The organism is Flavobacterium sp. YO12, assembly GCF_004119495.1.
Classification (GTDB): domain Bacteria; phylum Bacteroidota; class Bacteroidia; order Flavobacteriales; family Flavobacteriaceae; genus Flavobacterium.
The window spans coordinates 57,672-115,342 of record NZ_NRQU01000002.1 but is presented as its reverse complement, the minus strand read 5'-3'; the positions used below and the strand labels follow the sequence as shown (position 1 = coordinate 115,342).

Sequence of the window (57,671 nt, the reverse complement as noted above, 5' to 3'; positions counted from 1 at the left end):
AATGAATGAAAAACCTTTGTAGAGTTACTTGCGGAGATTTCTCCTTCGTCGAAATGACAAACTGTATGATAAAATTAGAATTACAATAAAATACAAAATCCGCAAAGCTTAAAAAAACTTTGCGGACTTTGCGTAAATCTTAGCGTTCTTTGCGGTTAAAAAACAAAAACCAAAAGTGTCTTAAATCAAAAAAGCCATCCACAAAAGTGGAAAGCTTTTCATTGGTCTAACTACTAAACCAGCTACGAGTTACAAAGTCGTAGCAAAACAACACAACTAATCTTAGATACCGTATTTGGGCAAAAAAGCCTTTCCGTTAAGAAAGGCTTTTCCCAATATTGCGGTCTGGACGGGACTCGAACCCGCGACCCCATGCGTGACAGGCATGTATTCTAACCAACTGAACTACCAAACCTCTGCGTTATTGCGGTTGCAAAGATAGTACAGAATTTCATTTCTGCAAGTGTTTTTGTAAAAAAAATGAAATAAATTTTTAAATATTTATCCAAAGTTTTGTTTTTCAACCAAATATGTTGTCAATATTTTTTCAAAATTATCGCCAACATTCACCGGAACGTACTTAATTTGGTTCTTTGCACAGGTTAAAGCCAAGTTTTTAAAATAGGCCTCTACCCTTTTTTCATATTCAATTTTAACATTATCAGCAAAAATAGAAACCTCTTCTCCTGATTCTAAGTCGATAAACTTTCTTGGCGCGTTGTCAAAATCAAATTTTAACTCCGTTTCATTATCAACGACATGAAACAAAACTACTTTATGTTTATTATGCTTTAGATGCTGCAAAGCGTTAAAAAGCTTTTCGTCATCTTCGGTCTGAAACATATCTGTAAACAAAATGATCATCGAACGGCGATGCATTTTCTCTGCTATTTGATGCAAATAGGTAATTGTATTGGTCGTTTTTTTGACTTTTGGCTGAACCAATAATTCTTCCAGTTTGTTTAAAAGCATTCTATGATGACGATCGCTTCCTTTTTCTGGAGCATAATATTCGTATTTATCAGAGAAAACGCTTAAACCAACAGCATCGCGCTGTTTCTTTAAAATATTCATTAAAACCGCCGACGCCAAAACTGCAAAACCAATCTTTTTTTCATAAAATGGCTGATCTGATTTTAATTCTGGATAATGCATCGACGACGAATTATCGACAATTAAATGACAGCGTAAATTAGTTTCTTCCTCAAAACGTTTTGTGTATAAACGATCTGTTTTAGCAAACAATTTCCAATCGATATGTTTAGTGCTTTCGCCTGCATTATACACTTTATGTTCAGCAAATTCAGCCGAAAATCCATGAAACGGACTCTTGTGCATTCCGGATATAAAACCTTCCACAACCTGATTCGCCAGCATTTCAAGATGTTGAAAACTGGAGACTTTCTCTATTTCCGATTCGATTTTCATTCGGTTTCTTTTTTAATGTTTTGAGCTTTATAAAGCAAATCTGTCGCCATAAATAATTTACGCTTCAAGATCGGACTAAAATTAGGATTTTCTTTTAAGAATCGCTGCACTTCATCAAAAGCAAATTTAGACGAATATCTCCCAACGGTATTATCAAGCCAATCTTTCGGGAAGAAAATATCGCCCGTGCGCTGAATTTCATCGACTAAATCTAATGAAAATCTAATATACTTTTGCGCACTTTCCTGACGAAGCGGATGGTGAATATTACTCAAACCAGCCGAAACCCACGATTCTTTTTCGCGGTTTGAATCGTCTTTTAAAGATTCCATAAAGGCATTTCGAACTGATTCGTCTTTTGACAATGATGGAAGCAGAAACGCAAAACGCTTTTGTTTATCAGGATTTGAGATTGTTGTTCTTGTTTTTTCCAGAATTTCGTCGGCTTTTTCATGTTTAAAAATCGCCAAGTTCATTGCCATATTGGTAAAATCATCTTCATTTAATTTTAAACCAGGAATTACAATTTCCTTATTCCAAATCTGATATAATTTAGCTTTCGCCGAATCTGAATAGGCAATCGAACTGAACAATCCGAATAAAGTCTTTTTAATATTTGCCGATAAATTCGCCTGCAAACGTTCATTCAAAACTGTTTCAAGTTGTTTCTGAACTTTATTTTGTTGTTTTTCGGTAAATAATCTCCAATAAATAGTATTCAAATTATTTGAGGCAATTCTCAAAACCAATTCGTTTTCTTCTGTCTGAATCCCTTTTAAAAAGCAATCATAAGCCTTATCTGGCGAGATATTTCCAATCAATGTGTTTTCATAAAGATTACTATAACTCGATGCTCTTGCAACCTCATCTTTCAGCGTTGCGATATACTTTAAATTATTCTCGTCAAGCGGAAAAACACCGTATCCAAAACCATTATAATTGTAAACAATAGAAAGTGGTTTTTCAAGTCCAACTGCTTCTTTTAAAATCAGATTTTGCTCTTTAATATTCGCTGTTAAAACTTTTACATTATCTGCATAAACAAAACCAATCTGAAAAATTTGCGGCCAAACATTATCGGATTTATCTTCTGCTTGTTGTTGAATTTCAAATTTCTTGATTCTGTTTTTAGAGTCGTATTCAATCTTATCTGTAAAAATGGCTCTTCCGGATTTGTTTACCCAAACTTCGCTCCATTTTTTCATATCAAGAGGCGTCTCGGCATCCAGAATTTCTACAAGATTATTCCAGTCGGCATTATCATTGGCGTATTTTTGAATGTATTTTTGGATTCCTTTCTGAAAAGCTTCCTTTCCCATCGAAGCTTCTAACTGGCGCATCATAATTGGTGCTTTGTTGTAAATAATAGCACCGTAAAGCGAACCTGCATTTTTTAAATTCGCCAAATGCTGCTTTATCGGATGTGTTCCCAAAGATCGATCTTCTGCGTAAGCGGTGGCATAATGGGCTGTGAAAAACTGTAAATTATGATTGACTTTCGGAAAAATAGGATTCATGATTTTATCTGCCATGAAGTTGGCAAAAACCTCTTTCATCCAAACATCGTCAAACCATTTCATGGTTACCAAATCACCAAACCACATATGCGAGGTTTCGTGTGCAATGAGTTTCGCTCGGTTTAATTTCTCGCTGTCGGTTGCGCTGTTGTCCAGAAATAAAGTTGATTCTCGGTATTGAATTGCGCCAACATGCTCCATTCCGCCATACTGAAAAACAGGAATTGAAGCAAAGTCTAACTTTTGAAAAGGGAATTTATAATTGGTGTATTTTTCTAAAAAGTTTAAAGATTGTTGATGCAAATTAAAAATAGTATCGGCGCTTACGCGAAATTTTTCCTGACTGTTTTCACGATACAGCATTGTCATTTCTAAACCTGGTTTTTGCGTGGTACTTTTGAATTTTCCGGCAACAAAAGAAAACAAATAGGTACTCATTTTATCTGATTCTCCAAAAGTGTACAAAGTAAAATCGCCTTTTTCTAATTTCTCTTTTACATCGGCTCCAGCCAAAACCGACCAATCTTTTGGTACAGTAAGACTCAATTTATAAGTCGCTTTTATGTCTGGCTGATCAAAACACGGAAACAAAGTACTTGCACGATCTGGAACTAATAGAGTATAGAGAAAATCATCATTTCTATTCAACGATAAATTACCTGCAATGAAGGATATCAAGATTGTATTTTTTCCCATAATTAAAGCTAAGGGAGAAATTACAATATGTCCTTTTTCGTGAACAATTGCCATGCTTTTTCCGTTTACGGCAACTGATTTTATGTTTAACGTTTTTTCTTTAAAATCTAAAAGCAAGGGCTGACTTAGATCAGTCAAATTTAAATTTACAATCAAATGAGCATTTATATTTTCTTCTTTTTGATTGGGAATCTCAAAAGACAAATTATATTGAACATCTGAAATTTGTTTTTTTCGAAATTGTGCCAATTGCTCTGAAACACCACTTTCTAAAATTGCACTTTCTTTTTCTTTTGATTGCGAAAAACAACTTGGAATCAACATAACAAAGCAAAGAAAGGTGTATAGATTTTTCATTTTTTAAGGAATATAAGATTCGTTAAAAATAAAAAATGTTTGCCACGAATTTCACTAATTTCCACGAATTAATTTAAAATGTTTGCCACTCGCGATAGTTATCGGGAGTAATGAAAACTCAAGCAAAAAATTTAATTTGTGGAAATTAGTGAAATTCGCGGCAAAAAAACTCAAATAAAAAAGGTTTGACTTTCGCCAAACCTCTTTTATATAAATCATAATCTTACGATTACAACAAAGCGTCTAAACTATCTGCGTAGGTTTGTTTCGGAGCTACTCCTACTTGTTTTCCTACTACTTCACCGTTATGAAACACCAAAACGGTTGGTATGTTACGCACACCATATTTTGCAGCGAATTCTTGGTTTGCATCTACATCTACTTTACCAACAACTACTTTTCCTGCGTACTCATCGCTTAATTGGTCAATGATTGGACCAACCATTCTACAAGGACCACACCATGCTGCCCAAAAATCTACCATTACTGGTTTATCTGATTTTAAAACTACTTCATCAAAAGTAGCATCTGTTATTGCTAATGCCATAATTTCTTATCTTTTAAAATTATCGTCTGAATTGTTATGTTTCAAACTAGAGTACAAATTTAAAAATTTAAAACAAATGAAACATCATTCGTAAATTAGTTTTCATTATAAATGTATTGTCTTTAATTATATCAGTAATTAAAATCCAATTTTATCAATTTAAACTTACAATTAGCTTACTGTAATCTTTTTAAGAATAACATTCTTTTTTAGCTTATCTTTAATGATCCAGAAAAATTTATCCAGATGAGAGAAACTTTGCAACAAATAAAAAACTTTTTTCAATCGGTTGGTTTTAAAAAATATGCTAAGCGCTTTGGTTATTTTATTTTGGGACTTATAGCATTGCTTTTAATTGCCTGCGGAGGATTATCGATCTATTTCAACAGAAATAAAACCGAAATTATTGCCAAAGTAAACGCCAAAATCAACGAAAATATAAATGGCGACTTTCATATTGGCGACTTTCACTATAAATTTTTAACTGGTTTTCCTAATTTCACTTTAGCCTTAAATGATATCGAGCTCAAAGACAAAAAATGGAATACTCATCATCATACTTTATTAAAAGCCAAAGAAATTGAAGCCCGACTAAATATCTGGAGTTTATTGCATCATGAAGTTAATATTCATAAAATCCTCATTAACGACGCTGATATTTACATCTATAAAACGAAAGACGGTTATACAAATTCGGATATTTTTAAACCAAAAAAGAAAAAAGATCCGCAAAAGAAATCTGAAACTGAAACTACAATTGATCAAATCGACCTCAGCAATGTTCGGGTTACCATAAATAACCAACTCGGAAATAAATTGTTTGATTTTGATGTTCACAATTTAAACTCTAAAGTAAATTACGATGGAGACGATTGGAGTACTGACTTGTTTTTAGACACTCAAATAAACAGTCTTGCTTTTAATACCGTTCACGGAAGTTTTGCTAAGCAAAAGGAACTAAAAGGAACTTTGAATGTATCGTATTCTGCAAACAAACAGAAAATTGACATTGTAACCAAAGGTTTAAAAATAGGCACAGATTCGTTTGATATTGTGGCATATTTTAATATCGGAAAAACCAATTCGCTTTTTGGAATCAACATAGACACTCATATTTTATGGAGCAATGCATCAAATTTATTATCGGCAAATATCAGTTCTAAACTTAACCGATTTGATTTAAAAGAGCCCATTGCTGTAAACTGTGATCTAAAAGGAGATTTAAACGTGCATGACGATCCTAAAATAGTGGTGCAGGCAATGTGCAAAAACAATGAGCTCACGATTCCTGACGGACAAATTAAGAAATGCAATTTTAAAGGAATTTTTACCAATAATTTCAAGCCGAAGGAAGGTTTTAATGATCCGAATTCAGCTGTAATTTTAACTCGATTTTCTGGAGAATATCAAAATATTCCGCTTTCAATTCCGCAATTATCTATCAATAATCTTGAAAAACCTATTGCAACTGGAACTGTAAATTCTGATTTTGATGTCGAAAAACTAAATGAAGTAAGCAATGACAAATGGATTCATTTTTCTGAAGGTCATGCAAAAGCCAATTTGAACTTTCAGTTTGACATTGTCGATTTATACATCAACAAACCTAAATTTATTGGGAGTATAAATGTCGAAAACACTTCGTTTGATTTTATTCCGAAAAAAATTCATGCCGAAAAAGTAAACGTGCAGCTTGACTTTACTGAACAGGCTTTACTAATTAAAAAAATCACTTACAAACACAATAAAAACTCTATTATTATTGATGGTAAAATTGATAATTTCTTAAATCTATACTATGATGCTCCCGAAAAAATGGTTGTAAACTGGAACATTTATTGCCCAAATATTGATCTTAAACAATTTCTGGGCGTTTTAACTGCTTCTCAAAAAAAGCAAAACCGCTGTTAAAAATAAAAAACCAACGATCTCAAACCATTTGCGAACTGTAATCGAGAAATGCGCCGTTGTTATTGACATTAAAGCGGACAAAATAAATTACAATAAACTAACCGCCACAAATACAACGGCACGCATCCAAATGATCGATTCGAGACTGCTTATAAAAAATGGCTCACTGCAAACTTCGGGCGGCAGTATAACTTTTAACAGCGAAATAAAACCAAGCGGAAACAACTACGCTTTTAGCTCAAACGCACAGGTTAATCGAGTTGACATTGCAAGTTTCCTAAAATCGTTTAACAATTTCGGAATCAAATCTTTCAGTCCAAACAACATTAAAGGACGCCTTACAAGCACTGCCAATGTAAATGGTTTTATTAATAGTCACGGAGAATTAATCACCAATTCGATGCACGGAAAACTCGATTTTAATGTTAATCAAGGTGCTTTGGTAAATTTTCAGCCAATTGTAAAAGTTGGTAAATTTGCTTTTCCTTTTCGTGATGTCGAGAATATCACTTTCAGCGATTTGTCCGGTCATCTTAACATGCGCGGCGAGCAAGTAGACGTAAACAATTTAACGATAAGTTCCAGCGTACTGAACATTGATGTTGATGGAATTTACTCTTTTGGACGAGGAACCAATCTCGCCTTAACAATCCCGCTTCGAAACTCTAAAAACGACGCCAAACTCGCCAGCAAAGCCGAGCGCGATGCTGTTCGCGAACGCGGAATTGTCCTGCATTTAATCGCTCTTGATGATAATGGAAAAATGAAAATTAAGTGGGGGAAGAAGGATAAAGAAAAGTAAAAATCACTGCCGTTTTTATCATTTAAAAAATGATTCTATAATACATATTTTTTACATTTACTGTAAACAAATTATAAATGCCACAACCAAAAACCAAAACCAGACTTTGGACACGAGAGGAATTTATCGTTGCTCTAAATTTATATCTTACAATTGAATACAAAAAAATCAATCATCAAAATCCAGATGTAATTAAATTAGGCAATTTAATAAACCGAACCCCGAGTTCAATATCTATTAGATTAGCCAACTTTGCCAGCGTTGATCCATATCATCAACAAAGAGGTGCGGGAGGCTTGCAAAATGGCGGAAAAAAAATTCAGTCTATTTGGGATGAATTCTTCAATAATAGAGAAGAATTATTATTTATGAGTGAGGAAATTATTGCCCAAAAAGAGAATACATCTATTAAAAATAAATACGAAAATATTCTTTTAGATCTAAAAGATTTACAAGGAGAAACAGTTATTCGTGAAATCAAATCAAGAGTAAATCAATGTGTGTTTCGAAAAATGGTCTTAACAAACTATTCATCCAAATGTGCAATAACAGGAATTGACATTCCTGAATTACTATTTGCTAGTCATATTGTTCCTTGGTCAAAAAATGAAAAAGAAAGATTAAATATCCAAAATGGAATTTGTTTCTCTGCTCTTTATGATAAAGCATTTGACAAAGGTTTGATCGGAATAAGTACAAATCATGAAATAATATTTTCGGAAACACTTAAGAAGAAAAAAGGAACAGAATTTTTCGATAAATATTTTAGTTTAATTGAAAATCAAAAAATAAAATCTCCTCATATTGCGCCGCGAAAAGAGTTTCTAGAATATCATTTGGATACGATTTTTAATAAACAAACAGCATTATAATTAAAACCTAGATATTGGAAAAACAAAAAAAAGCCACTTCATCAGTGGCTTTTTCATTTTCTTAATTCTCAACCTCAAAATAAGGATTTAAAATCTCGGCTAATTCATTGAGCCAATAATAACCTTTTTCGAGGTTTATTTTCTCGGTTTCGAATGTTTCACAATCCCGAATTATACTTAAAGCAATTAAATAATTGATTTGTCGGATTGCTTTTGCCAGACTTTTGGGATCAACTGTTTGGTTGAAAAAATTGGCTAACCGCAATTCGGTTTCTTTTGAAAGCGTGTTTGTACTCATAATCTCGAAATTTAGGAAATATAAAACCCGTATGGGTTAGCTGTCCTACGCCTTCGAGAACGCGTTGTGGTTGTTTCCAATACCGCCAGCGTACCATACGGGCAAAAAGTTTTGTTGTGTTCATATTCTCGATGTTTAGGACTGCAAATATATTAAAAAACCTGAGCAGATTATGTGATTTTCTTACAATTTAGTTTGTTTACTCTTGTAAAGTTACTTGCGAAGATTCCTCTCCCGAAGCCTCGGGATCGGAATGACAAACAAGACGATAAATCGTATATTTTTTTCATAATATTTTACTAATCTCTTTGGCTTTTTGCGCTAAAAAAGATAGCTTTGAGAAACAATCATTAAATATAAACCGATATGAAAATTCAAATCAATACCGACAAGAACATCGAAGGACACGAAAGATTAGCAGCTTATTTTTCTGAAGAATTAGAAAAAGGTTTAGCTCGTTTTGAAGATAAAATTACCCGCATTGAAGTACATTTTGGAGATGAAAATGGAGAAAAATTTAGTGTAAACGATAAAAAATGTGTAATCGAAGTTCGTCCTGTAAAATTACAGCCTATTACCGTAACAGAACATGCCGATACACTCGAAAAAGCTTTTAGCGGCGCTTTAACTAAAGCAAAGAAATCATTGACTACTACTTTCGAAAAACTGAAGGCACATTAATATAAACATCACATACAAAAATGGCATTATCTCAAATCAAGATAATGCCATTTTTTATTTCAATAAACCTGCTGGTTCGCTCCACTAGGATCGTAAAAAACATTAAACACATAGAAACATAGATTTTATGATTCGAAAAGGAGACAAAAAGAAACATGTTTCTTTCACATAGTTGTTTGTGTGTATTTAAAATAAGTGAAACACCTAATTTTGACTATAAAAACTATGTTTCTATATGTTTAATAAAGCGTTCATTTCTTTCCAATGCAGTATATTAACTGGTTCGTTAAACTTCGTTGCGCTCTTAACCATTGCTTTTGCAATATCTCTGGCTTCAATTCCTTTATAAGCGCTTAGTTTTCCAATAAATAACGGATTAATGACTTTAAAAACTGCTTTAAAGATTTTTTCCAGTGGTCGATTTTCTTTTCGATCTCCTAAAATCATCGAAGGACGAAAAATATAAGTATGCTCAAAATTTAAATTAATAATATTTTGTTCTGCCTCACCTTTTGTTTTCACATAAAAAACAGATGAATTTACATTTGCACCAATTGCAGAAACCAAGAATACTGATTTTGCACCATTTTCTTTAGCGAGTTTTGCTGCCAAAACTGGATAATCATGATCTATTTGATAGTACACTTTTTTATCTGGTGTTTTCTTTTGCGTTGTGCCAAGCGAAATAAAAACTTCATCTATTTCAATGCCTTGCACTACATTGGCTAACGAATTAAAATCACCTATAAGCGTTTTTAATTTGGGATGCTGGATATTTAAATCTTTTCGAACAACTATTACAACTTGTTCATAAGCATCATCCTTCAATAAGTTTTCTAGAATGTACGATCCAACTAGTCCGCTCGCGCCATATACAATTGCTTTTTTCATAAAATAGAAAATTTGTTTTCCCGAAGTTAGAAAATTATCAGCTATTTTTTTGAATTGAAGCATTTAAACACACACAGCATGCAAAAGAATGCATTTGAAAAGATTATTTCCTCTACCAATCTCAAAAGCTATGAGAATAAAAGAAATCAATAAAATCAACTGCTAAATTTAAAGCTCCAGAGGAGCAATATATTTATAGCTAATTTGATATCCGTTATAAAAATCCAGCTCCAGCGGAACGACATATTATTTTTACTGACAATACTCAATATATCACCCCGCTGGGGTTCTTTTTTTGGTGTCCTTTTATTTTCTATAACTATTTCGTCCCTCAGGGACTTAAGATTAGTCCTCCTTAGATAAGACAATTAAGATAATAATAACGTTTTTCGATATTGTAAGAAGTAAATTTGCAGTCCCAAAAATAAAACTTGAAAACAAGTGCATAGTTGGGATTTTATACCATAATTATTAAAAACACATTCATGAAAAAGCAATTACTCGCATTATTAATCGCAGTTTTTATAGGCTTTGGCGCCAATGCACAAGTAAAAACCCCCGAAACAAATATTCTGGTTTTAATTTATTCGCAAAACGGAGGCACATATAAAATGGCTAAAGCAATTGCCGAAGGAATTCAGGAATATCCAAATACAAGAGCAATTATAAAAAGAGTTCCGTCCATAAATCCAAAAGAAAAACTAAATTCTGACGTAGAAAAACTGCCAGTTGCTGTTATTGATGAATTGGCTAATTATGACGGAATCGCATTTGGAAGCCCTGTTCATTTTGCCAATATCAGTGCCGATATGAATTACTTTTTCAGCCAAAGTATTCCTCTTTGGACTTCAAGAGCTTTAGAAGGAAAACCATCAACTGTATTTATGTCTGCAGGATCTGGCGCAGGAAAAGAAGCTGCAATATTATCTTTCTGGAATATTCTGGCTTCTCACGGAATGATAATTGTTCCTACTGGAATTATGGGAACAGCTGGTTTAGACAAATCAGTACCACAAGGAAATACGCCTTTTGGAGCCACCGCATTAACGGGATCAACTGGAACAAGACCTTCTTTAAGCGAATTAAATTTAGCTAAAGAACAAGGAAAAGCTTTAGCAAGAGCCGCATCTGGATTGAAAAACACAGAAAATATCAAAACTGTAAAAACAACTTCGGCAGAAATTAAAACTGATATCAACAAAACATTAAAAGACAACAACATTGTGCTTCCTGAAGCTCCTAAACCAGTTGGAAATTATGTTCCGTATACGATTTCGAATCATAAAGTATACATTAATCAAGTTGCCTTAAAAGAGGGAAAAATTTTAAATCCGGGTAAAGTTGGTGCAAATGTTACTGATGAGCAAGCGAAAGAAGCAACATATCAAACCATGCTGAATGTAATTGCGGTTTTAAAAGAAGCTTGCGGAGGCGATTTGAATAAAGTAAAACAATGTGTGCAGTTAACAGGATTTTTTAATACTACTCCTGAATATACACAACATGCTGGAATTATGAATTCGGCTTCAAATTTAACCGCTTTGGTTTTTGGAGAAAAAGGAAAACATGCCAGAGCTACAATTGGTGCAGTTTCACTGCCTATAAATTCGGTTGTAGAAATTCAGGCGATTTTTGAAATTGAATAGTACATATGATTTAAAACAAAAAGCGGAATACAATTGTATTCCGCTTTTTTTATGATTTTGGTAAAGGTGCTCCCACTGCAATATCACAGCGATGTCCTGGTTGTCCGTGTGCCGGATTCATTCCTTCGGCTACCTTTTGAGTAGTTTCTGTACTTAACAAAGCTGGAACTGGATTTGCTGCCGGCGGCGGCGTTACCGTAAAATTTTGTGTCGCTGTTCCGCTTTGCGGAGTTGAAGCCGCAGCAGTAGTAGTTTTTGCAACTGGCGAATTTAAAGGTGCTCCAACTGCAATGTCGCATCTATGCCCTGGTTGTCCGTGAGGAGGATTCATTCCTTTGGCCACTTTTGCAGGTGCAGCAACTGTAGTTGTAACTACATTTTTTTGATTCGGATTTACTTGTACCGTTTGAGCCGTCTGCATTGTTTGTGCCTGTTGCGCAGGAGCAGAATTTAACGGAGCTCCAACTGCAATATCACAACGATGTCCTGGCTTTCCGTGAGCAGGATTCAATCCTTTTGTCTCGCTCAAAACAGTATTTGGGTTTGCAGCAGGCATTTGCTGTTGCTGTTCTACCACTGACTTCGTTTTTGAGGTGTCTTTTGCCAAACCTAATTTTACTAATTCAGAAGTTGGTGTGCTCTCCTGAGGTTCTAATTCTTTTTTACAAGAAACCAGAAGTAAAGAAGTAATAACAAATGAACTTATAAAGATTTTCGGATTCATATCTAATGTGTTTAAAGCACTCAAATATACTCGTTTTTTTAAAACTAAACCTTAAAGGAATCTAAGATAATTTAAGTTTTACTTGAAGCTTATTTGAAGATTAATCTCGCCAAAGCGCAAAGTTTTTTATATTGCTTATTTATAGTTTAAAAAATTAATACCTTTAAACTAAAATAGTATCTCACATGAAAAAAACATTCTTATTACTTTTATTCGTTGCTGCTTTTGCAAATGCTCAAACCTCAGACAAAGATAAAATCAATCAAACAATTGATGCTTGGCACAAAGCTGCCGGCGATGTAAAATTTGAAGACTATTTTAACTTAATGGCAGACGATGCTATTTTTATTGGAACTGATGCGACTGAAAACTGGACTAAAAAGGATTTTAAAGTTTGGGCAAAACCTTATTTTGACAAAGGAAAAACTTGGAATTTTACAGCTTTAGAACGCCATATCTTTTTTGATAAAACTGGAAAAACAGCTTGGTTTGACGAATTGCTTAATACGCAAATGAAAATCTGCCGCGGTTCTGGTGTTTTGGTTAAAGTGGGAAAAGAATGGAAAATTCAACATTATGTTTTGTCAATGACAATTCCAAACGATGATGTTAATGCTGTAATTAAAATAAAAGCGCCAATTGAAGATGCTTTGATCGCAAAGCTTCAAAAAAATAAACATTTTTTGACTTTATTCTTATAAACATAACTTTTATAGCGCTTTACAGCTTCATAAATCAAATTAATTATAATACAATTGACAATTTAGGGCATAATTTAGAACGTCAAAATAAAGTAGTCTTAAAAAAAGAACTCAAATTTTACAAAATCAACTAAAATTAAAACACAACCACTATTTTAACAGCCCTCAAAATCTAAATATTTATTTTTTTTAACTTTGACCCCAAAAAAAATAGGGTTCAATAAAGTATTTGAAAAATGAAAATAGAGAAACGCTGGATCATTTCCTTTATTATTATAAGTATTATTTGCATTACGGGTGCATTTTGGCCAACTGTTACTGAAAACAGTTATGTTTTATCTGAATTTGGCACAACAGAACATATTGTACCTGCCGATGTTGCCTGGATGCTTACCTCTTGTTGTTTGGTTTTAATCATGACACCAGGATTGTCTTTTTTTTATGGCGGAATGGTGGGCAAGAAAAATGTCATTTCGACCATGCTTCAAAGTTTTATCTGTTTAGGAGTTGTAACACTTTTATGGGTTGTTGTTGCTTTTAGTTTAGCTTTTGGAGATCCTGTTGGTTTTAGTTCTGGAGATCATTTTTACAGTTTCTTTGGTAACCCAACTACTTTTGCTTTTATGGATTATGTGGGCGTTTTGCCTCATAAACAATTAGCCAACACAATTCCGTTTATGCTTTTTGCCTTGTTTCAAATGAAATTTGCCATTATTGCTCCGGCTATTATTACGGGTTCATTTGCAGAGCGTGTTCGTTTTATCTCGTATTTACTTTTCATCAGCTTATTTACTATTTTCATTTACGCGCCTTTATGCCACTCTGTTTGGTATCCAACAGGTATTTTAGGAAGTTATTTTGGCGTAAAAGATTTTGCCGGCGGAACTGTTGTACATATGAGTTCTGGTTTTGCGGCACTTGCTGGTGTTATTGTTTTAGGAAAAAGAAAAAACAGTCAGCATATACCAACTAATATTCCGTTTGTATTACTAGGAACTGGAATGTTATGGTTTGGATGGTTTGGCTTCAACGCTGGTTCTGCACTTGCTGCAAACGGAACTGCTGCTATGGCTTTTGCAACTACAACAACTTCATCTGCCGCAGCGATGTTAACTTGGATTTTCTTTGACCGAATGAACGGAAGAAAAGTTTCAGCACTTGGCGCCTGTATTGGTGCAGTTGTAGGTCTTGTTGCGATAACGCCTGCCGCAGGATTTGTATCGGTTCCTGAAAGTATGTTTTTTGGTTTTGTGACTGCTTTAGTTTCAAACTCTGCTGTAAATTGCCGTTTTTCGAAAAAATTCGATGATACGCTTGACGTTTTTGCCTGTCACGGTGTCGGCGGAATTATGGGAATGATTCTAACTGCAATTTTTGCGCACGGTAAGGATGCAAGTTTGCTGCACGGAGGCTGGAATGTATTTGCACACCACATGATGGCACTTGTTTTGGTTTCTATATTTACTTTCTTTGGAGCTTATTTCTTGTTTAAAGTAACCAATTTTATTATTCCATTAAGAGTTTCCGAGGAATCAGAACATATGGGATTGGATTTATCGCAGCATGATGAATCTCTTGATCCGAAAGCACATTCAATTACTGAACCTCATTACGGGTAAAAATATTTTTTTTTTCGCCACGAATTCACGAATTTTCTTTTTAAAATAATTCGTGAATTCGTGGCGGAAAACTTTTAAACCTAATTCCGCTATTTTCATTCGTTTATATTCCTTAATTTTGCGGAAAATTTTTGTAAAGTGGGAAGTAAAAATAAACTAAAAAGATTCAGAGAAAACGAAACATTTCAAAACGTTTTTCAACCAACTAGAGAAGAAGTTGTAGGCAACTTAATGCCTTTAAGAGGAAAATGGAATTCTGATTTCTTTAAAAATGATAATCCTTTAGTTTTAGAATTGGGATGCGGGAAAGGTGAATACTCTGTTGGATTAGCTGAAAAATATCCTAACAAAAATTTTATTGGTATCGACATTAAAGGTGCTCGTTTTTGGCGTGGTGCAAAAACTGCTGTCGAAACTGGTCTTCATAATGTAGCATTTATTCGAACTCAAATCGAATTAATCAATCATATTTTTGCAGAAAACGAAGTTGATGAAATCTGGATTACTTTTCCAGATCCGCAAATCAAATACAAAAGAACAAAACACAGAATGACGAATTCTGAGTTCTTGAAACTTTACAAAAAAATCCTTAAAAAAGACGGTGTCGTGAATCTTAAAACCGACAGTGAATTTATGCACGGTTATACACTTGGATTACTTCATGGTGAAGGACACGAAGTTTTGTATGCAAATCACAATGTGTACAAAAATGAGGGAAGCCCTGAAGAAGTTACTGCTTTTCAGACTTTTTATGAAAAACAATATTTAGAAATTAACAAGGCAATTACGTATATTCGTTTCAAAATTAAAGACTAATTTAATTTTAAAACCTCTTTTTTAACCTACTAAAACAACTGAATGGCATTATTCACTCCATTACTTTCAGGTTTTATTGCCGCTGCAATTGGGATTATTCCGCCGGGTTTAATCAATATGACGGCAGCTAAAATAAACTTGAAAGAAGGGAAAAAGAACGCCTTATGGTTTGTAACTGGTGCTGTTTTAGTTATTTTTTTTCAGGTTTACGTTGCTGTTTTATTTGCGCGTGTTATCGACAATCGCCCAGATGTTGTAACCTTGCTGCGTGAAGTTGGTTTTGTTATTTTTTCAATCTTAACCATTTATTTTCTATTTATTGCCAAAGAACCTCAAAGCAAAAAGAAATCGAAGATTAAAAAAAGCAGTAAAAAAAGCCGTTTCTTTCTAGGAATGCTTCTTTCTGGCTTAAACTTCTTCCCTATTCCTTATTATGTTTTAGTGAGCGTAACGCTGGCTTCTTACCATCTTTTTGCCTTCGAAAACAATACTATTTTTACTTTTGTTTTAGGTTCTGTTTTAGGTTCGTTTGCTGTTTTGTACAGCTATATTGCATTCTTTGGAAGAATTGAAAAGAAAACAGATTACTTAATGCGAAACATGAACACGATTATTGGAAGCATTACGGGTTTAGTTGCCATTGCAACACTTTTTAATATTTTGAACTATTATTTCGGATAATTTTACAGCCACAGATTAAAAGGATTTTTTTTACCTTGTGGTTAAATATTTTTCTCGCAGATTTTGCAGATCAGACAGATAAATCTATTTACTCCTTTTAATCAGTAGCAAAAAAAACTTAATTTATGGCTGAGGAAAATTTTTTCGAAAGAGTTTATGTAATCGCCAGACAAATTCCGTTTGGAAAAGTAACTTCTTATGGTGCAATTGCAAAAGCTTTAGGAACTGCTCGCTCTGCTCGAATGGTTGGCTGGGCCATGAACGCCTGCCATAATATGGATGATGTTCCTGCACACAGAGTCGTTAACCAAAAGGGACTTTTGACAGGAAAACATCATTTTGACGGAACAAATTTAATGCAGCAGCTTTTAGAAAACGAAGGAATAAAAGTAGTAAACAATCAAATTGTAGATTTCGAAAAACATTTTTGGACTCCTGAAATGGAATTTTAATTTCTCATTTCATACCAACTATAACCACAATCTTGTCATCCCGAGGAACGAGGGATCTCTGCAAGAAACTCCGCAAGCAAGGTTTTCAATCTTTGTCGAGCCGCTAACGAAGATCCCTCGTTCCTCGGGATGACAAAAATGCGCATATAACTTTGCTTCTAAACCTCCGCAGCTTAGCGACTTTGCGAGAGATTTATACGCGATGCTTAATATGAACTTATATCACTTATATGGTTCATTCTTCTCAAATCAAACAAATCACAAAGCTTGTTTTATCTTCGTCTGTCTGATAGCTTAAATATCCTCCGTGAGCTTCAATAATATTTTTTGAAAGTGTTAACCCAATTCCTGCACCGTCTTTTCTGGTAGTGAAAAAAGGAAGAAATATTTTGTCTTGAATTTCTGGATCAATTCCCTTACCGTTATCTGAAATTATGATAAAAAAGCGATTATTTTCAGTGTAACTCGACAAAAACAATTGCTTTTCTCTTTTTCCTTTCAGGGCATAAATACTATTCGTTATCAAATTTATGATTACCTGTTCCATCTGATTTTTATCAATCAAAATAGAACGCGAACTATTAATTTCATTTATCAGCTTAATGTTTTCGCTTTTCAAAATAGGATTCATTACCCGCAGACAATCGTCGAAAAGAGCATTAATCTGCGTCATTTCTTTCACCGGAGTTGGCAGCATGGCTAGCTTGCGGTAACTTTCGACAAAATCCTGCAAATGATCACTTCTGTTTATAATGGTCGAAATGCTGCTTTTTATATCTTCAAAATCATCTTCTTCCAGTTTTTCCTGATCTACAATTTGAAGTAAATTTTGCGAAAGTGCACGAATAGGTGTCAAAGAATTCATTAATTCATGCGAAATAATTTTCATTAAATTAATCCACGCTTCTTTTTCTTTTTTCTCTATAACACGCTGAATGCTATCTAATAAAATAATAAAATATTCTTTTTTATAGGTTTGAGTTCTCGAAGTCTGCAGTATAAAAGTCTGTAAATCTTGATCTTCAATTTTAATAGAAACTGCCGATTTTAATTCGCTGAATTCCTTTTTCTCAATTTCATAACAAAGCGATGGCAGATAATTTTTAAGATATTTCCAATGACTGACTTTTGGAACTTTAAATAAACGAGAAAAACAGTCGTTCATTAAAAAAATCTTCCAATCTTCATCTTCTTTTTCGAGAATTACAGCCGCAGTATCAATGTTATTTAATAAGGACTGATAAATAAGTTCTTTTGAAGTTTGTTCCTGATGCCTTGATTTTAGAGCTTCATACAAAGCATACAAACTTTTAAAATTGTCTTTTTTATTCTCTTCAGGAAAGTTCGTAGAAAAATCATCCTGCAAAATCGAAAGCAGTGTTCTGTCATAAAACTGCAATTTACTTTTTACATAAAAATACATTTCGGCAAGCATTGTCAAAGCGAAAGAACCTACTAAAATCGCATTGAAATAAAACATTTTATAGATTAGAAAAAAACAAAAGAAAAAGAGTATCATTACGAACAAAACTCGTATAAAAAAAGCATTATGAAATTTCCAGTTCTTCATTGATTTATTGTTTTTTCCTGCCACAGATTAAAGGATTAAAATGATTTTAGCTTTAAATTTTAGTTTCACACAGATTTACAAAATAAAAAATCTCAATTTTCGCTCTTCACTCTTTACTCTTAATTCTTAATTCTTTAAATCATATTTTTCAATTCTTCTATACAATGCCGCTCTTGATAATCCAAGTTCTTCGGCTGTTTTACTGATATTTCCGTGATGTTTAAAAAGGGCTTTTTCGATAGCCGTTTTCTCCATTTCAGACAATGGATTTTCATCATTTTCTGGAGTTTCTTCAAAATCTAAAATATCCAGATCATGTACAGAAATGGTATTGTTATCAGCTAAAATTAAAGCGCGCTCAATTTTATTTTCCATTTCACGAACATTTCCTTTCCACGGATATTTCTCTAAATACAGAGCAGCATTTTCTTCAAAATGCCAGTTTTCTTGATTGTATTTTGCCGCAATCTGATCTAAAACGAAATGTGCCATCGGAACAATATCTTCTTTGCGTTCGCGAAGAGAGGGCAGATTTATTTCCATAGTATTAATGCGATACAGTAAATCTTCTCTAAAGGTTTTATTTTTTACTTCTGCTTTAATATCATTATTTGTAGCCGAAATAATTCTTACATTTAAAGGTCTTGCTTTACTTTCGCCTAAACGAGTAACGGTTTTGGTCTGAAGCACATGTAATAATTTTGATTGCAGATGAAGCGGAATATTTCCTATTTCGTCTAAAAAAATAGTACCATTTTGTGCCATTTCAAATCTGCCGGCAGTGTCTGTTTTTGCATCTGTAAAAGCTCCTTTTGCGTATCCGAAAAGTTCACTTTCGAACAAATTATCACTCAAAGAACCTAAATCAACATGAACAAAGGCTTCTTTTTTACGTTCTGAATTTTGATGAATATACTCGGCAAAAACATATTTTCCTGTTCCGTTTTCGCCCAAAATCAAGACATTAACATCTGTTCTGGCTACTTTTTCGGCAATAGAATACGCTTGTTTTATTTTTTGAGAAGTCCCAATAAAATAACGTTTTTCGGTTTTTTCTACGATTGTTTTTTTGCTGTTTTTTCTGCTCTCCGAAACCGCTTTATCAATAATTTCAAGCAGTTTTTCGTTATGCCAGGGTTTTAAAACATAATCAAAAGCACCAATTTTAATGCCTTCAACTGCTGTATCAATTTTACCAAAAGCAGTCATTAAAATTACAACTGTTTGCGGCGAAAATGTTTTGATTTCTTTAAGCCAATGAATTCCTTCACGGCCGTCTTCAAAACCAATTCTATAATTCATGTCGAGCAAAACAACATTAATTTCATTTTCGCTTAAAATCGAAAAGATTTTCTTTGGACTATTTGTTGTAAAAATCGTTTCAAAATGTTTTTTCAGAATCATTTTGGCCGAAAAAAGAATTTCCTCCTGATCGTCAACAATTAATATTTGGGCTTGCTTTTTTCTCATGCTGTATTTTTTTGTCCGATTTTGAACGGTCAACTGTTCATTATCGAACACTCGCTTTTGGGATGACTTTTTTAAGCTTCTTTAAAATCAATGCTTTACAAATAATAAATTTTATGGCACAGTATTTACCTATTGATTATCAGTAAATTATTTAAAAAATGGACACGGTAATTCCTCGTAAAAATAGAAAATTTAGACATCTGACAATAGCAATTGCAGTTTTTTTAGCTTTGGGCACAATTGTCTTTTTTTCTTTCAATTCAAAAAGAAGTTTAAATGTAAAAGCAGAAGAACTTTCGATTCAAAAAGTGGAAAAAGCTTTTTTTGAAGATTTTGTTGTTTTTCAGGCAAAGGTTGAACCTTTAAATGTAATGCTTGTAAATGTTACTGAAGGAGGATCTGTAAAAGAGATTTTTGTCGAGAATGGCGCAATGGTTACAAAAGGACAATCGCTGGCTCGTTTATACAACCCAAATACTGAACTTAATTACTTAACGCAGGAAACTGCAATTATTGAGCAGATTAATAATTTGAATACGGGAAAATTGAACATTAGAAATCAGGAATTGAATTTGACTAAAGATTTAGTTTTGATCGAACATGATTACAATGATGCAAAAAGACTGTATGACATGAATTCTAAGTTGTTTGAAAAGGAAGTAATTTCTAAGAATGACTGGAATACTTTTAAAGAAAGTTTACGTTTTCAACAAGAAAGAAAAAAAACAATTCAGCAGAGTATTCAAAAAGAAAAGCAATCTAATCAATTGCAGATTTCTCAAATTAACCGCTCGATTCAAACGATGGAAAAAAGTTTGGATATTTTAAGAAACAACAAAAAGAATTTCTTGATTACTGCTCCAGAAACTGGTCGATTGACTTCGTTTGAACCTGTTTTAGGAAAAACATTTCAGGCTGGAGCAAGCATTGGAAAAATTGACTCGAAAAAAGGGTATAAACTGACGGCTGAAATTGACGAGTTTTATCTTGAAAAAATTAGAGAAGGCTTAAAAGGTCAGGTCGAATTTAAAGGAAAAACTCTTGAAGTTCTGGTAACTAAAGTAATTCCAGAAGTAAAAAGCGGACATTTTAGTGCTGAATTGGCTTTTACATCTAAAGAAAATATTGCCTTGCAAGATGGTTTAAGCTTTGGTGTAAAACTAATTTTGTCTGAAAAAAACAAAACAATGGTAATTCCTAAAGGAGCTTTTAATCAAGAGACTGCTGGCAAATGGATCTTTGTCGTAAAAGGAAATAAAGCGGAAAGAAGAAATATAAAACTAGGCAGAGAAAATCCTTCTTATTATGAAGTCTTGAGCGGACTAAACGAAGGAGAATCTGTGATTACCTCATCGTATACAGATTACAAGGATATTGAGGAATTGTCGATTCAATCAAAGTAAATTCAATCTTGTCATTTTTGCTATTAATCACTTACAATTAAAATAATTATAGAAGTTTCAATCATCAATCAAAAAAACATTTTTAAAAACATTTAACACCAAAAGGATATGATAACAATACAAAATTTAACCAAAGTATTTAGAACCGAAGACGTTGAAACTGCTGCTTTAAGCGGTATAAATGTAGTAATTAAAAAAGGAGATTTTTTAACCATTATGGGACCTTCGGGCTGTGGAAAATCGACTTTGTTAAATATTATCGGACTTCTAGACAGTGCTGACGGCGGCAGTTATAAGTTGTTAGATCAGGAAATGATTGGTTTAAAAGAAAAAGGAAGAGCACAAGTTCGTAAGGAAAATATTGGATTCATTTTTCAAAATTTCAACTTAATCGATGAACTTTCTGTTTATGATAATATTGAACTGCCGTTGCTTTACAACAACGTAAAAGCAGCTGATAGAAAACAAAAAATTGAAGCAATTGCAGAAAAACTTAATATCTCACATCGTTTAAAACATTTTCCGCAGCAGCTTTCGGGCGGACAGCAGCAAAGGGTTGCAGTTGCAAGAGCTTTAGTAAATGATCCGAAAATTATTTTGGCGGATGAGCCTACAGGAAATTTGGACAGTAAAAATGGTAATGAGGTTATGGAACTTTTAACTGATTTGCATGCTAAAGGTGCTACAATTTTGATGGTTACCCACTCTGATTATGATGCTTCTTTTTCGCAAAGAACAATTCATATGAAAGATGGTGTTATATTCTCTGAAAAGTTAAATCAGAGAAATGTTGATGTTTTTATGGACGCTAAATAAATTCAAGATGATAAACTTTGTTATAACTGCAATCGTAGTCCTGGTGGGATTTGTATGCAAAATTTTTACACTTCTTTAAAAGGCTGATTCTGCCTTTTACCAAAAAATAACTAACATAACTATAAAATAGATACCATGATTTTTAATTGGTTTAAAATATTTATTTATCATTTAAAACAAAACAAACTGTTTTCGTTTTTAAATGTTTTAGGATTGAGCATCGGAATTGCCAGCGTAATTTTTGCCATTTTATATTGGAATAATGAGCACGCATACGATCAATGGAATCCTGAAAAAGAAAATGTATATAAAGTTCTAAATAAAATAGGATCAACTGGTGATATCTGGGGAACAAATACAATTCCTTTTGGGCAAACCTGTAAGGCTACAATTCCTGAAATTGAACAAATTTGTTTCTTAAACGACTGGTATGATGAGGCTGTTTTAAAATATCAGAATAAAAAAATAATTGATAAAAAAATAACGGTATCTGATAATAATTTTTTCGATTTTTTCCCTTTTCCAATTGTAAAAGGTGCTAAAAAAAATATTCTAAGGAAAAAATAGTGTTGCTATTTCTGAAGGACAAGCTAAACTTCTTTTTAAAGACGAAGATCCTATCGGAAAACCTATTACATACAATGACCAAGCCTATATCGTAAAATCTGTTTATCGCATTGTAACTCCATCTTCTATTGAACCAAACTATGTTTTTAGCGGTATTGTTCGTGAATATGACCTTAACAGCTGGGGAAATTTCAGCTATGGTTTAATGATTAAGACCAAAAAGAACGTTGATATTAATGTCGTTTTAAAGAAAATGCGTAATGTAAATTATGTAAATATAATTTTAAAAGAGGCAAAAAAAGTAGGTCAAACTCCTGAGCAATTTGTTAAAGAAAATGGCGAGATAAAGAATATTCTTGATCAGCTGAAAACTTTGCGCTTACATGGTACCAAAACGTCAGGATCTGCTTCTCCTGAAGGAAAAGGAAACTTACAGCTTATTTATATTATGGCTGGTTTGTCGATTTTAATATTGGTTTTATCATTGGTAAATTATATAAATCTAGCAACAGCATCTGCCATAAAACGTGCTAAAGAAGTTGGTGTTCGCAAAATTGTGGGAGCTTCAAAAAAACAGATTATTGCACAGTTTATATTTGAAACAGCAATAATTGTAACGCTTTCTATTTTATTTGCCTTGGCAATTGTAGAACTATCTCTTCCGTATTACAACTCTTTTTTAAGAAAAAATTTGACTATGAATGGCGGTGAATTTTACTTGCAGCTTCTTTTTATTTTTGGATTAGTACTCATTCTTGCTGGTATTTTTCCTGCTGTTTATATCTCAAATTTTGAAACTTTAAAAGTGCTGAAAGGTAATTTTTCAAGAAGTAAAAATGGAATCTGGATTCGAAATTCGATGCTTATTTTTCAATTTGGCATTGCAACGTTTTTTATTATTGGGGCTTTAATTGTAAATTCTCAAGTTGATTTTATGATGAATAAAGACCTTGGTTTTAAAGGCGATCAGATACTTCGAATTCCTTTCAATTATCAAAATTATGAAACAAAAGGCCAGAAATATGCCACTACAAAGCAAGAAATACTTAAAATATCAGGAGTTCAAGAAGTTTCTACTTTTGCAGGTACTTTTGGAAACAGTACTAATTCGAGTTCTGGTTTTACGCACAATGGTATTTTTGTACAGCCTCGAAATGTTGAAATGGATTTTGGTTTTTTAGAAATGATGAAAATTAAAATTGTTCAAGGGCGAAATTTATCTCCAAAATTTGCTTCAGACACAATCAGCAACTGGCTTGTTAATGAAACCTTGGTAAAAGACTTAGGACTTAAGAATCCTATAAATACTGTTATCACCTCAGGCTGGTCGAATGGACAAGGAACTCTAAAGTTCAAGATCGTTGGTGTTGTAAAAGATTTTCATATTACAGGATTACAAAACAAGGTACCTCCAATGATTTTTATAAACACAAAAACTTTAAAGTGGAATAACTTTCAAAATGTCTATGTAAAAGTTTCTCCAACTAATTTAAGCGAAACATTGGATAAATTAAAAACTTATTGGGAGGCAAATATAAATCCTGACTATCCGTTTGATTATGAATTTGTAAACAAAGGATTTGCTAAAACGTATGAAGAACAAGTAAAACAAAAAGATCTATTTTTTATCCTAAATCTTGTTGTAATTATAATTGCCATCTTCGGATTGTTTGCTTTGGCATCATTTTCGATGGAGAGAAGATTGAAAGAAATTGCGATTAGAAAAACGCTTGGTGCGGAAACTGATGTTTTATTGAAAGAGCTGTCAAAACAATATTTTATTTATTGTTTAATGGGATTTGTAATCGGGATTATTCCAGCTTACATTTTACTGCAAAAATGGCTTGAAGATTTTGCTTTTAGAATCAATATCTCTCCAATTCCGTTTAGCATTGCACTTGTTTCATTGCTTACGCTGACATTAACAATTGTTTTGGCAAAAGCCTATCAGGTAACCAAAATAGATGTTTTGAAATATTTAAAATACGAATAATCTTGTAGACCATTTTTTTTAAAAACACCCTTCAGATCTAGATCTGAAGGGTGTTTTTTTTATAGTATTTGGGAATACATTTTTTTACTGTAAAACGGCATCGTTAGAATATAATAACTTATCCAAACTCTTATCTCTATCGTACACATCTGGATAAAAACCAATTTCGCCATCATCCGTTACCCACGCGGTAAAATAACCTATATAAATTGGAATTTTCTTTTTCAGCATACAAGGTGTTTCTTTTTCGCCGCTCATTGCACTATTAATTTTATCAACAGGCCAGTCAGGATCATCTTTTAACATATGTAGAGCAAGTTCTTTAGCTTCTTTTACATTTATACATCCGTGGCTGAAAATACGTTTTTCAAACTCAAACAAGCTTTTTGCCGGTGTATCATGAAGGTAAATATCATTTGGATTTGGAAACATGAACTTAACCAAGCCCAGCGAGTTTTTAGGACCCGGTTTTTGTCTCACATTACCGCCATTCCATTCCATATTATGATCAGCGAGATAATTTTTATCTTCCGCCATTTTTAGTTTCAGCTCATTTTTTATGATGCTTGCTGGCACATACCAATAAGGACTAAAGACGATTCTATCAATATTACCGCTAAAAATTACCGTTTCGGTCATTCGCGTTCCCACAAAAACATCTGAAACTAAATCATATTTTCCGTTTTTTACATAAATCAATCTAAACGACGGAATATTTACCATTACATATTCACTTGCTTTTGCTAAATCAGTTGGAATCCATCTGCATCTTTCCATGTTCAGCATAATCGTTCTGATTCGGTTCGCAATTGGTTCATTCATTTGATCGATATGGTCTTTTGTAAAAGCATAATTCAATTTTAGACCGTATCTCTTTTTATACTTTAAAACACCCGCCATCATTTCTTCATCATACAAACTGCTTTTTGAATCTCGGGCTAAATCGCCAACTACAAACAAACGTTCTCTAATTTGTTTAACAACTGTACCGCTGTCAAATGGTTTTAAATCTTTGTAAGTCGCCGCATCAATATCAATTTTTTTCCAAAGATCATTTTTTTCAATGTTGCGATATCTTTTCAAAACGCTTTGAAGTTTGTAATACTGACTAAACAAAAGATTTTCATCTTTATTTAATCTATCTGGATCTCCCATTAAAGAATCTAAGATTCTATTGTAAGAAATGGATTTTGCAGGCAGATACCAGCCTATTTTTTTTAAAGTCTGCGGATCAACGCCAGAGTACACATTACTGGCATAAAAAACATACATATTAGATAATAAAAGTTCTGTATCTGTAGGCGAAAGATCTTCGGTAACATTTTCATTAAAAACGTCATCGATTAATGGCATATACGGCATAGTCGCTTTTACACCTTGTTCACTTAAAAGCTTTACTTTATTGTATAATAAAGCTCCAAATTCGCTCACGCTTTTATCATCATGCCAGATCATCTTGTAGTCTCTTTTTTTATAGAGATCTTCAACATCTTTTTGATACTTTTTCAGTTTAGGATATTTCTTAAAAAAACCACTTATAGATTCAGCGTTTATTGTTCCTGAATTATTGTCTTTACTAATTTTAAAAACATTTTCAAATGGTGATTTTTCATTTCCCACATTCGTCTTAGCATTTACAGAATCTATGGAAAACACAAAAAAACTAATAGTTATAATTGCGGAAAAGAGGGTAAAGTTTCGCATCTGTTTAAATTTTAAATTTTTATAAAATCTATTTTAAAAAACATCAAAAACTCAGAAATACTCGAAAGTAAATTTTCCTGCATTTTTGTTAAATTTGGAAGCCTGCGATTTTGGGTACCCAAATTTAATTAAGATTATTGACAATTCGGCGATTAAACACAGGAATTTTTATACGAATTTACAGACGTCATTATCTTTAAAAAATAGAGTTTATAAATAGCATTCTAGAATTTTAATGCCTTAGAAAATATATTTTTGATCATTTTGACCAATCTCAATATCAATAAATACAATTTAAAAGGGTTTGAATCCGAACATAATCTGTTATCTTTGCAGTCTGAAATCAGTTTACATAAATATAGAAATTTGAAATCGATTTCTTTCCATACAAAATAGCACATTAAAATGAAATTAGATAGAAAAGAAATTCTTAAAGCTTTAGAAACAATCACTATAGCTGGAGAAGGAAAAAATATGGTTGAAAGCGGTGCCGTTTCAAACGTACTAACTTTTGGCGATGAAGTTGTTGTAGATTTAGTATTGCACACGCCTGCAATGCATATCAAGAAAAGAGCTGAAGACGATATTAAAAAAACAATTCACGAATTGATATCTGCTGATGCAAAAATTAAAGTAAATATTAAAGTAGAAACTCCTGAGAAAGTCGAAATTAAAGGTCGTGCTATTCCAGGAATTAAAAATATTATTGCCGTTGCTTCTGGAAAAGGAGGCGTTGGAAAATCGACTGTAACTGCAAATCTTGCTGTTACTCTTGCAAAAATGGGTTTTAAAGTTGGTGTTTTAGATGCTGATGTTTACGGTCCTTCGATGCCAATTATGTTTGATGTTGAAAACGAAAAACCTATTTCGATAACAGTTGACGGAAAATCAAAAATGAAACCAATTGAAAGCTATGAAATCAAAATGCTTTCTATTGGATTTTTTACTGCACCAAGTCAAGCTGTAATTTGGAGAGGCCCAATGGCAGCAAAAGCTTTAAATCAAATGATTTTTGATGCTGATTGGGGAGAATTAGATTTTATGCTTCTAGATTTACCTCCGGGAACTGGAGATATTCACCTTTCAATCATGCAGTCTTTACCAATTACTGGAGCTGTTGTAGTAAGTACTCCGCAAGCTGTTGCTCTTGCAGATGCTAAAAAAGGAGTTTCGATGTTCATGCAGGATAACATAAATGTACCTGTTTTAGGAATTATTGAAAACATGGCTTATTTTACACCTGAAGAATTACCTAATAACAAATACTATATTTTTGGTCAGGAAGGAGCAAAAAACCTTGCTGAAGATTTAAATGTTCCATTCTTAGGCGAAGTTCCAATTGTACAATCTATTCGTGAAGCAGGAGATTTTGGACGCCCAGCGGCATTACAAACTGCATCGCCAATTGAAACTATTTTTGAAGAAATAACTAGAAATGTTGTACAAGAGGTAGTAAACAGAAACGAAAGTCTTCCTGCTACTGAAGCAATTAAAATTACAACAATGGCAGGTTGTTCTGCAGTAAAGAAAAATTAATAATAAGATAATTGAGATAGTTGGATAATTAGATAATCATTATGCGATCTGCAAATTATCTAATTTTCTAATTGACACATTTTCTAATTGATAAAATTATGACAACAGAAGAATTAACAAATAATGTTTTATTGGCTTTAGACGAAATCAGGCCATTTTTAAAATCTGATGGCGGAGATATTTCGCTTATCTCTATTGATGATGATAAACATGTTAAAGTTCGTCTTGAAGGTGCCTGCATAAGCTGCAGTGTAAATCAAATGACCCTAAAAGCGGGTGTAGAAACTACGATCAAAAAATATGCACCGCAGATTGAAACTGTAGTAAATATAATGTAACCATAGTGTTAACAATCGTGCTTTTTGAACAATTAAAATTAACAAGAATAATAACATTGTAAGCCATTAAAATAGCAAAACACCAACAAAACAGCAAAAACACACACGTTTTTTAATGATTTAACAAAAAACAATGTAAAGTTTTAAGAGTTTTAGTTAAGTAATTGTTACATTTTTAACTTAAATTTGTGACATAACCCTAAATCTTAAACTTATGAGAAAATTTTACATTCTATTAGCGTTGTTGTTTTTTGTTTCTGCAAATTATGCTCAAAACAAAACTGTTGTTGCAGACAAAGCTTGGGTAAATGAAGCAGAAGAGTGGTCGGATTTCAACTACGCCGGACAAATTGTATTCTCTATCAATCCAAATGAGGAACCTGGAAGTTTACGAGTTGGTAATTTTGATTTTTTGTATGATTTTGTAGATGGTAAAGGCAAATTTTCGAGTAAAACAACTTACAGTTCAGCATCATTTTCACATCCAAGAAAAATCTCGGCTGTAACCGATAAACAAGGTGTTTTAAACTCAACTTATGAAGGAACATTAATCTTTCAATCTGATAAAGATTATTATTCTGTGATTGCAATTGTTAGCATTCTTGAAAAAAACGATAACATTCTAGGTGTAAAAATGCGCCTTAAGGAAGGTTCTCGAAAAGAGTATGCTTTTAGTACAAAACCAACAAGTTAATTTAAACAGAGGATTTTTTCACGTTATAAAATCCTAACATAAAATTCCAAACAATTAAAATGGATGTATTAATAAAGATTAAAGATCGAGAAGGAGTTATACACGAATTACAAGCTCCAACTGATATGGCGATGAACATAATGGAGTTATGCAAAGCATATGAACTTCCTGTTGAAGGAACTTGCGGAGGAATGGCAATGTGTGCTTCCTGCCAATGTTATGTTCTAAATGATGTTGCATTACCAGAAATGGGAGATGAAGAAGAAGCCATGCTTTCGGAAGCATTTTATGTTAAATCTAACAGCCGTTTAGGTTGTCAGATTCCAATTACTACAGAATTAGAAGGTTTAGAGTTAGAATTAGCTCCAGAATACTAAAAAATAAAATCCAAATATTTTAAAAATCCAAATTCCAAAAGGTTAGCCCTTTGTGAATTTGGATTTTTTTTTAATTGTTTTCTAAATCACTTGGATCAAAGGGTTCAAACTCTCTTTCAGAAAATGCTTCTGTCAAAATTCCTGACGAACACAACCAAGTAATTGTTTCTTCGAGTGTATTTCCGGCTTTATAGATCATTTCGCTGTAGCGTGGTAAAACAAAATATTCGCCTTTATAAAGAATTATTTCGTCTCCGTCAAAAGTATCTCCTATTCTAACAGAACTCAGCACCTGATCTTTTGTCAGCACTTCTTTGCCTTCATCCCAAAACCAATATTCTGTTATACGGTTTCTCCATTCTTCTAAAGTTAATATTATCGTTTCTGGAAGAAATATTCGCACGTATGTTCCGCCGAGAATTCCGCTTCCGTAAACTAATACATACTCTTTATAATCTTCATCAAAAGCAATGTTTAATGTTTTTTCACAGGCCAAAATTTCTTCTTCAGAAGCTAGAAACAAATCTGTTTTATTGGTCTTATAATTTGGAATAATCTTATAGTTATCGAAATTCATTTGTATTGCATTTATTAAAAGTTTAAAAGTATATCTTTTTTGCTTCGAAACTGAATTTATTGATACAAAAAACCGTAATTACATTACTGCAATTACGGCTTTCTCTTTATAACAATTTTATTTAATCTCTAATTAAACCAAACCTGCTTGAATTAAATATTCAGCAATTTGAATCGTGTTTGTTGCAGCACCTTTTCTTAAGTTATCAGCAACGATCCACATATTTAACGTGTTTGGCTGGCTTTCGTCACGACGAATTCTTCCAACAAATACATCATTTTTACCTTCTGCGTATAAAGGCATTGGATAAGTAAATGTATCTAAATTATCTTGTACTGTTACTCCGTCTGTATTATGTAAAATTTCACGAACTTCGTTTACGTCGAAATCATTTGTAAACTCAACATTTACTGCTTCACTATGTCCGCCTACAACTGGCACACGAACTGCAGTAGCTGTAACTCTAATAGTATTGTCACCAAGAATTTTTTGAGTTTCGCGAACTAATTTCATTTCTTCTTTAGTGTATCCGTTTTCTTCAAAACTATCGCAATGTGGGATTGCATTTCTGTGAATTGGATATTTGTAAGCCATATCACCTTGAATTCCTGCGTATTCGTTTTCTAATTGTTTTACTGCTTTGACACCAGTTCCAGTGATTGATTGGTAAGTAGAAACGATAACTCTTTTAATATTGTATTTTTTATGCAAAGGCGCCAATGCTAATACCATTTGAATAGTCGAACAGTTTGGATTTGCAATAATTTTATCTTCTTTAGTTAATGTAGAAGCATTGATTTCTGGAACTACTAATTTTTTAGTAGGATCCATTCTCCATGCCGATGAGTTGTCGATTACCGTAGTTCCAGCAGCAGCAAATTTTGGAGCCCACTCTAATGATGTATCTCCACCAGCAGAAAAAACAGCAATATCTGCTTTCATATCTACGGCAGTCTGCATTCCTACAACTTTATATTTTGTTCCTTTATAATCAATTTCTTTTCCTACTGATCTTTCAGAAGCAACAGGAATTAATTCTGTAACAGGAAAATTTCTTTCTGCTAAAACTTTAAGCATTACTTCGCCAACCATTCCGGTAGCACCTACAACCGCTATTCTCATTTTTATATTTTTAATATCAATTAATCAAATTTACTCTGCAAAAATAGTTATAATAAAAACGAAAACAATATGCTTCACAAAAAATAACAAAATGTTACAAAACAAACATTTCATAAAAAAACCGCCCAATTAAGGAACGGTTTAGTTAGACATAGTGCAGCGGAATTATTTTTTAAGCAAATCTCTAATTTGAGTAAGTAACTCTTCTTGAGTTGGTCCTGCTGGTGCAGCCGCAACTTCTTCTTTTTTCTTAACTTTATCAGCAGCTCTTAAAACAACAAATACAAAGAATGAAATAATTACAAAATTAATGATTGCCTGAACTAAATTACCATAGGTAATTACAGCAGCACCAGCCGCTTTTGCCGCAGCTAAATTTGTATAACTATTACCATCAAGTGTAATAAATTTTTGAGTGAAATCGATTCCTCCAGTCAGTAGACCAACTATAGGCATAATAATATCGTCTACAGCAGAGCCGACAATTTTACCAAATGCTCCCCCAATAACTACCGCAGTAGCTAAACTAAGCACATCACCTTTCAATAAAGAAGCCTTAAAATCTGCGAAAAATCCCATAGTATCTATTTTTAAAATTAAACTCAATATCAAATATAATAATTTTAACAAATATTCTACCTGAAAAATACTCTTTTTACGCGCTGCGAGATGCTCGTCATAATTTCATAAGGAATCGTTTTTAATGCTTCTGCCATTTCAACAACGGTAGGGCTTTCGCCGAAAATAATAACTGAATCTCCTTCTTTACATTCAATATGACTTACATCTACCATTAACATATCCATGCAAACGCTTCCTACTATATACGCTTTTTGATTTTTAATGGTTACAAAACCAACTTGATTTCCCCATAATCTAGAAATTCCGTCAGCGTAACCTATTGGTATTGTAGCAATTTTCGTTTCTTTTTTTGCCATAAATCTACGGCCGTAACCTACGCTGTCTCCGCTTGGAATGGTGCGAACCTGAGATATAATCGATTTTAATGTTCCAACATTTTCTAAATATTTCTGTTCTGCCGGATCATTGGAAACACCATATAATCCAATTCCTAAACGCACCATATTATATTGTGCATTTGGAAAATTACTAATTCCAGATGTATTCAAAATATGGCGAATTGGACTTATATTTAATTCAGACATTAATCTTGAAGATAATTTTTCGAACAAACTTATTTGTTCTTCCACAAATTCAAAGTGGCTTGGATCATCACTTGTTGCTAAATGCGATAGAATACTTTGAACGCGCACTGTTGAATTTCCTTGTAAAGTTGAAATCAGTTCTTCGATTGTATTATCCTCAAAACCTAAACGATGCATTCCTGTATCCAATTTTATATGAATAGGATAATCTTTTAGATTCTTTTCTCTAGCTATTTTCAAAAAGGCATTTAGTCCTTTTATACTATAAATTTCAGGTTCTAATTGGTATTGAATTATCGAAGGAAAACTAGTCGATTCTGGATTTAAAACCATAATTGGCAATTTTATCCCGCCATTTTTCAGTGAAATTCCTTCATCGGCAAAAGCCACTCCTAAATAATCTGTGTTATGATGTTCTAGCAGTTTTGCAATTTCTAAACCTCCGTTTCCATAACCAAATGCTTTTACCATGACCATGATTTTTACATCATTGGCCAATTTAGATTTATAGTAATTTAAGTTATGACTTATCGAATCTAAGTTGATTTCGAGAACCGTTTCGTGTGTCTTTTCTTCTAGAAGGGAAACAATTTCTTCAAATTGAAATGATCTTGCTCCTTTTATTAAAATGGTTTCGTTACTAAAATTTAAATCATCTACAGCCTCGATAAATGATGCTGTATTTAAAAACATTCTGCTGTTTGGAAACTTAGCTGCAAAAGAAGAAATCGTAGGTCCAATACCTATAACACGGTTTATTTTATTATCAGCAATAAGCTGCGCTACTTTTGAGTATAATTCTTCATTTGAAAATCCGCTTTGAAAAATATCCGACAAAATAACGGTTTTAGAGGCGTTCTTTTTTTTCTGACTTTCTAAAAAATCTAAAGCAATTTTAAGCGACTGAAAGTCTGAGCTGTAACTATCATCAATAATACTGCAATTATTAATTCCGTTTTTTACTTCTAAACGCATTTGAACCGGATACAACATTTGCACACGATTTTGAATAACGGCAAAATCATATTTAAAGTAAAGCATTACTAGTAAACAAGAAATTGCATTTTCGACAGAAGCGGAATCACTAAATGGAATTTCGAGATTGAAACTCTCATTATTGTATTGATATTGAATGGTTGTCGTATCGTTTTTTGTTTCTTTTTTTAGAATAAAAACAGCAGCACTTTGATCTGTAAAACTCCACGAGAACAGCTTTCGATCTTTTAAAGGATTTTCGGCAGAAAATGCAGTTAGACATTTGTCTACCAATTGATTTTTTTGATAAACAATTACTGGTGTATTTTTAAACAGTACTAATTTCTCATTGATTTTTTGCTCTGTATTTTGAAAACCTTCATCATGAGCAGATCCTATATTGGTTAAAACTCCAATATTAGGCTTAATGATTTGTTCTAAATTGGCCATTTCTTTTACAGTAGAAATTCCGGCTTCAAAAATGCCTAAATTATGCTTTTCGTTTATTGCAATAACAGACAATGGAACTCCTACTTGAGAATTGTAACTTTTAGGGCTTCGAATAATATTAAAATCAGGACTAAGCAAAAAATTAAGCCATTCCTTGACAATCGTTTTACCATTGCTGCCCGTTAATCCGATTACGGGAAAATCGAATAAATTTCTATAATAAGCGGCAAATTCATGAAATGCTTTGAGGGTATTTCTAACTACTAAAAAATTGGCTTTTCCTTTTACATTTTCTGGAATATGCTGCACAACAAAATTCTGAACTCCTTTTTCAATAAGTTCAGAAATATAAAGATGAGCATCATTATTGACTCCAGAAAGAGCAAAAAACAATGTTTTTGCACCATTTTGCAGAGAACGGCTGTCGATCGAAATATGATCAACAAAAATATCAGTATCTGAACCTGTCCAATCGGCGTTAAAAACCGAAATAAGGCTTTTTAAATTTATGCTCATTTAGAAAATTTCTTTTTGTCAAATTTAAAAAAAGGTTTGCCACGAATTACACAAATTTCCGCGAATTATTGTTTGTTTTTTTGTCACAGATTAAACAGATTTAAATGATCTAATCTGTGAGAACCTTTTAATCTGTGGCTATTATTTAAACATTTAGAATATAAATAATTCGTGGCTAGAGAAACTAAATATTCGTTGCAAAAAACATTATTTCATTATATTTGTTCAACACCACAAAATAAAGCGTTTTGAAAAAAGTACTTCCACTATTCTCTTACATACTTCATCCTATATTTATTCCAATGTACACTACATTGTTATATCTTTTTTGCAAAGATGATGTTTTTACAACTCAAGAAAAGTACTTTGTATTATTTCAAATTTTGGTGATTACGATTATTGTTCCTGTTTTATTTTTCTTGTTGCTGCGCTCAACAGGACATGTAAAATCTTTAATGCTTCCAGAGACTTCTCAAAGGCTTGTTCCCTTAGTTTTACAATCTTTTTTGTATATTTTATTGGTCAAAAGAAGTATTGTTATTACTCGTTATCCTGAACTTCATTTCTTTTTTCTGGGTGCCTTATTTACAACCATTTTAGCGCTCGTTTGTTCGCTTTTCAAATTTAAACCAAGTCTTCACGTTGCGGCAATAAGCGGTTTCACGATTTTTGCTATGGGATTAAACATTCATCTGCAGACGCAAAATCCGTATTGGAGTGCTTTTTTAATTTTAATGACGGGGATTGTTGCTTCTTCACGATTAGAAATGAATGCTCATACTCCAAAGGAACTTCTTGCAGGATTACTTATAGGCGTTTTACCGCAAGTACTGTTTTTATTTCTGTGGTTATAAAATGTAAAAAATCAGTCCGGCATTCAGGGTTTTTAAATTAACTTTCTCTCCTGTAAGTGTTGTCGCTGAATTAAACAAAGGGCTTAATCCATAGTACACATAAAGGTTCCAGGTATTATAACCTGCCGAAATATATGGTCCGTATTGAAATGTATTAATTGAAGCGTTATTTTTTATTTTATACGTTTCCTCTCCAGCATTCAAATTTGAAGTAGTTGAAAACACATAACTTAATTTTATCCCTGTATAAACCCGCCAAAACTTAGTGCTTTCAAAAGTAGAATTACGCCATCTAAATTCTATAGGAAGATCTACAGAATATTGCTTATATCGATTTGACACTATTTCGCCATAATCAGTAACGTTATAAACTATAGCTCCAGATCCGTCTCTAGAAATACCTAAATTTTGATAATAGTTTTGATAACTGAATCCTAAACCAGCTGCAATTGCAAATGTTCTCGATTTATTAATGGGCATATCACGCAAAAAACCTCCAGAAAGTCCTAAAGAAAATTTATTTTGCTTGAATCTTTGAGGTATATCTGTAAACATATTATACGTTACCGAAAAATAAAACTGATCTTCACGATACAATGAATCAATTTTAACTTCGGGTTTTACTTCTGGCTTCACTTCATTTTGAGCAAAAACACTGAAAAATGAAGTTAAAAACAAACAGCTAAAAAGTAATCGCATATTGTATTGTGGTTTTAAAAGGGTTCTTAAATAAACGTTCAAAAAGCTGCATTTATTTCACTTACAAATATAACACAATGCCACTTCATGATGTGATTTGAAAGTAATAATTCTCTTTTTCACGACGAATAAACCCATTCTTTGCAGTATTTTCAACAAATCAAGAGCAGAATCAAAAAAATAAACCATTTTTTCACTGGTCTTTTATACCTTTGTCTTGCATGAAAAGAAAGCAGCTCATATTAAGTTTCTCGTTTGCTGTCACAATATTGTTTTCGATATTGTTTCAGTCTGTGCACAGTTATGAGCATATCGTAAAACAGCTTTCAGAAAAACAATGCCACCACGATTACAATGATCCAAACGGAGAAATAACGCACCAGCATCATAATTATGATCTTTGTTTTGTTTGTAATTTTGCGTTTGGAGGCTATATCGTTCCCGAAAGTATTTCTTTTCAGTTTCACACTTTTGGAACTGAAACACCGTATTTCTTTCCTCTTACTGAAAAGATTTTTTCAATTTCAAAACCTTCGTATTTATTACGAGGACCTCCTGCTTTTATAGTTTCTTAAATTTCGAATACTCGAAATAATCTTTACATTTTTTTTAATCAAGATTCAAAATAACATTGAGTTTCCTAATCCTATTTTATTAATTAGGATCAGAATGCTGCATTGTAGTTTTAGTTTTTATTTAAAAGAAAAAACAATTAACTATAGCATAATTTCAAATGAAAAAAATAATAATTGCCCTTATTTTAGGGTTTTCGGGCTTGCTGTCTGCCCAAAATTCAGTTTCAGGTATTGTAACTGATACTCAAAATCAGCCTATGCCGGGCGTTTCTGTTTACGCACCAGAATTACATAAAGGAACAACTACTGATGCAAACGGAAAATACGAATTAAACAATCTGCCAAACGGAGGTTTACGCCTTGCTTTTTCGTTTGTTGGATTTGCTACCCAAAATAAAACAATTGCCAAATTGGTAAAACAAAATACATTAGATGTGAGTCTTGCAGAATCTATCTTAGAAATGGATGAAGTTGTAGTTTCTACTCCTTTCAACAAACTGCAATCGCAAAACGTAATGAAAATTGAGCATGAAAGCATCAAAACTTTACAGCAAAAAGGAACCTCAACTTTAATAGAAGGCTTAGCAACAATTCCGGGAGTTTCTCAAATTTCGACGGGAACTTCTATTGGAAAACCAGTAATTCGAGGATTAAGCGGTAATCGTGTTTTAGTTTATTCGCAAGGCGTTCGTATCGAAAATCAGCAGTTTGGCGACGAACATGGTTTAGGCTTGAATGATGCCGGAATCGAAAGTGTCGAAGTTATCAAAGGACCTGCTTCTTTGCTTTATGGTTCTGATGCTTTGGGAGGTGTTTTATATTTTAATCCTGAAAAATTTGCTGATGCTGGAGATTTTAAAGCTAATTTCAGTCAAAAATATTTCACCAATACACAAGGAAGCAATTCTTCTATTGGATTAAAAACATCTACTGACAATTGGAAATTTCTAGCACGCGGAAGTTACAACACCCATTCTGATTATAAAATTTCTGGCGGTGATCGCGTGACGAATTCTCGTTATAATGAAACTGATTTTAAAACTGGAATCGGTTACAGCAATTCGACTTTCTCAAGTGTTTTGAGATACAATTACAACAAACTTGACATTGGAATTCCAGAAGATGGAATCGCAGAACAATCTTCAAGTAAAGACACACAATTTCCTAGACAAGGAATTTTTAATCATTTATTGAGTTTGAACAATGTTATCTTTTTTGAAAACTCAAAGTTAGATGTTGATTTGGGCTATATTGCCAATGACCGAAGTGAATTTGAAGACAGCAACGACGCTTCTCTTCATATGAAATTGAATACTTTTAATTACAACGCTAAATATCATTTTCCTAAATTCGGAAAAATCGAAACTATTTTGGGTGTTCAGGGAATGCACCAAACGAATAAAAATTCTGGTGAGGAATATTTAATTCCTGATGCAACGACGAATGATTTTGGAGTTTTTGGAACTGCAAATTACGAATGGAAAAACAGCGTTTTACAAGCTGGTCTGCGTTTTGACAATAGAAATATTACTTCTATTGCACACGGTGAAGAAGGTGAAGAAGGTTATTTTAAAGCTTTAGATCGCTCTTTTGACAGCTTTAATGCTTCGTTGGGATATAAAACAAAATTAGCTGAACCATTAACTTTGAGATTAAATGTTGCCAGCGGATTTAGAGCGCCAAACTTAGCGGAATTAACTTCAAATGGTGTTCACGAAGGAACGAATCGTTATGAAATTGGAAATGCTGATTTGAAAACGGAACAAAATATTCAAACTGATTTGAATCTGGAATACAAAAACACACATTTTGAGTTTTTTGTAAATGGTTTTTACAATCACGTAAACAATTATATTTATACATCTCCAACAGGAGAAATTCGCGATGAGAATGATGTTTTTGCTTACGTTCAGGATAATGCAAAATTATATGGTGGTGAGGCTGGACTGCATTTTCACCCGCATCCATTAGACTGGTTACATTTTGAAACGAGTTTTGAAACTGTAATGGGTAAAAAAGACAACAATGATTATCTACCTTTAATTCCTGCCAACAACTGGAACAATACGCTTAGAACTGAGTTTAAAATTAAAGATTGGCTGAGTGAAGGTTTTGCTTCTTTGAATGTTTCTTCGACTTTTAATCAAGATAATGTAAGCGGTTTTGAAACAGCTTCAAAAGGGTATACTCTGGTAAATCTGGGTTTTGGAGGAACTGTTAAACTTGGAAAAACTGCCTTTGATGTAAACTTAAACGGAAACAATTTATTTGACAAAAAATATATTGCACATCTTTCAAGACTAAAAACAGACGGCATTCCAAACATTGGAAGAAACATTGTTCTAGGCATTAACTTTAATCTGTAACATTTTTAAACCATATCAGTCATATAAGTAAATATAAGCTAAGCACTTAATTAAAATGAGCTTATATGACTAATATGGTTTAACTTTTTGCATTCATTTTTCACAACAAAAAGTGCTATTTTTGTTACAACAGATAAAAACTAACTATGAAAAAAACATTTTTATTGATGGCAATCACAACTGCAGGAATTTCATTTGCTCAAAATAAAATTCAATATCCAGAAACCAAAAAAGGAGAAACTGTTGATGTCTATTTTGACACAAAAGTAAGCGATCCGTATCGTTGGCTTGAAGATGACAAATCTGCTGAAACGGGCGCTTGGGTTAAAGCTCAAAACGAAGTTACTTATGCATATCTAGATAAAATTCCGTTTCGTGACGAACTTAAAAAACGAATGGAAAAACTTTGGAATTACGAAAAAATCGGCGCTCCATACAAAGAAGGAAAGTTTACTTATTATTCAAAAAATAATGGTCTTCAAAATCAATCTGTGGTTTATAGAAAAGATCAGAATGGTAAAGAGGAAGTTTTCTTAGATCCAAATACATTTTCTAAAGACGGTACGACTTCGCTTGGCGGATTAGATTTCTCTAAAGATGGAAGCAAAACTGCTTATTCAATTTCTGAAGGCGGAAGCGACTGGAGAAAAGTTATTATTATTGATGCCGTATCTAAAAAAGTTCTTGAAGATACTTTGGTTGACGTAAAATTCAGCGGTATTTCATGGCTTGGAAACGAAGGTTTCTATTATTCAAGTTATGACAAACCAAAAGGAAGTGAATTATCTGCAAAAACAGATCAGCACAAATTGTACTTTCACAAATTAGGAACTTCTCAAAAAGAGGATAAAGTAATTTTTGGTGCAGATCAAAAAAGAAGATATGTTGGAGGTTACGTTACTGAAGACAATCGTTTTTTAGTAATTACAGCAGCAAATTCTACTTATGGAAACGAACTTTATATTAAAGATTTAAAAACGCCAAACAGTCCAATTGTAACCATTGTAGACAACTTCAACACTGATAATAATATTATCGAAAATGAAGGAAGTAAATTATTTATTCACACTGATTATAAAGCTCCAAACGGACGTGTGGTTACTGTAGATTTTAGTAATCCAAAACCTGAAAACTGGAAAGATTTTATCAAAGAAACAGAAAATGTTTTATCGCCATCTACAGGAGGCGGATACTTTTTTGCTAATTATACAAAAGATGCAGTTTCGTTAGTTTTACAATACGATTACAACGGTAAATTAATTCGCGAAATCAAACTTCCTGCGGTTGGAACTGCCGGAGGATTTAGAGCAAAAAAGGAAGAGAAAATTTTATACTACAGCTTTACAAATTATACAACTCCAGGAAGTATTTTTTCTTTTGAACCAAAATCTGGTAAATCAGAAATTTATCAAAAACCAAAAGTTGATTTCAAAAGCGAAGATTACGAGTCTAAACAAGTATTTTATACTTCAAAAGACGGCACAAAAATCCCGATGATTATTACTTATAAAAAAGGAACAAAATTAGACGGTAAAAACCCAACGATTCTTTATGGTTATGGTGGATTCAATATTAGTTTAACTCCAAGTTTCAGTATTGCAAATGCGGTTTGGATGGAAAATGGAGGTGTTTACGCAGTTGCCAACTTAAGAGGAGGAGGCGAATATGGTAAAAAATGGCACGATGCAGGAACGAAACTTCAAAAACAAAATGTATTTGATGATTTTATCGCTGCTGCTGAATATCTAATTGCTCAAAAATATACTTCATCAGATTATTTAGCTATTCGCGGAGGTTCTAACGGAGGATTATTAGTTGGAGCAACTATGACTCAGCGTCCTGATTTAATGAAAGTAGCTTTACCTGCAGTTGGTGTAATGGATATGTTACGTTACCATACTTTTACTGCTGGAGCTGGTTGGGCATATGATTATGGAACGGCTCAAGACAGTAAAGAAATGTTTGAATACCTTAAAGGATATTCTCCAGTTCAAAGCGTTAAAAAAGGAGTTCAATATCCTGCAACTATGGTAACTACTGGTGATCATGATGATCGTGTGGTTCCTGCTCACAGTTTTAAATTTGCTGCTGAACTGCAAGATAAACAAACAGGAAACAATCCAGTTTTAATTAGAATTGATGTAAAAGCAGGACACGGAGCAGGAAAATCTGTTGCGGCTACAATCCAGGAGAATGTAGACATTCAGGCTTTCACACTTTACAATATGGGCTTTAAAGCTTTGCCGAAAAAGTAAGACTTTAAAAACTTAATTTTTTAGCCACGAATTACACTAATTTCCACGAATTTTAATTGTGGCGGATGTGTAAATCGTGGCTTATTTTTTTGCCACTGATTAAAAGAATTTGCGGGATTTAAAATCTGTGGAAATCTTTTTAATCTTTGGCTTTATTAATTTGTTTCCCGCAGATTTTGCAGATATAATTAGATTAAAAAATCTGCGCATATCTGCTTAAATCTGCAAAATCTGCGTGAAATTAATTCGTGAATTCGCGGCTAACTTTTTTGTTCGATATTTTTCTCACGCAGATTTAGCAGATAGGCAGATTTTTTTTTCACTATGAATCAGCAGGAAAAATAAATTAGTGAAAATTAGTGCAATTCGTGGCAAACCTTTTTTAAATTTGAAAAACCAAAATATCCAAAGATGAAAATTATAAAATGGGGAATTATAGGCTGCGGTAATGTAACCGAAGTAAAAAGCGGACCTGCTTTTCAGAAAGCTCCAAATTCAGCTTTAGTTGCCGTAATGCGAAGAGATGCTGCACTTGCCGAAGATTATGCCAAACGTCATAATGTTCCGAAATGGTATTCGAATGCCGTTGATTTAATAAATGATCCCGAAGTTGATGCGGTTTATATTGCTACTCCTCCATCATCTCATAAAGAATACACCATTTTATGCGCCAAAGCTGGAAAACCTGTTTATGTTGAAAAACCTATGGCTTTGACTTTTGAAGAGTGTAATGAAATGATCAGCGTTTGCAAAGAACATAATGTGCCTTTGTTTGTTGCTTATTACAGAAGAAGTTTACCTCGGTTTTTAAAAATAAAAGAATTAATTGACAAAGGAAAAATAGGAACTATAAGACATGTAAACTGTGTTTTATATCATCCTTTTGAAGCACGTTATGATGATGAAATCAATCTTCCGTGGACGGTTTTACCTCATATTTCCGGCGGCGGAATTTTTGTTGATTTAGCTTGTCATACTTTAGATTTTCTAGATTATGTTTTAGGCCCTATAAAATCAGTTCGCGGACATGCTACTTCGCAATTAAAAGCATATCCAGCCGAAGACTCTGTTTCGATGTCATTTTTATTTGAAAATGGTATTCACGGAACGGGTTTGTGGAATTTTACTAGTTTTGAACGTTACGATAATACCGAAATTGTTGGTGATAAAGGAAAAATCTCATTTTCGACTTTTGGAAATGACCCAATTCATATTCAATATGCGAATGGAGAAAAAGAAAGTATTGCAATCGAAAATCCGCTTCATATTCAACAGCCACTTATAGAAACGGTAATTACTGAACTTTTAGGCAAAGAAGGATCTTCTCCATCGAAAGGAACTTCAGCATCAAGAACGACTTGGGTTATTGATGAAGTTTTGAAGGAGTTTAGAAACTCGAAATCTTAAAATTATCGCTGAGAGCGAAGTCGAAAAGCTAGTACTATTTACACAATCTTGTCATTTCGACTGAAAGGAGAAATCACACGCGGGAATCTACAGAGAGAGTCGCCAATCTTTGTATAGTTTCTAGTGTGATTTCTCCTTTCAGTCAAAATGACAAAAAAACAAAAAAAGAGGATATTCATTAAGAATATCCTCTTTTCTAAAAACTAAAAAACTTCTATAAATTATAGGCTGTATTTAAGACCTAAAGTCAAACCTAAGCCTGAGATTCCAACATAAGAGCTTAACTCATCCATTGGTTTATCTTTATTAACTCCGTTTGGATTTGTTGCAGCGTTGTTAGAATTAACATCTAAACCATCTCTATAATTTGTATGAATTTGAGCTGTCGATCTAGTAGCTAAAGCATCATTACCATTCACTGTAAATTCAGTTGTTTCTTTTGTTTTACCGTGTACAGTAAAGTTTCTATACTCTAATTCAGCAAAAGCAGAAATATGTTTTCCTAATTTGTATGAAGTTCCTAAAGCTGCTGTAAATCCAATAGTTGGATTTGGTTTTACTTTATCAACACTATGAACATCTCCAAAAGCAACTGGTGCTCCTGTAGTTGGATTAAAAGCGATTGGAGCACGTGCATCTGTAGTAATTTCTAAATCTCCATGAACTGGAACTAAAACACCTACTTTAGTATACGGCTCAAATCCTTTGTGCTCTCCTAAAAACAACACTAAAGCTGGAGCAATATCAAATGCAGTAATTTGACCTACTGATTTAAAGTTATATACACCGCTTGGCGTAATTGGCATATCTGATGTAGTTTGCGCCATTGTTTTATCATTACTAGTGTAATAATTTGCTCCTAACTCAACTCCTAAACGAGTATTAAATCTATATCCAGCAGTAATACCAGTTCTAAATCCTTGACCAAAAGAACCTGTAATACTTTTTTCAGAAACTAATTTTCCTCCTACATAAGTTCTATTCATTGCATCATGTCCTCCAACTGTTGGAAACTCAGTTGAAGCAGTTTGGTTGAAATATGATCCACCCAATTTGAAATACCAGCTTTCTGGTTTGTCTGCTTTTTCAGTTTGCGCAATTGTGGCCATAGAACAAACTAATAATCCTAATAAAAATAGGTTCTTTTTCATAATTCTGATTTAATTAATTTATACAAACATAGAATTTTTTAACATATTCTTATAATTTGCATTGTTAGACTTGGAACGAAATCGTTGTAATTTGGAGCAATATTACTAAAAAACTATTATGCACGCATAATTTTAACACTAAAAAAATGCATTATTCTAAATTTTAACTGTTAAAATTTAGTTCAGCTTAAAATTTACCTGTAATTTCTCTAATTCCTGAAGCAGCTCAGCAGAAATCCTAATCTTTAATCTTCGGCTTGGCATTGTTAATTTGGTAACAACTTTTATTTCTTCAATTTCATTTACTTCCTGAATCTTGGTTTCTTGCGCTGCATCTTCATTTTCATCTTCAAAAACAGCATCATCGCTTTCTTCAAAATCAGCGGGAGTTTCTACCTCAACAAGTCGTTTAATTTTTTCCAATTCCATAATCTCAAAAGTCACCGAATTTTCGCCTTTATTTTCATTAAATAAATGACTTAATCTATGAATAAATTCGGTTTGAAGATCTTGAATGTTTAGTAAAACAATCAGTTTTTTAGCAAAAGCCTCCATAATATCCTGCAATTGTCTGATTTCGACAAACTGCATTCTTGGATCTGATTTTTTACCCGTATCATGGTTTACCCAACCATCTTTTATTAGTATTTTTAGAAAGGCAAAATTATTCTGTATCAGGAAATGTCGAAATTTAAGATATTCTTCTCCAAAAATCTTAAACTCATAACTTTCATCATAACCTTCTAAGTTAAACACTGCCCAGCCTTTTCCGTTTTTTGCCACACGGTGCTGAACGTTATTGATAATTCCAGCAAAGTTTAAATTTTTACCCACAAATTCATTCATACTTTTCAATGATTCTAGTCGAGAATTACAGAAATACTTCATTTCAAATCTAAAATCATCAAGCGGATGTCCGGAAATATAAATCCCGACAACTTCTTTTTCTTTTGCCAGTTTTTCCATTGTACTCCAATCTTCACATGCGGGAATAATTGGCTCTGCAATCTGCACTTCGCTTGCTTCTCCAAACAAACTTACTTGTGATGAATTTTCATTTTCCTGAAACTTTGATCCATATCGAATTGCTTTTTCATAAAATGTAATTCCGTCGCCATCATCATGAAAATATTGTGCTCTGGTTGTTCCTTCAAAAGAGTCGAAACCACCAGCAAGTACTAAGTTTTCAATCGCTTTTTTATTGGCAGCACGCAAATCAATTCGCTGCGCCAAATCAAAAATCGATTTATATCTTCCGTCTTTTCTGTTTTCTACAATCGTTTCAACCGCTCCAGAACCAACACCTTTAATCGCTCCCATTCCAAAACGAACTGCATAATCATCGTTTACGGTAAATTTATAATACGATTCATTTACGTCTGGTCCCAAAACTTGTAATCCCATACGTTTGCATTCTTCCATGAAAAAGGAAACTTGTTTGATATCGTTCATGTTATTCGAAAGTACCGCCGCCATATATTCAGCTGGATAGTGTGCTTTCAAATAAGCCGTTTGGTAAGCAATCCACGCATAACAAGTCGAGTGCGATTTGTTGAAGGCGTAACTCGCAAAAGCTTCCCAGTCTTTCCAGATTTTCTCCAAAACTTTGGCATCGTGACCTTTTTGCGCCGCTTGTTCCACAAACTTCGGCTTCATTTTATCTAGTACATCCTTTTGTTTCTTACCCATCGCTTTACGCAAAACGTCGGCCTCACCCTTTGTAAATCCCGCCAAAGACTGAGACAAAAGCATTACCTGCTCTTGGTAAACTGTAATTCCGTAGGTTTCCGACAAATATTCTGCACAGGCATCTAAATCGTATTTTATTTCTTCGTCACCATTTTTTCTTCGAACGAAAGATGGAATATACTCCAAAGGTCCCGGACGATAAAGTGCATTCATGGCAATTAAATCTCCAAAAACCGTCGGCTTTAGATCTTTCATGTATTTCTGCATTCCGGGTGACTCGTATTGAAAGATTCCAACAGTTTCACCTCTCTGGAAAAGCGCATATGTTTCTTCATCATCGATTGGAAATGTATCTGGATCCAATTCAATTCCTGTTCTGTATTTTACCAGTTTTACAGTATCTTTTATCAGCGTAAGAGTCTTCAGACCCAAGAAGTCCATTTTCAGCAATCCCGCACTTTCTGCAACCGAGTTATCAAACTGTGTTACATATAAATCAGAATCTTTTGCAGTAGTAACTGGAACGTAATTCGTAATATCCGATGGCGTAATAATTACCCCGCAGGCGTGAATTCCAGTATTACGCATCGATCCTTCAAGGATTTTTGCCTGCTGAATGGTTTCTCCCGCCAAATCATCTTCATTGGCAATGGCGATTAATTCTTTTACATTGTCAAATTCGTCTGAACGAAGTGCTTTTTTAACTTCCTCCTCACTCTCTGAAATAAAACGCGCCAAATTCCATTTTGACGGCATCATTCCCGGAATCAATTTTGCAATTCTATCGGCTTCAAACAACGGTAAATCCAATACACGCGCCGTATCACGAATCGCCGATTTGGTTGCCATTTTACCATAAGTGATAATCTGCGCTACCTGTTTTTGACCGTATTTGTTGATTACGTATTCCATAACACGTCCACGACCCTCATCATCAAAGTCGATATCAATATCGGGCATCGATACACGGTCAGGATTTAGGAAACGCTCAAAAAGCAAATCGTATTTAATTGGGTCAATATTCGTAATTCCGAGGCAGTAAGCAACGGCAGAACCCGCTGCAGATCCACGACCGGGCCCTACAGAAACGTCCATATTTCTAGCTTCGGCAATGAAATCCTGTACAATTAAGAAATAACCCGGATAACCTGAATTCGAAATCGTTAATAACTCAAAATCGAGACGTTCTTGAATTGATTCTGTAATTTCTCCATATCTTCTTTTGGCTCCTTCCATTGTAAGGTGTCGCAGGTATTTATTTTCACCACGAACACCTCCATCAGCCTCATCTTCTTCAACAACAAATTCTTGTGGAATATCAAATTTAGGAAGCAATACATCACGATAAAGTGAATATCCTTCTACTTTATCGACAATTTCCTGAATGTTAATAATGGCTTCAGGCAAATCGGCAAAGAGTTTTTTCATCTCTTCTTCGGACTTGTAATAGTATTCCTGATTTGGAAGTCCGTAGCGATAACCACGACCACGACCAATTGGCGTTGCCTGTTTTTCACCGTCTTTTACACAAAGTAAAATATCGTGTGCATTGGCATCTTCTTTATTTAAATAATAAGTATTATTGGTTGCAATTAGCTTTACATTATGCTTTTGCGAAAATTCAATCAGAGTTTTGTTTACGCGATTTTCATCTTCCTGATTATGGCGCATCAATTCCAGATAAAAATCATCACCAAATTGTTCCTTCCACCAAATTAAAGCTTCTTCGGCTTGGTTTTCACCAATGTTCAGAATTTTACTCGGAATTTCTCCATATAAATTTCCAGACAAAACCATAATATCTTCCTTGTATTTTTCGATAATCGCGCGATCAATTCTAGGAACATAGTAAAATCCGTTGGTAAAAGCGATAGAAGACATTTTAGCCAAATTGTGATATCCATTTTTGTTTTTGGCTAATAATACAATCTGGTTTCCGTTGTCTTTTTTACTTTTATCTAAATGGTTTTCACAAACGTTAAATTCACAGCCCACAATTGGTTTAATCTCCGTTTCAGTCGGCTCTTCTCCAGCTTCAACTAAAGCTTTATTTTTTCCTGATGCTGCTTTGTTGTGGTTCATAACGGCGCTCACAAAGTGAAATGCGCCCATCATGTTTCCGGTATCCGTCATGGCAACAGCCGGCATTCCGTTTTTAGCAGTAGCTGCAACAATATTCCCAATTCCGATCGTTGATTGAAGAACCGAAAACTGTGTATGATTGTGTAAATGCGAATATTTTGCTGCTTTAAAATCTTCTCTGTCAGAATGCGAAACTGCAGGTTCTTTACCAACAGATTCTAAAGCTTTTAATTGCTCTCTGATTTTATCAGAAGCCGCTTTTAAATTGATGTGTTTTAAACCAATTAATGGAAACTCTTGCGGATTTCTAGCTTGAAATTCTTTGAAATATTCCTTTGGAACATCAAGTTCTTCTTTAGTAAAAACCTCTCTTCTAATTAACTCCAAGAAACAGCGAGTAGTTGCCTCAACGTCGGCAGTTGCGTTGTGCGCTTCTGCAAAAGGTTTATCAAATAAATAACTGTGTAACTCTGTTAATGTTGGCAATTTAAATCTTCCTCCACGACCTCCGGGAAGCTGCAATAATGAAGCCGTAACTTCTGTACAAGTATCTAGAACCGGCATTGTGCTCATTGGCGAATCTACACCCATTCTATGGAATTCAGCTCCCATAATATTAACATCGAAACCTAAATTCTGACCGACAATAAATTTAGTTTTACTTAAAGCGATATTGAATTTCTCTAAAACTTCTGCCAGCGTGATTCCATCAGCTTCCGCCAATTCAGTTGAGATTCCGTGAATACGCTCGGCATCATACGGAATATTAAATCCATCTGGTTTTACCAAATAATCCTGATGTTCAATAAGCTGTCCCATTTCGTCATGAAGCTGCCATGCGATCTGAATACAGCGAGGCCAGTTATCAGAATCAGTTATTGGAGCATCCCAGCGTTTTGGTAATCCAGTAGTTTCGGTATCGAATATTAAATACATAAGCTTAAAAAGGCAAAATTAAAGTCCCAAAATCCAAATTTTACACCACATAAAACATTGATTATATGCGCTATACAAAATAGTAAAATATAGAATAGAGGAAATTCAAATTTAGTCTTTTTTTAAACAATTCAGCTAGTGAATTTGTTAAGAAAAGCACTTATTTTATTCCTTCCCTTTTACACAAACCATTAACGAAATCGCCAAATATGGAATATCTTTTAAAATAAAAAAATCAGTTATAGGAAAACCTTCTAGACTTTTAAAAATACCAGGAGTTGTAATTAAAAAACTCAATGTTGTAATAAATATAATAGCAGAAGCACAGCCGGCATAAAGGCCGATTCTCTTAACAAATAAAGAAGCAAGCAATCCCAACCCAGTAAGAACTTCAAAAATTCCGATAAAATTCGAAACCTGCTGCACTGACATAACTTTATACATCCAGCTCATTGCAAAATGATTCTCGACTAAACCTTTTATTGCTTCGGCTTCGACGACAGTAAATTTGAAAAGACCTACCCAGATTAAAATAATTACTGTTCCTAAAACTCCTAATGTGTAAGCGAATTGATTTAAATTCATGGCATATTTATTTAAAATTAGAGGTTTCAATATTAGAAGTTCTTTTTGAAAGTAATTGTCAGCTAGTTGTCATAATCAATCAATTTACCAATTATGATATTTTTGTTTTCATTTAATTTCATTCTAAAAACAAAAAATACACTTCTTGGATGTCGTATTATTTTATCTAAAAAAGACATTAAAAACGTTTCTAAAATCTAATTCTAAATGCTTGTAAAAGTGTTTAAACGCCTGATTTCAAAAACAAAAAAAGAAACCAAAACTGGTAATTATTACTATTTTCACTCAATTTGTTACATATTTTCAAACAAAATACTCTTTTTTATAGCTATTTTAAAATAAATTTGCAAACTATCAAAACAAAAAACAATTAAGCAGGATTTAAGCAAAAAAAGAAAAACAAAATCAATTCCTTATACATTTTTAGACAAAAATTGAAGACAAAAAAAGCCATTTCGCAATTTGTATTTTAGTTTGGGTATCGTATATAATGAAATATTGAAATTGACGCCTTTGTATCTTTTTTTACTTTTGTTTTGCTATTATAATGAACAGGAAAATGCTGTAGTTATAGAAATTACATTTAAAAAAATAAAAATGAGTAAGACATTATTTGACAAAGTATGGGATTCACATGTAGTGCGTAAAATTGAAGATGGACCAGATGTGTTTTTTATTGACCGCCATTTCATTCATGAAGTTACGAGTCCTGTTGCTTTTTTAGGATTAAAATCAAGAGGCGTTAACGTTTTATACCCACAACGTACTTTTGCAACCGCAGATCACAATACACCAACCATAAACCAACATTTACCAGTTCAGGATCCTTTATCTGCTAATCAGCTTCAAGCTCTTGAAGACAATGCAAACGAATACGGAATTTCACACTGGGGATTAGGTCACCAAAAAAATGGAATTGTACACGTAGTTGGTCCTGAAAACGGAATTACTTTGCCAGGTGCTACTATTGTTTGCGGTGATTCGCATACATCTACTCACGGTGCCTTTGGAGCTATTGCTTTTGGTATCGGAACTTCTGAGGTTGAGATGGTGCTTTCTACACAATGCATTATGCAGCCTAAACCAAAGAAAATGCGCATTAACGTAAATGGTCAATTAAGCAAAGGTGTTGGTCCAAAAGACGTTGCACTTTATATTATTGCTCAATTAACTACTTCTGGAGGTACAGGTTATTTTGTTGAATACGCTGGTGATGTTTTTGAAAACATGACTATGGAAGGTCGTATGACAGTTTGTAACTTAAGTATCGAAATGGGTGCGCGAGGCGGAATGATCGCTCCTGATCAAACTACTTTCGATTTCCTTGAAGGAAGATTATACGCTCCAAAAGGTGAAGCTTGGACAAAAGCTGTTGAATACTGGAAAACTTTAAAAACTGATGCTGATGCTGTATTTGATGCTGAGTTAAACATCAAGGCTTCAGACATTGAACCAATGATTACTTATGGTACCAATCCTGGAATGGGAATTGGTATTTCAAAACATATCCCAAGTGCAAAAGAAGTTGAAGGCGGTGAGGAAACTTACAAAAAATCTTTAGCTTATATGGGTTTCCATGAAGATGATGTGATGATTGGAAAACCTATTGATTATGTTTTCTTAGGAAGCTGTACAAATGGACGTATTGAAGATTTTAGAGCTTTCGCCGAAATTGTAAAAGGAAGAAAAAAAGCAGACAATGTTACCGCTTGGTTAGTTCCAGGTTCTCACGTTGTTGAAGCTCAAATTAAAGAAGAAGGTATCTTGGATATTTTAACCGAAGCTGGTTTCGTATTACGTCAACCGGGTTGTTCTGCTTGTTTAGCAATGAACGATGATAAAGTTCCTGCTGGAAAATATGCAGTAAGTACTTCAAACAGAAACTTTGAAGGTCGTCAAGGTCCTGGATCAAGAACGCTTTTAGCAAGTCCAATTATGGCTGCTGCAGCTGCTGTTACAGGAAAACTAACAGATCCGAGGGAATTATTCTAATTCCTGCTGTAAGCTGTAAGCAATAAGCTGTAAGCTTTTAACAGAATCTTAAAAAAGGCTTACAGCTTATTGCTTAAAGCCTAAAGCAAATAAAAAATAAACGCTGTACAAAAAGCTTAAAGCCTATAGCCTATAGCTTATAGCCTAAAGCAAAAAAACAGCCTAAAGCAAAAACAAAATGGCATACGATAAATTTAACATACTTACCAGCAGTGCAGTGCCGCTGCCAATTGAGAACGTAGATACAGATCAAATCATCCCAGCTCGTTTCTTAAAAGCTACAAAACGTGAAGGTTTCGGAGACAACCTTTTTAGAGACTGGAGATATAATGGAGACGATACTCCAAAAACTGATTTCGTTTTGAACGATTCAACTTACTCTGGAAAAATCCTTGTTGGAGGAAAAAACTTTGGTTCAGGATCTTCAAGAGAACATGCTGCATGGGCAGTTTACGATTACGGATTTAGAGCTGTAGTTTCAAGTTTCTTTGCTGATATCTTCAAAGGAAACTGTTTAAACATTGGTGTTTTACCAGTTCAGGTTAGTCCTGAATTCGCTGATACCATTTTCAAAGCGATTGAAGCTGATCCAAAAACAGAATTAGAAATCAATCTTCCAGAACAGACAATTACTTTATTGTCTACAGGACAACAAGAATCTTTTGCGATCAACGGATACAAAAAGAATAATATGATTAATGGCTTTGATGACATTGATTATTTACAAAATATCAAAGAAGATATCGTGGCTTTTGCTGATAAACTTCCTTACTAACCAACAACCAAAAAACAACCAACCCAAAAAGCAGTTACTCAAGCTCAGCCAAGGTTGACCTTAGTAACTGCTTTTTAACTATTTTTTTGAATCGATACTAAGCTCAGAATGAACGACAACAACATTGTTTTACCTAAATTCTATTCAGAAATCAAGATTGATTCTGAAAAAATTTCGTTTTCAATGCCGTCAGATTTACAAACAGGAAGCTTTCTAAGAACATTAATTGCATCCAAAAAAGACGGTCACTTTTTAGAATTAGGAACTGGAACAGGATTATCGCTTGCATGGATGATTGAAGGAATGAATGAAAATTCAAACTTAATTTCCATTGATAATTTGGCAGAATATCAAAATGTTGCCAAAAAGTATTTTCAAAAATCAAATGTTTCATTTGTTTGCAATGATGCCGAAAAATGGATTTTAAATTACAACGGAGAAAAGTTTGATTTAATTTTTGCTGATGCCTGGCCCGGCAAATATGCTGTTCTAGAAGAAACTTTGCAACTATTGAAACCAGGAGGAATTTATTTAATCGATGATATGTTACCGCAAAAAAACTGGCCAAAAAATCATGATAAAAATGTCGAAATTCTTATTCAAGATTTAGAAAAAAGAAATGACATTCAACTTACAAAAATGTGCTGGTCAACAGGTTTGATTCTGATAACAAAAAAATAAAATACAAACTATCAGCTTATCATTAAAAAGCTAACAATATAATAATGGAAAAAAGAAAAATTGAAATAATGGATACGACACTCCGTGATGGCGAACAAACCTCGGGAGTATCTTTTTCTGCTGCAGAAAAACTAACCATTGCACAATTGTTGTTGGAGGAATTAAATATTGATAGAATCGAAATTGCTTCGGCACGCGTAAGCGAAGGAGAATTTCAAGCTGTAAAAAGCATTACTTCCTGGGCTGAAGAAAGAGGATATATTAACAGAATTGAAGTACTGTCGTTTGTTGATGGTGGCGTTTCGATTGAATGGATGAAAAAAGCCGGTGCCAAAGTGCAGAATTTATTGACCAAAGGCTCAATGAATCACTTAACACATCAACTAAAGAAAACACCTGAACAGCATTTTTCTGAAATTGCACAAATTATCGCTTTAGCGAAAGAAAATGATATTGAAACGAACGTTTACTTAGAAGATTGGAGCAACGGAATGCGAAATTCTCCTGAATATGTTTTTCAATTTCTGGATTTCTTGTCGACGCAGCCAGTAAAAAGAATTCTACTTCCTGATACTTTAGGCGTTTTAATTCCGTCCTTGGCTTTTGAATTTATTTCTAAAATCAGAACAAAATATCCTGATGTTCATTTCGATTTTCATGCGCATAACGATTACGATTTAAGTGTTGCCAATGTTATGGAAGCTATAAAAGCCGGCATAAACGGACTTCATGTAACGGTAAACGGAATGGGAGAACGAGCAGGAAATGCACCTCTCGAAAGTACTGTTGCCGTTATAAACGATTATTTGCCAGAAGTAAGCATCAACATCAAAGAAACTTCTTTATATTCTGTAAGTAAATTGGTGGAAACTTTTACAGGATATAGAATCCCAGCCAACAAACCAATCGTTGGTGATAATGTTTTCACACAAACAGCTGGAATTCACGCTGATGGTGATAATAAAAACAATTTATATTTTAATGATTTGCTTCCGGAGCGCTTCGGAAGAAAAAGAAAATACGCTCTCGGAAAAACTTCTGGAAAAGCCAATATCGAAAAAAATCTTCAGGAATTAGGCTTAAAACTAAACAACGAAGATTTGAAATTGGTTACCCAAAGAATTATCGAATTGGGCGATAAAAAAGAAACTGTAACTAAGGAAGATCTTCCATACATTATATCCGATGTTTTGGACAGTCATACTTACGAAGAAAAAATAAAAATCGAGTCCTATATATTAGTACACTCAAAAGGAATGCGTCCGTCTACGACTTTGTGCCTGAAATTTGGCGATGAAATCATCGAAGAAAATGCACAAGGCGACGGTCAGTTTGATGCTTTTATGAACGCTTTGTCAAAAATTTATAAAAGCAAAAAATTAACGCTTCCAAAATTAATTGATTATGCAGTTAGAATCCCTCCCGGAAGTAGTTCTGATGCGTTGTGCGAAACCATTATTACGTGGACAAACAACGAAAAAGAATTTAAAACCCGCGGATTAGATTCTGATCAAACTGTTGCAGCGATTATTGCAACACAAAAAATGTTGAATGTAATTGCCGATTAGAAGTACAAAGGTTCAGAGGCGCAAAGGAACAGAGGTTTTTAAAATCTTGTTCCAAACCTTTGAACCTTTGAGCCTTTTCCACTATGAACCTTAAATAACACATATAGAATGAAATTAAACATAGCCCTTTTAGCCGGAGACGGAATCGGACCAGAAGTAATAAATGAAGCTGTAAAAGTATCTGATGCTATTGCACAAAAATTTGGACATGAAATTACTTGGAAACCAGCTTTAACCGGTGCAGCTGCAATTGATGCCGTAGGTGAGCCTTATCCAGATTCAACACACGAAGTTTGTAAAAATGCTGATGCCGTACTTTTTGGAGCGATTGGCCACCCTAAATATGATAATGATCCTTCTGCACCAGTACGTCCAGAGCAAGGTTTGTTAAAAATGCGTAAAGCATTAGGTTTGTTCGCAAACGTAAGACCTACTTTTACATTCCCTTCATTATTAGACAAATCTCCATTAAAAAGAGAAAGAATCGAAGGAACTGACTTAGTTTTCTTAAGAGAATTAACTGGCGGAATTTACTTTGGAGAAAAAGGAAGAAAAGATAACGGAGATACCGCTTACGACAACTGTGTTTACACAAGAGCAGAAGTTCAGCGTTTAGCTAAAAAAGGTTTCGAATTAGCGATGACACGTTCTAAAAAATTATGCTGCGTTGACAAAGCAAACGTTTTAGAAACTTCACGCTTATGGAGAGAAACAGTTCAGGCAATGGAAAAAGAGTATCCAGAGGTTGAAGTTAGCTACGAATTTGTTGATGCTGTAGCAATGCGTCTGGTTCAATGGCCAAACTCTTATGATGTATTAATTACAGAAAACTTATTTGGAGATATCTTAACAGACGAAGCTTCTGTAATTTCAGGTTCAATGGGCTTAATGCCTTCTGCTTCTATGGGAGCTGAAGTATCTTTGTTTGAACCAATTCACGGTTCTTATCCGCAAGCAACTGGATTGAACATCGCTAACCCAATGGCTACTATTTTATCTGCTGCTATGATGTTCGAAAACTTCGGATTGATGGAAGAAGGAAAAGCAATGAGAGACGCTGTAAACAAGGCTTTAGAAGCTGGTGTAGTTACTGAAGATTTAGCAGATGGTGGCAAAGCATACGGCACCAAAGAAGTTGGTGACTGGTTAGCAGCGAATGTATAATTATGTTTATCGTAGAGGCGCACTGCAGTGCGTCTCCTCGGTATCTTAGACGCACTGCAGTGCGCCTCTACAGAAAAATTACCACATAAAAAAAGGGATCAACTTTCGTTGATCCCTTTTATATATTTAGAAAAAAATATTAATATCCTCCTCTGTTACCACCACGGTCGTTTCCACCACGGTTGTTTCCGTAACCTCCGCGAGAATCACCTCCACGGTTGTTATTGAAGCTTCTTCTTTCACCTTCAGGTTTTGGTTCAGATTTATTTACAACAATTGTACGACCTTGAACAGTAGCTCCGTTCAACTCATCAATTGCTTTTTGAGCTTCCGCATCGTTTGGCATCTCTACGAAACCAAAACCTTTGCTTCTTCCAGTAAATTTATCAGTGATAATTTTAACTGAATCTACTGCTCCATAAGCCTCGAAAGACTCTCTTAAATCTGCTTCCTCAATACTGAATGGAAGGCTTCCAACAAAAATGTTCATATGTACTTATTTATAATAATGTAGCAAATGTAGTCTTATTTTTCTGTAATCTACTATATATTAGTTTATTTATGTTTTTATTTTGATTTTAATAATTCCTCTATAAAATCTATGTCTGAGAAAAAAACTACAACTTATTTTCTATAGCACTCACTTCAATCGGCACTTTATAAAAGACTCCTTCTTTAAAGTTAATCTTAGGCTTTTCAATATTAGTTTCATCATTGTTTTCTGCAGTAAATTTAAACGTTCCAGAAATTGTATGGTTTACGTTATCATAATCAGTAATAACGATTTGTCCGCTGCCTTTATCCGTACCTGTTGAAAATGCAGACAATTCTGTAGACAGCTTATTTTCGTATGATGCCTTAGAAAGTTCATCATTACCCAAAGTAAAAGTTTGCTCTGCAGTCGAAGCCATTTGCAAAATAACTTTTTCATATCCTAAAGAACCTTCTACCACTATACTGCCGTTTTCACCTAAATGTGCTTTATAACTTTGGGCTCTCCAAAAAACATTTTCTTTTAAGCCTTGAAAAGCAGGATTATTGAACTTTACATCTTCTGTACAAGATGCGACAATAAAAAAAAGCGATAAAAAATAAAAGTATTTTTTCATATCTAAGTCAATTTGGTGCAAAAATACCGCATTAAGAGATAATTGCCTCAATAATAAGATCGAAAAAGGCAAAAAAACAATAAAATTGGAATGGAAATGCATTTAATACTTTTTGAAACGTATTATTGATAAAAAAATTATATCTTTGCGCCCTTAATTAACAGAGGTCGAGTACCTCAAAATTTAATCAATAAGATTATGTCAGTAAAAATTAGATTACAAAGACACGGTAAAAAAGGAAAACCTTTTTACTGGGTTGTAGCTGCAGATGCACGCTCAAAAAGAGATGGTAAATACTTAGAGAAAATCGGTACTTACAATCCAAACACTAACCCAGCAACTGTTGAGTTAAACCTTGACAGCGCAGTTAAATGGTTACACAATGGTGCACAACCAACTGATACTGCTAGAGCTATTCTTTCTTACAAAGGTGCTTTATTGAAACACCACCTTGATGGAGGTATTCGTAAAGGTGCTTTAACTCAAGAACAAGCTGATGCTAAATTAGCTGCTTGGTTAGAGGCTAAAGCTGGAAAAGTTGATGCTAAAAAAGACGGTTTATCAAAAGCACAAGCTGATGTTAAAGCTAAAGCTTTAAAAGCTGAAAAAGAAGTTAACGCTAAACGTTTAGCTGCTGCGGCTCAGGCTGAAGCTGACGCTATCGCTGCTGCAACTCCTGCAGTTGAAGAAGTTGCTGAAGTAGAAGCATCTACTGAAGAAGCTCCTGCTGCTGAAGAGAATAACGAAACAACTGAAGCATAATTTTACTTAGCGATAATGCGTAAAGAAGAATGTTTTTATTTAGGTAAAATCGCTAAAAAATTTAGTTTCAAAGGTGAAGTTCTGATCTATTTAGACACAGACGAACCTGAGTTATACGAAAATCTGGAATCAGTGTTTGTTGAACATAACAAACACTTGGTTCCTTTTTTTATTGAAACAAGTTCTTTACACAAAAACGACTTTCTTAGAGTTCGTTTTGAAGATGTAAATACCGAAGAAGATGCAGATGCCTTAGTTGGAAATGCTGTTTATCTTCCTTTAACTATGCTGCCTAAACTTTCTGGCAACAAATTCTATTTTCACGAAGTAATTGGTTTTGAAATCGAAGATCAGCGTTTAGGTGTTTTTGGAAAAATTACTTCTATTAATGATTCTTCTGCACAGCCGCTTTTTGAAGTTTTAAATGGCAATGTAGAAATTTTAGTTCCAATGATTGATCATTTCTTGGTAAAAATTGATCGTGAGAATAAAAAAGTAATCATGAACCTTCCAGAAGGATTGGTAGAAATGTACTTGTAAAAGTTGATTTGTTTAATCGGTTAATTGTTTAATCGAAAACTAAACTTTCTATTAAAAACCTTTTTCATAAAATATAAATCACAATGTTTCAGTTCAAGCAATTCTCTATTAATCAAGATCGTTGTGCAATGAAAGTAGGCACTGATGGCGTTTTATTGGGCTCTTGGGCTCCAATAAATCACAATCCATTTAGTATTTTAGACGTTGGTGCAGGAACTGGAATTATAGCTTTAATGCTTGCGCAGAGAACAAATGCGGAACAAATTGATGCTCTTGAAATTGATGAAGAAGCTTATGAACAAGCGGTAGAAAATTTCGAAAATTCTCCTTGGGGCGATCGTTTATTTTGTTTTCATGCTGGTTTAGATGAATTTATAGAAGAACCGGAAGACGAATATGATTTAATTGTTTCCAATCCGCCTTTTTATGCCGAAGATTATAAAACAGAAAATGAACAACGCGATTTAGCACGCTTTCAAGATGCAATGCCTTTTGAAGAACTTGTTGAAGCAGCCGATTTATTATTATCAGAAAACGGAATATTTGCTTTAATCCTTCCTTTTAAAGA

At 33.6% G+C, this 57,671-nt stretch carries 48 protein-coding genes, 1 tRNA gene and 1 pseudogene (1 of these 50 only partly in view); 30 read left to right on the top strand and 20 right to left on the bottom strand.

The features are described 5' to 3' along the window. Positions 1 to 341: 341 nt before the first annotated feature. The 4 genes from BOW55_RS01155 to trxA all read right to left on the bottom strand — a co-directional run bounded on the left by BOW55_RS01155 (position 342) and on the right by trxA (position 4,545). Positions 342 to 415: transfer RNA gene (locus BOW55_RS01155), tRNA-Asp, on the bottom strand. A gap of 86 nt (positions 416 to 501) precedes the next feature. Further along, entirely contained in the window at positions 502 to 1,428 is a 927-nt protein-coding gene (locus BOW55_RS01150; RefSeq protein ID WP_129022612.1) for a DUF58 domain-containing protein, read from the bottom strand. Next, positions 1,425 to 3,998, bottom strand: a complete 2,574-nt coding sequence (locus BOW55_RS01145) for a M1 family aminopeptidase (RefSeq protein ID WP_129022611.1) — start codon at positions 3,996 to 3,998, stop codon at positions 1,425 to 1,427. Before BOW55_RS01145 ends, BOW55_RS01150 begins: the two co-directional genes overlap by 4 nt. Positions 3,999 to 4,227: 229 nt before the next feature. Next, entirely contained in the window at positions 4,228 to 4,545 is a 318-nt protein-coding gene (trxA, locus tag BOW55_RS01140; RefSeq protein WP_012023423.1) for a thioredoxin, read from the bottom strand. Between the two features lie 246 nt (positions 4,546 to 4,791). On the opposite strand from trxA, the gene BOW55_RS01135 reads away from it, so the two are divergent. The 3 genes from BOW55_RS01135 (at position 4,792) to BOW55_RS01130 (ending at position 8,130) form a co-directional block, all read left to right on the top strand. Beyond that, positions 4,792 to 6,456 carry a hypothetical protein gene (locus tag BOW55_RS01135; protein ID WP_241686439.1) on the top strand — a complete coding sequence of 555 codons (1,665 nt, stop codon included), beginning with the start codon at positions 4,792 to 4,794 and terminating at the stop codon, positions 6,454 to 6,456. A 28-nt stretch (positions 6,457 to 6,484) separates the two neighbouring features. Beyond that, the gene (locus tag BOW55_RS21180) at positions 6,485 to 7,258 is read left to right on the top strand and encodes an AsmA-like C-terminal region-containing protein (protein ID WP_241686438.1); all 774 of its coding nucleotides are present in this window, start codon (positions 6,485 to 6,487) and stop codon (positions 7,256 to 7,258) included. Between the two features lie 77 nt (positions 7,259 to 7,335). Next, on the top strand, positions 7,336 to 8,130 hold the full coding sequence (locus tag BOW55_RS01130) for an HNH endonuclease (RefSeq protein WP_129022610.1): 795 nt from the start codon (positions 7,336 to 7,338) through the stop codon (positions 8,128 to 8,130). Positions 8,131 to 8,191: 61 nt separating this feature from the next. Here the strand turns inward: BOW55_RS01130 and BOW55_RS01125 are convergent, their stop codons facing one another. Then, positions 8,192 to 8,428, bottom strand: coding sequence for a hypothetical protein (locus BOW55_RS01125; protein WP_089053779.1), 237 nt, complete (start codon positions 8,426 to 8,428; stop codon positions 8,192 to 8,194). A 366-nt stretch (positions 8,429 to 8,794) separates the two neighbouring features. Between BOW55_RS01125 and BOW55_RS01120 the strand changes: the two genes are divergently transcribed. After that, on the top strand, positions 8,795 to 9,109 hold the full coding sequence (locus BOW55_RS01120) for an HPF/RaiA family ribosome-associated protein (RefSeq protein WP_129022609.1): 315 nt from the start codon (positions 8,795 to 8,797) through the stop codon (positions 9,107 to 9,109). A gap of 231 nt (positions 9,110 to 9,340) precedes the next feature. On the opposite strand, the gene BOW55_RS01115 is transcribed toward BOW55_RS01120, so the two are convergent. Continuing rightward, positions 9,341 to 10,000, bottom strand: coding sequence for an NAD(P)H-binding protein (locus BOW55_RS01115; RefSeq protein WP_129022608.1), 660 nt, complete (start codon positions 9,998 to 10,000; stop codon positions 9,341 to 9,343). 485 nt (positions 10,001 to 10,485) lie between these two features. Between BOW55_RS01115 and wrbA the strand changes: the two genes are divergently transcribed. Beyond that, positions 10,486 to 11,646 (top strand): NAD(P)H:quinone oxidoreductase, encoded by a 1,161-nt coding sequence (gene wrbA, locus BOW55_RS01110; RefSeq protein ID WP_129022607.1) that lies wholly within the window; start codon positions 10,486 to 10,488, stop codon positions 11,644 to 11,646. Between the two features lie 49 nt (positions 11,647 to 11,695). Here wrbA and BOW55_RS01105 read toward each other — a convergent pair whose 3' ends face one another. Further along, positions 11,696 to 12,370, bottom strand: a complete 675-nt coding sequence (locus BOW55_RS01105; RefSeq protein WP_129022606.1) for a hypothetical protein — start codon at positions 12,368 to 12,370, stop codon at positions 11,696 to 11,698. A gap of 185 nt (positions 12,371 to 12,555) precedes the next feature. On the opposite strand from BOW55_RS01105, the gene BOW55_RS01100 reads away from it, so the two are divergent. From BOW55_RS01100 to BOW55_RS01080, 5 genes are all read left to right on the top strand, one after another. Next, entirely contained in the window at positions 12,556 to 13,071 is a 516-nt protein-coding gene (locus tag BOW55_RS01100; protein WP_129022605.1) for a nuclear transport factor 2 family protein, read from the top strand. Between the two features lie 236 nt (positions 13,072 to 13,307). Further along, positions 13,308 to 14,690: an ammonium transporter gene (locus BOW55_RS01095; RefSeq protein WP_089057305.1), complete on the top strand. Its 1,383-nt coding sequence runs from the start codon at positions 13,308 to 13,310 to the stop codon at positions 14,688 to 14,690. Between the two features lie 138 nt (positions 14,691 to 14,828). Further along, positions 14,829 to 15,506 (top strand): tRNA (guanosine(46)-N7)-methyltransferase TrmB, encoded by a 678-nt coding sequence (trmB, locus tag BOW55_RS01090; RefSeq protein WP_089053773.1) that lies wholly within the window; start codon positions 14,829 to 14,831, stop codon positions 15,504 to 15,506. 42 nt (positions 15,507 to 15,548) lie between these two features. Next, positions 15,549 to 16,187 (top strand): LysE family transporter, encoded by a 639-nt coding sequence (locus BOW55_RS01085; RefSeq protein ID WP_129022604.1) that lies wholly within the window; start codon positions 15,549 to 15,551, stop codon positions 16,185 to 16,187. A gap of 125 nt (positions 16,188 to 16,312) precedes the next feature. Further along, a complete protein-coding gene (locus BOW55_RS01080; protein ID WP_129022603.1) occupies positions 16,313 to 16,639 on the top strand; it encodes an MGMT family protein in 327 nt (108 codons plus the stop codon). Between the two features lie 244 nt (positions 16,640 to 16,883). On the opposite strand, the gene BOW55_RS01075 is transcribed toward BOW55_RS01080, so the two are convergent. Continuing rightward, on the bottom strand, positions 16,884 to 18,209 hold the full coding sequence (locus BOW55_RS01075; protein WP_129022602.1) for a PAS domain-containing sensor histidine kinase: 1,326 nt from the start codon (positions 18,207 to 18,209) through the stop codon (positions 16,884 to 16,886). 126 nt (positions 18,210 to 18,335) lie between these two features. Continuing rightward, the gene (locus BOW55_RS01070) at positions 18,336 to 19,679 is read right to left on the bottom strand and encodes a sigma-54 dependent transcriptional regulator (protein WP_129022601.1); all 1,344 of its coding nucleotides are present in this window, start codon (positions 19,677 to 19,679) and stop codon (positions 18,336 to 18,338) included. Between the two features lie 158 nt (positions 19,680 to 19,837). On the opposite strand from BOW55_RS01070, the gene BOW55_RS01065 reads away from it, so the two are divergent. The 3 genes and pseudogenes from BOW55_RS01065 (at position 19,838) to BOW55_RS01055 (ending at position 24,458) form a co-directional block, all read left to right on the top strand. Further along, positions 19,838 to 21,082: an efflux RND transporter periplasmic adaptor subunit gene (locus BOW55_RS01065; protein ID WP_129022600.1), complete on the top strand. Its 1,245-nt coding sequence runs from the start codon at positions 19,838 to 19,840 to the stop codon at positions 21,080 to 21,082. A gap of 108 nt (positions 21,083 to 21,190) precedes the next feature. After that, a complete protein-coding gene (locus tag BOW55_RS01060) occupies positions 21,191 to 21,898 on the top strand; it encodes an ABC transporter ATP-binding protein (RefSeq protein ID WP_129022599.1) in 708 nt (235 codons plus the stop codon). 135 nt (positions 21,899 to 22,033) lie between these two features. After that, positions 22,034 to 24,458, top strand: a pseudogene (locus tag BOW55_RS01055) (FtsX-like permease family protein). Between the two features lie 84 nt (positions 24,459 to 24,542). Here the strand turns inward: BOW55_RS01055 and BOW55_RS01050 are convergent. Continuing rightward, positions 24,543 to 26,162, bottom strand: coding sequence for a murein L,D-transpeptidase (locus BOW55_RS01050; RefSeq protein WP_129022598.1), 1,620 nt, complete (start codon positions 26,160 to 26,162; stop codon positions 24,543 to 24,545). 405 nt (positions 26,163 to 26,567) lie between these two features. Between BOW55_RS01050 and BOW55_RS01045 the strand changes: the two genes are divergently transcribed. The 4 genes from BOW55_RS01045 to BOW55_RS01030 all read left to right on the top strand — a co-directional run bounded on the left by BOW55_RS01045 (position 26,568) and on the right by BOW55_RS01030 (position 29,107). Continuing rightward, complete coding sequence (locus tag BOW55_RS01045) at positions 26,568 to 27,698, top strand: Mrp/NBP35 family ATP-binding protein (RefSeq protein ID WP_089059495.1); 1,131 nt, start codon at positions 26,568 to 26,570, stop codon at positions 27,696 to 27,698. Positions 27,699 to 27,796: 98 nt separating this feature from the next. Further along, positions 27,797 to 28,036 carry a NifU family protein gene (locus BOW55_RS01040; protein WP_053469915.1) on the top strand — a complete coding sequence of 80 codons (240 nt, stop codon included), beginning with the start codon at positions 27,797 to 27,799 and terminating at the stop codon, positions 28,034 to 28,036. Positions 28,037 to 28,250: 214 nt separating this feature from the next. Further along, complete coding sequence (locus BOW55_RS01035) at positions 28,251 to 28,730, top strand: hypothetical protein (RefSeq protein WP_129022597.1); 480 nt, start codon at positions 28,251 to 28,253, stop codon at positions 28,728 to 28,730. 59 nt (positions 28,731 to 28,789) lie between these two features. Further along, positions 28,790 to 29,107: a 2Fe-2S iron-sulfur cluster-binding protein gene (locus tag BOW55_RS01030; RefSeq protein WP_026982672.1), complete on the top strand. Its 318-nt coding sequence runs from the start codon at positions 28,790 to 28,792 to the stop codon at positions 29,105 to 29,107. Positions 29,108 to 29,177: 70 nt separating this feature from the next. Here BOW55_RS01030 and BOW55_RS01025 read toward each other — a convergent pair whose 3' ends face one another. From BOW55_RS01025 to BOW55_RS01010, 4 genes are all read right to left on the bottom strand, one after another. After that, complete coding sequence (locus BOW55_RS01025) at positions 29,178 to 29,684, bottom strand: SMI1/KNR4 family protein (RefSeq protein WP_129022596.1); 507 nt, start codon at positions 29,682 to 29,684, stop codon at positions 29,178 to 29,180. A gap of 132 nt (positions 29,685 to 29,816) precedes the next feature. Continuing rightward, the gene (locus tag BOW55_RS01020; RefSeq protein ID WP_089053761.1) at positions 29,817 to 30,806 is read right to left on the bottom strand and encodes an aspartate-semialdehyde dehydrogenase; all 990 of its coding nucleotides are present in this window, start codon (positions 30,804 to 30,806) and stop codon (positions 29,817 to 29,819) included. A 165-nt stretch (positions 30,807 to 30,971) separates the two neighbouring features. Then, positions 30,972 to 31,385 (bottom strand): large conductance mechanosensitive channel protein MscL, encoded by a 414-nt coding sequence (gene mscL, locus BOW55_RS01015; protein WP_089053808.1) that lies wholly within the window; start codon positions 31,383 to 31,385, stop codon positions 30,972 to 30,974. Positions 31,386 to 31,441: 56 nt separating this feature from the next. Then, a complete protein-coding gene (locus tag BOW55_RS01010; protein WP_129022595.1) occupies positions 31,442 to 33,913 on the bottom strand; it encodes a bifunctional UDP-N-acetylmuramoyl-tripeptide:D-alanyl-D-alanine ligase/alanine racemase in 2,472 nt (823 codons plus the stop codon). Positions 33,914 to 34,161: 248 nt separating this feature from the next. On the opposite strand from BOW55_RS01010, the gene BOW55_RS01005 reads away from it, so the two are divergent. Further along, a complete protein-coding gene (locus BOW55_RS01005; protein WP_241686436.1) occupies positions 34,162 to 34,767 on the top strand; it encodes a hypothetical protein in 606 nt (201 codons plus the stop codon). Here the strand turns inward: BOW55_RS01005 and BOW55_RS01000 are convergent. Continuing rightward, positions 34,762 to 35,466: a porin family protein gene (locus BOW55_RS01000; RefSeq protein WP_129022594.1), complete on the bottom strand. Its 705-nt coding sequence runs from the start codon at positions 35,464 to 35,466 to the stop codon at positions 34,762 to 34,764. The genes BOW55_RS01005 and BOW55_RS01000 overlap by 6 nt on opposite strands. Positions 35,467 to 35,687: 221 nt before the next feature. Here BOW55_RS01000 and BOW55_RS00995 point away from each other — a divergent pair, with 221 nt between their 5' ends. From BOW55_RS00995 to BOW55_RS00980, 4 genes are all read left to right on the top strand, one after another. After that, complete coding sequence (locus BOW55_RS00995) at positions 35,688 to 36,041, top strand: hypothetical protein (RefSeq protein ID WP_164974987.1); 354 nt, start codon at positions 35,688 to 35,690, stop codon at positions 36,039 to 36,041. A gap of 158 nt (positions 36,042 to 36,199) precedes the next feature. Continuing rightward, on the top strand, positions 36,200 to 38,407 hold the full coding sequence (locus BOW55_RS00990; RefSeq protein ID WP_129022592.1) for a TonB-dependent receptor: 2,208 nt from the start codon (positions 36,200 to 36,202) through the stop codon (positions 38,405 to 38,407). 146 nt (positions 38,408 to 38,553) lie between these two features. Beyond that, positions 38,554 to 40,662 carry a prolyl oligopeptidase family protein gene (locus tag BOW55_RS00985; RefSeq protein WP_129022591.1) on the top strand — a complete coding sequence of 703 codons (2,109 nt, stop codon included), beginning with the start codon at positions 38,554 to 38,556 and terminating at the stop codon, positions 40,660 to 40,662. Positions 40,663 to 41,073: 411 nt separating this feature from the next. Further along, a complete protein-coding gene (locus tag BOW55_RS00980) occupies positions 41,074 to 42,069 on the top strand; it encodes a Gfo/Idh/MocA family protein (RefSeq protein WP_129022590.1) in 996 nt (331 codons plus the stop codon). A gap of 221 nt (positions 42,070 to 42,290) precedes the next feature. Here BOW55_RS00980 and BOW55_RS00975 read toward each other — a convergent pair whose 3' ends face one another. From BOW55_RS00975 to BOW55_RS00965, 3 genes are all read right to left on the bottom strand, one after another. After that, on the bottom strand, positions 42,291 to 43,220 hold the full coding sequence (locus tag BOW55_RS00975; RefSeq protein ID WP_089053755.1) for an outer membrane beta-barrel protein: 930 nt from the start codon (positions 43,218 to 43,220) through the stop codon (positions 42,291 to 42,293). 177 nt (positions 43,221 to 43,397) lie between these two features. Continuing rightward, positions 43,398 to 47,927: a DNA polymerase III subunit alpha gene (gene dnaE, locus BOW55_RS00970; RefSeq protein WP_129022589.1), complete on the bottom strand. Its 4,530-nt coding sequence runs from the start codon at positions 47,925 to 47,927 to the stop codon at positions 43,398 to 43,400. A 165-nt stretch (positions 47,928 to 48,092) separates the two neighbouring features. Further along, complete coding sequence (locus BOW55_RS00965; RefSeq protein WP_129022588.1) at positions 48,093 to 48,512, bottom strand: DUF417 family protein; 420 nt, start codon at positions 48,510 to 48,512, stop codon at positions 48,093 to 48,095. A gap of 597 nt (positions 48,513 to 49,109) precedes the next feature. Between BOW55_RS00965 and leuC the strand changes: the two genes are divergently transcribed. The 5 genes from leuC to leuB all read left to right on the top strand — a co-directional run bounded on the left by leuC (position 49,110) and on the right by leuB (position 54,692). Then, positions 49,110 to 50,504, top strand: coding sequence for a 3-isopropylmalate dehydratase large subunit (leuC, locus tag BOW55_RS00960; RefSeq protein ID WP_129022587.1), 1,395 nt, complete (start codon positions 49,110 to 49,112; stop codon positions 50,502 to 50,504). Between the two features lie 178 nt (positions 50,505 to 50,682). Further along, positions 50,683 to 51,279, top strand: coding sequence for a 3-isopropylmalate dehydratase small subunit (gene leuD / locus BOW55_RS00955; protein ID WP_129022586.1), 597 nt, complete (start codon positions 50,683 to 50,685; stop codon positions 51,277 to 51,279). 108 nt (positions 51,280 to 51,387) lie between these two features. Next, entirely contained in the window at positions 51,388 to 51,960 is a 573-nt protein-coding gene (locus tag BOW55_RS00950; RefSeq protein WP_129022585.1) for an O-methyltransferase, read from the top strand. A gap of 44 nt (positions 51,961 to 52,004) precedes the next feature. Beyond that, positions 52,005 to 53,528, top strand: coding sequence for an alpha-isopropylmalate synthase regulatory domain-containing protein (locus tag BOW55_RS00945; RefSeq protein WP_129022584.1), 1,524 nt, complete (start codon positions 52,005 to 52,007; stop codon positions 53,526 to 53,528). Positions 53,529 to 53,636: 108 nt separating this feature from the next. Next, complete coding sequence (gene leuB / locus BOW55_RS00940; RefSeq protein ID WP_129022583.1) at positions 53,637 to 54,692, top strand: 3-isopropylmalate dehydrogenase; 1,056 nt, start codon at positions 53,637 to 53,639, stop codon at positions 54,690 to 54,692. A 139-nt stretch (positions 54,693 to 54,831) separates the two neighbouring features. Here the strand turns inward: leuB and BOW55_RS00935 are convergent, their stop codons facing one another. Next, positions 54,832 to 55,182, bottom strand: a complete 351-nt coding sequence (locus BOW55_RS00935; RefSeq protein WP_089053747.1) for an RNA-binding protein — start codon at positions 55,180 to 55,182, stop codon at positions 54,832 to 54,834. A gap of 127 nt (positions 55,183 to 55,309) precedes the next feature. Then, positions 55,310 to 55,801, bottom strand: a complete 492-nt coding sequence (locus tag BOW55_RS00930) for a DUF6252 family protein (protein ID WP_129022582.1) — start codon at positions 55,799 to 55,801, stop codon at positions 55,310 to 55,312. A 198-nt stretch (positions 55,802 to 55,999) separates the two neighbouring features. Between BOW55_RS00930 and BOW55_RS00925 the strand changes: the two genes are divergently transcribed. The 3 genes from BOW55_RS00925 to BOW55_RS00915 form a co-directional block, all read left to right on the top strand. After that, positions 56,000 to 56,563, top strand: a complete 564-nt coding sequence (locus BOW55_RS00925; protein ID WP_129022581.1) for a 30S ribosomal protein S16 — start codon at positions 56,000 to 56,002, stop codon at positions 56,561 to 56,563. A 15-nt stretch (positions 56,564 to 56,578) separates the two neighbouring features. Continuing rightward, positions 56,579 to 57,103, top strand: coding sequence for a ribosome maturation factor RimM (gene rimM / locus BOW55_RS00920; RefSeq protein ID WP_129022580.1), 525 nt, complete (start codon positions 56,579 to 56,581; stop codon positions 57,101 to 57,103). Positions 57,104 to 57,186: 83 nt separating this feature from the next. Then, positions 57,187 to 57,671, top strand: partial view of a tRNA1(Val) (adenine(37)-N6)-methyltransferase gene (locus tag BOW55_RS00915; RefSeq protein ID WP_129022579.1) — the 5' portion only. It continues 223 nt past the right edge of the window; only the first 485 of its 708 coding nucleotides appear in the window; the start codon lies at positions 57,187 to 57,189; the stop codon falls past the right edge of the window.

Coding starts and splice junctions, on each gene's coding strand:
- BOW55_RS01020 (WP_089053761.1), bottom strand. CDS start 30,806: ATGAGAATAGCGGTTGTAGGTGCTACCGGAATGGTTGGCGAAGTAATG.
- leuC (WP_129022587.1), top strand. CDS start 49,110: ATGAGTAAGACATTATTTGACAAAGTATGGGATTCACATGTAGTGCGT.
- BOW55_RS01080 (WP_129022603.1), top strand. CDS start 16,313: ATGGCTGAGGAAAATTTTTTCGAAAGAGTTTATGTAATCGCCAGACAA.
- rimM (WP_129022580.1), top strand. CDS start 56,579: ATGCGTAAAGAAGAATGTTTTTATTTAGGTAAAATCGCTAAAAAATTT.
- BOW55_RS00965 (WP_129022588.1), bottom strand. CDS start 48,512: ATGAATTTAAATCAATTCGCTTACACATTAGGAGTTTTAGGAACAGTA.
- BOW55_RS00990 (WP_129022592.1), top strand. CDS start 36,200: ATGAAAAAAATAATAATTGCCCTTATTTTAGGGTTTTCGGGCTTGCTG.
- BOW55_RS01085 (WP_129022604.1), top strand. CDS start 15,549: ATGGCATTATTCACTCCATTACTTTCAGGTTTTATTGCCGCTGCAATT.
- BOW55_RS01060 (WP_129022599.1), top strand. CDS start 21,191: ATGATAACAATACAAAATTTAACCAAAGTATTTAGAACCGAAGACGTT.
- BOW55_RS00980 (WP_129022590.1), top strand. CDS start 41,074: ATGAAAATTATAAAATGGGGAATTATAGGCTGCGGTAATGTAACCGAA.
- BOW55_RS01030 (WP_026982672.1), top strand. CDS start 28,790: ATGGATGTATTAATAAAGATTAAAGATCGAGAAGGAGTTATACACGAA.
- BOW55_RS01120 (WP_129022609.1), top strand. CDS start 8,795: ATGAAAATTCAAATCAATACCGACAAGAACATCGAAGGACACGAAAGA.
- wrbA (WP_129022607.1), top strand. CDS start 10,486: ATGAAAAAGCAATTACTCGCATTATTAATCGCAGTTTTTATAGGCTTT.
- BOW55_RS01150 (WP_129022612.1), bottom strand. CDS start 1,428: ATGAAAATCGAATCGGAAATAGAGAAAGTCTCCAGTTTTCAACATCTT.
- BOW55_RS00995 (WP_164974987.1), top strand. CDS start 35,688: ATGAAAAGAAAGCAGCTCATATTAAGTTTCTCGTTTGCTGTCACAATA.
- BOW55_RS00985 (WP_129022591.1), top strand. CDS start 38,554: ATGAAAAAAACATTTTTATTGATGGCAATCACAACTGCAGGAATTTCA.
- BOW55_RS01070 (WP_129022601.1), bottom strand. CDS start 19,679: ATGAGAAAAAAGCAAGCCCAAATATTAATTGTTGACGATCAGGAGGAA.
- BOW55_RS01100 (WP_129022605.1), top strand. CDS start 12,556: ATGAAAAAAACATTCTTATTACTTTTATTCGTTGCTGCTTTTGCAAAT.
- leuD (WP_129022586.1), top strand. CDS start 50,683: ATGGCATACGATAAATTTAACATACTTACCAGCAGTGCAGTGCCGCTG.
- BOW55_RS01125 (WP_089053779.1), bottom strand. CDS start 8,428: ATGAGTACAAACACGCTTTCAAAAGAAACCGAATTGCGGTTAGCCAAT.
- BOW55_RS00930 (WP_129022582.1), bottom strand. CDS start 55,801: ATGAAAAAATACTTTTATTTTTTATCGCTTTTTTTTATTGTCGCATCT.
- BOW55_RS01065 (WP_129022600.1), top strand. CDS start 19,838: ATGGACACGGTAATTCCTCGTAAAAATAGAAAATTTAGACATCTGACA.
- BOW55_RS01075 (WP_129022602.1), bottom strand. CDS start 18,209: ATGAAGAACTGGAAATTTCATAATGCTTTTTTTATACGAGTTTTGTTC.
- BOW55_RS01010 (WP_129022595.1), bottom strand. CDS start 33,913: ATGAGCATAAATTTAAAAAGCCTTATTTCGGTTTTTAACGCCGATTGG.
- BOW55_RS01045 (WP_089059495.1), top strand. CDS start 26,568: ATGAAATTAGATAGAAAAGAAATTCTTAAAGCTTTAGAAACAATCACT.
- dnaE (WP_129022589.1), bottom strand. CDS start 47,927: ATGTATTTAATATTCGATACCGAAACTACTGGATTACCAAAACGCTGG.
- BOW55_RS01145 (WP_129022611.1), bottom strand. CDS start 3,998: ATGAAAAATCTATACACCTTTCTTTGCTTTGTTATGTTGATTCCAAGT.
- BOW55_RS01025 (WP_129022596.1), bottom strand. CDS start 29,684: ATGAATTTCGATAACTATAAGATTATTCCAAATTATAAGACCAATAAA.
- BOW55_RS01130 (WP_129022610.1), top strand. CDS start 7,336: ATGCCACAACCAAAAACCAAAACCAGACTTTGGACACGAGAGGAATTT.
- BOW55_RS01115 (WP_129022608.1), bottom strand. CDS start 10,000: ATGAAAAAAGCAATTGTATATGGCGCGAGCGGACTAGTTGGATCGTAC.
- BOW55_RS00950 (WP_129022585.1), top strand. CDS start 51,388: ATGAACGACAACAACATTGTTTTACCTAAATTCTATTCAGAAATCAAG.
- BOW55_RS00975 (WP_089053755.1), bottom strand. CDS start 43,220: ATGAAAAAGAACCTATTTTTATTAGGATTATTAGTTTGTTCTATGGCC.
- trxA (WP_012023423.1), bottom strand. CDS start 4,545: ATGGCATTAGCAATAACAGATGCTACTTTTGATGAAGTAGTTTTAAAA.
- leuB (WP_129022583.1), top strand. CDS start 53,637: ATGAAATTAAACATAGCCCTTTTAGCCGGAGACGGAATCGGACCAGAA.
- BOW55_RS01000 (WP_129022594.1), bottom strand. CDS start 35,466: ATGCGATTACTTTTTAGCTGTTTGTTTTTAACTTCATTTTTCAGTGTT.
- BOW55_RS00935 (WP_089053747.1), bottom strand. CDS start 55,182: ATGAACATTTTTGTTGGAAGCCTTCCATTCAGTATTGAGGAAGCAGAT.
- BOW55_RS00945 (WP_129022584.1), top strand. CDS start 52,005: ATGGAAAAAAGAAAAATTGAAATAATGGATACGACACTCCGTGATGGC.
- BOW55_RS01095 (WP_089057305.1), top strand. CDS start 13,308: ATGAAAATAGAGAAACGCTGGATCATTTCCTTTATTATTATAAGTATT.
- BOW55_RS01135 (WP_241686439.1), top strand. CDS start 4,792: ATGAGAGAAACTTTGCAACAAATAAAAAACTTTTTTCAATCGGTTGGT.
- mscL (WP_089053808.1), bottom strand. CDS start 31,385: ATGGGATTTTTCGCAGATTTTAAGGCTTCTTTATTGAAAGGTGATGTG.
- BOW55_RS01105 (WP_129022606.1), bottom strand. CDS start 12,370: ATGAATCCGAAAATCTTTATAAGTTCATTTGTTATTACTTCTTTACTT.
- BOW55_RS01035 (WP_129022597.1), top strand. CDS start 28,251: ATGAGAAAATTTTACATTCTATTAGCGTTGTTGTTTTTTGTTTCTGCA.
- BOW55_RS01050 (WP_129022598.1), bottom strand. CDS start 26,162: ATGCGAAACTTTACCCTCTTTTCCGCAATTATAACTATTAGTTTTTTT.
- BOW55_RS01040 (WP_053469915.1), top strand. CDS start 27,797: ATGACAACAGAAGAATTAACAAATAATGTTTTATTGGCTTTAGACGAA.
- BOW55_RS00925 (WP_129022581.1), top strand. CDS start 56,000: ATGTCAGTAAAAATTAGATTACAAAGACACGGTAAAAAAGGAAAACCT.